This is a genomic window from Hamadaea sp. NPDC051192 (assembly GCF_040682475.1).
GTDB classification, from domain to species: domain Bacteria; phylum Actinomycetota; class Actinomycetes; order Mycobacteriales; family Micromonosporaceae; genus Hamadaea; species Hamadaea flava.
The window spans coordinates 1-56,779 of sequence record NZ_JBFBAZ010000038.1; the positions used below are offsets into that span (position 1 = coordinate 1).

Sequence of the window (56,779 nt, forward strand, 5' to 3'; positions counted from 1 at the left end):
GGACGTCGAGCTGCCGCCGGCCGGCTGGTTCGTCGCCGGTGGCCTGATCCTCGTCGGGCTGCTCGGCATCGGCTCGATCGTCCGCTAGGCGGGAGTTGGCGGCCCCGGCGACCCTTTCCCGCCTAGATCAACTCACGGCGCCGAGGGCAGGGCGTCGGGGCTAGGCGCCGAAGCGTTCCCGGGCCCGGTCCCGGGCGGCCTTGCGCAGGCGGGTGAGCTCGTCGGGGTCGTCGGCGAGCTGCCGGAGCGCCGCGGCGAGGGCGGCCGGGTCGCCGGCCGGGACGAGCACGGCGGCGTCGCCGAAGGCTGCCCGCTGCGGGGCGGTGTCGGAGGTGACGACCGCGCAGCCCGCGGCGGCGGCTTGGTAGACCTCGGTCGGCACGACCGACAGCGCTCGCCGGGACGTGCCGAAGATGCCCAGGCAGACGTCGTGCCCGGCGATCAGGCCGGGCAACTCGTGCGCGGCCACCCATTCGCGCCAGGTGACCCAGGCGTTCGGGGCGGCCGCCGTACGCGTGGCCGGCAGGTCGGGGCCGGACCCGACGACGGTGAAGACGAACCGCGGGTCGCCGGAGAGCGCCGCGATCGCCGTGCCGACGACCGGCGCGCCCTGGACCGGGGGTGAACTGGCCGAAGAAGGCGACGTGGACCAGCTCGGTGTCGCGGGCCGGCCGGGCCGAGAACCAGGGCGCGGTCGCCTGCCGCAGCGCCTGGTCGGGCGAGGTGATCAGTTTCATCACGTGCTCCAACGAGCCCGCCGGTGTGACGTGATCGTCACTTCCGCAGGGCGAGACCGGGCCACAGGAAATTGTGATGGTTCAACTACTTACAACGCGTTTTCTGGCCACTAGCCTGTCTGAAATGACCGAGCGGACCGAGAACACCCCATCCACCTCCCGCCGTACGCTGTTCGCCTCGGCGGGCGCCGTCGGCGCGGCGGCCCTGCTCACCGCCTGTTCGGCCGACGAGACGCCGACTGCCTCCCCGACCACCGCCGCGGGCGGCGGCTCGACGGGCGCGACCGCCGGAGCCACCGGCGGCAGCACCGGTGGCGGTGGCGGCGCGGCTATCGCGAAGACCAGTGACATCCCGGTCGGCGGTGGCAAGGTCATCACCGCCGCCGGCGTGGTCGTCACCCAGCCCACCGCCGGTACCTTCAAGGCCTTCGACAGCATGTGCACCCACCAGCAGTGCCCGCTGTCCGGGGTGTCGAACGGCACGATCAACTGCGACTGCCACTTCAGCAAGTTCTCCATCACGGACGGCTCAGTGGTGAGCCCGCCCGCGACCAAGGCACTGGCCGAGAAGACGATCGTCGTCGACGGCGCCGACATCAAGCTCTCGTGATCCCCGCCGGTGGCGGGGCAGCGAAGCGATCTTGTCAGCCGTCCTGAGTAGGCTTGCGGCGTGGCCGATCCTTCGACGTACCGCCCCGCCACCGGCACCATTCCGGAGTCGCCGGGGGTCTATCGGTTCCGCGATCCGAGCGGCCGGGTGATCTACGTCGGCAAGGCCAAGAGCCTGCGCCAACGACTCAACTCGTACTTCGCCGACCTGTGGTCGCTGCATCCGCGGACCCAGCAGATGGTCACCACGGCCTCCTCAGTGGACTGGGTGACGGTCGGCACCGAGGTCGAGGCGCTCCAGCTCGAATACGCCTGGATCAAGGAGTTCGACCCGCGGTTCAACGTCAAGTACCGCGACGACAAGTCGTACCCGTTCCTGGCGGTCACCCTCGACGAGGAATATCCGCGCCTGCAGGTGATGCGGGGCGCGAAGCGCAAAGGCGTGCGCTACTTCGGTCCTTACTCGCACGCCTGGGCCATCCGCGAGACGCTCGACCTGCTGCTCCGGGTCTTCCCGGCCCGGACGTGCAGCGCCGGGGTGTTCAAACGGGCGAACCAGATCGACCGGCCCTGCCTGCTCGGCTACATCGGCAAATGCTCGGCGCCCTGCGTCGGCCGGGTGTCCGCCGCGGAGCATCGGGCGATCGTCGACGAGTTCTGCGACTTCATGGCGGGCGGCACCGACAAGCTGCTCAAGCGGCTGGAACGGGAGATGTTCGGCGCTTCGTCCGAGATGGACTACGAGCGCGCCGCCCGGCTCCGCGACGACCTGGGCGCCGCCCGCAAGGCGCTGGAGAAGCAGGCGGTCGTGCTCGGCGACGGCACCGACGCCGACGTGGTGGCGTTCGCCGAGGACCAGCTCGAAGCCGCCGTTCAGGTCTTCCACGTGCGGGGCGGCCGGGTCCGGGGCCAGCGCGGCTGGGTCGTCGAGAAGACCGAGCAGCTCACCACGGGCGACCTGGTGCACCACTTCTGCTCGCAGATCTACGGCGACACCGCCGAGGGCGCCGACGTGCCCCGGGAGGTGCTCGTCCCCGAGCTGCCCGCCGACGCCGACGCGTTGGAGGCGTGGCTCGCCGACCGGCGCGGATCGCGGGTGTCGCTGCGCGTACCGCAACGGGGGGACAAGAAGACGCTGATGGAGACGGTCGCCCGCAACGCGGCCGAGGCGCTGACCCGGCACAAGCTGCGGCGGGCCACCGACCTGACGGCGCGCAGCGCCGCGCTGGAGGAGATCGCCGAGGCGCTCGCCCTGCCGACCGCGCCGCTGCGGGTGGAGTGCTTCGACATCTCCCAGATCCAGGGCACCGACGTGGTCGCCAGCATGGTCGTGTTCGAGGACGGACTCGCCCGAAAGAGTGAGTACCGGCGGTTCATCATCAAGGGCGCGACCGACGACGTCTCGGCGATCTCCGAGGTCATCCGGCGGCGCTTCGCGGCGTACCTGGCCGAACGGGACGCCGAGCCGTCGCTGGAGGACGACGGACGGGCCAAGAAGTTCGCGTACCCGCCGCAGCTGGTCGTCGTCGACGGCGGTCAGCCCCAGGTCAACGCGGCCGCGTCGGTGCTGGCCGAACTGGGCGTCGTCGACGTCGCCGTCTGCGGTCTGGCCAAGCGGCTGGAGGAGGTCTGGCTGCCCGACGACGATCTGCCGGTCATCCTGTCGCGCAGCTCGGAGGGGCTCTACCTGCTCCAACGCGTACGCGATGAGGCCCACCGCTTCGCCATCACGTTCCATCGGCAGCGGCGCTCGAAGCGGATGACCACCTCGGCGCTCGACGAGGTGCCCGGCCTCGGCGAGGTACGCCGTAAGGCCCTCCTGCGGCAGTTCGGCTCGGTGAAGAAGCTGGGTGCGGCGTCGTTGGCCGAGATCGCGGCGGTGCCCGGGATGGGCCCGCGGACGGCGGCGGCGGTGCTGGCGGCCCTGCACGGCGAGGCCGAAGCCGACAGCGACCCCAAAGGCACCGATCAGACCCCCGAACCACCTCGGTAGACTCTGCGGCGGGGCGCCGCGGCCTGCCTGGTCGTGCGCGGGGATGCTGGGCAGGGGAGTGGCGAGCGGTGACGGAAGCCGAGACCTCGGCCGTGGAGGCGGCCTCGCGGTCGAAGACCGACCTGGTGATCGTGACGGGGGTGTCCGGCGGGGGCCGGTCGACGGTCGCGCGGGCGTTGGAGAACGTCGGCTACTACGTCGTCGACAATCTTCCGCAGGCGTTGATGGTGCAGATGGCGGAGCTGGCCCATGAGGCCGGCGGCGCGGCGCGGCAGACTGCGATGGTGCTCGACGTCCGCAGCCGGGCCTTCTCGACGGATCTCGCCGGTGCGGTGAAGGCGTTGCGCGAGCGCGGGTTCGCCCCGCGCGTGGTCTTCGTCGACGCCGACGACGACGTGCTGATCCGTCGGTTCGAGAACGTCCGCCGGTCGCATCCGCTGCAGGGCAATGGGCGGCTCTCCGACGGGATCGCGGCCGAGCGGGAGCTGCTGGCCGAGGCCCGAGATCTGGCCGACGTAGTGATCGACACCAGTCACCTGAACGTGAATCAGCTGCGCAGCCGGGTCGAGGAGCTGTTCGCCGGCGAGGACGCGCTGAAGCTGCGGGTGACGGTGCTGTCGTTCGGGTTCAAGTACGGCTTGCCGCCGGACGCGGATTTCGTGCTGGACGCGCGGTTCCTGCCAAACCCGTTCTGGGTGCCGGAGCTGCGCGACCACACCGGGCGCGACAGCGACGTGAGCCGTTACGTGCTGGGCCAGCGGGGCGCGGCGACCTTCGTCGAGACGTACGCCCGCCTGATCAACGCGACCGCGCCGGGCTTCGAACGCGAGGGCAAGCGCTACCTCACCGTCGCCGTCGGCTGCACCGGCGGTAAGCACCGCAGTGTGGCGATCGCCGAGGAGCTGGCGCGTCGACTGCGGGAGCTGCGGGTGGTGGCGAGCGCGCAGCACCGGGACTTGGGGCGCGAGTGAGGATCGTCGCCTTCGGAGGCGGGACCGGCCTGTCGGCGTCGTTGCGGGCGTTGCGGGCGATCCCCGCGTCCCTCGACATCACCGCGATCGTCACGGTCGGCGACAACGGCGGCTCCAGCGGTCGGCTGCGTCTCGATCGTGGGGCGCTGCCGCCCGGCGATCTGCGCCAGGCGCTGGCGGCGCTGGCCGACGACGACCCGGTCAGCCGCCGGTCCGCTGACCTGTTTCAGCACCGGTTCGCCGGAACGGACGCGCTGGCGGGTCATCCGGTCGGCAACATCGTGCTGCTGGGCCTGATGGAGCAGTTCGGCGACCCGGTGGTGGCGCTGGAACACGCGGCGGCCATGGTCCGCGCGCAGGGCCGAGTGCTGCCGATGTGCCGGCTGCCGGTCACTCTCGAAGCCGACATCCGCGGCGGCGACCCCGCCCGGCCGGACGACATGGTCACCGTCCAGGGGCAGCACGAGATTGCGGTGTCGCCCGGTGACATCGAGGTGGTGCGGTTGCTCCCGCCCGCGCCGGAGGCCTGCCCGGAGGCGGTCGCGGCCGTACTGTCGGCCGATTGGCTGCTGTTCGGCCCGGGCAGCTGGTACACCAGTGTCATCCCGCATCTGCTGGTACCGGAATTGGCGGCGGCCGTCGTCAAAACCCGGGCAAAGCGGTTGATCACCCTGAATCTGGCGGCTGAGGGCGAAACCGGTGGTTTGTCGCTCGCCGACCATCTCGGGGCGTTGACCCGTTACTTGCCAGATTTCCGGGCAGATATTGTTCTTGCCGACGGGGACGCCGTCGAGGACCCGGCAACCGTCGGGGCCGCGGCGCGGTCGCTGGGCGCGCGGCTCGCCCTCGGCCGGCTCGCCGTCGGCCGGACGGTGCCGCGACACGACCCGCCCGCCCTGGCCACGGCGTTGGAGCCACTGCTCAAGGCGGGGAAGGCGTGACGAACGCCGAGTGTTGGCGGAGAAAGGCAGTGCGGAGCCGCCGCACCGCTCGTTAAGCACTGACGACCGGCGCGCAGGAGCGCGGCGCCGGACGAGGCCTGAGCGCCCGAGGCGACCCGAAGCACGAGGCATGAGGTGGAGTGACACGATGGCGATGACCGCGGCGGTCAAGGACGAGCTCAGCCGGGTGGACGTGCCGAAGCCGTGCTGCCGGCGGGCCGAGATGGCCGCGCTGCTGCGCTTCGCGGGCGGTTTGCACATCGTCTCCGGCCGGGTCGTCGTGGAGGCGGAACTGGACACCGGGGCGGTTGCCCGGCGGCTGCGAGCCACCGTCGCCGACCTGTACGGCTACCCGAGCGAGATCCACATCCTCGCCTCCGGCGGGCTGCGGAAGGGCAGTCATTACATCGTGCGCGTCGTCAAGGACGGCGAGGCGCTGGCCCGGCAGACCGGGCTGCTCGACGTGCGCGGCCGCCCGGTGCGCGGCCTGCCGCCGCACGTCGTCTCGGGCAACATGTGCTGCCAGGTCGCGGCGTGGCGGGGCGCGTTCCTCGCGCACGGCTCGCTGACCGAGCCGGGCCGCTCGTGCGCGCTGGAGATCACCTGTCCCGGGCCGGAGTCGGCGCTCGCGCTAGTCGGCTCGGCGCGGCGACTGGGCATCAGCACCGCGAAGGCCCGCGAGGTTCGCGGGGTGGACCGGGTCGTGGTCAAGGACGGCGACGCGATCGCCGCGCTGCTCGCCCGGGTCGGCGCGCACGCGAGTGTGCTCGCCTGGGAAGAGCGACGGGTACGCCGAGAGGTGCGGGCGACGGCCAACCGGTTGGCCAACTTCGACGACGCGAACCTGCGGCGCTCCGCGCGGGCGGCGGTCGCGGCAGCGGCCCGGGTGACCCGGGCGCTCGAGATCCTCGCCGACGACGCCCCCGGGCACCTGACGAGCGCCGGCCGTTTGCGGCTGGAGCACCGGCAGGCCTCGTTGGAGGAGCTGGGCGCGCTGGCCGACCCGCCGCTGACCAAGGACGCGATCGCCGGCCGGATCCGCCGTCTGCTGGCGCTGGCCGACAAGCGAGCCCGCGATCTCGGCATTCCGGACACCGAAGCCGCCGTAACCCCAGACATGCTCTCCGTCTAACCCACCCGTCGCCCCCCGCCCCCGTTCCGCGCGTCGGTCCGCGCGTCGTCGCGCGCGTTGATCATGGGATTTACCCCCTCGACACACCGTCGAGACCACAGTTAACTCCATGATCAACGCGGTCGGGGCGTGCCCGGCGGGAGCGACGGTCTGTCAGCCCCGCGGACCTGGGACACAGTCGTTGGGATAGGGTCGGAACGGAAGGCGACGCTGCCGGACAGAAATATCGGCCGCCGGCCGTCAGCGCCGGCGCTAGCGAGGAGATGGGACACGTGACCATCCGGGTTGGCATCAACGGGTTCGGCCGTATCGGCCGGAACTTCTACCGGGCGCTGCTGCAGTCGGGCGCGGACATCGAGCTGGTCGCCGCCAACGACCTGACCGACAACGCGACCCTGGCGCACCTGCTGAAGTACGACAGCATTCTGGGCCGGCTGCCGTACGAGGTGAAGGCGACCGACGAGGACATCACCGTCAACGGCAAGTCGTTCAAGGTGTTCTCCGAGCGGGACCCGGGCAAGCTGCCGTGGGGCGACCTGGGCGCGGACGTCGTCATCGAGTCGACCGGCCTGTTCACCGACGCCGCCAAGGCGAAGGTGCACGCCGACAACGGCGCGAAGAAGGTCATCATCTCGGCGCCGGCCAAGGGTGAGGACATCACCCTCGTCATGGGTGTGAACCAGGACAAGTACGACCCGGCCGCGCACACGATCATCTCGAATGCCTCGTGCACGACGAACTGCCTGGCCCCGATGGCCAAGGCGCTCAACGACGCGATCGGCATCGAGAAGGGTCTGATGACCACGATCCACGCGTACACCCAGGACCAGAACCTGCAGGACGGCCCGCACAAGGACCTGCGTCGCGCCCGCGCCGCCGCGGTGAACGTCGTCCCGACGTCGACCGGCGCCGCCAAGGCGATCGGCCTGGTGCTGCCGGAGCTGAAGGGCAAGCTCGACGGTTTCGCGATGCGCGTGCCGATCCCGACCGGCTCGGCGACCGACCTGACCTTCACCGCCGCCCGTGAGACCACGGTCGAAGAGGTCAACGCCGCCGTCAAGGCCGCGGCCGAGGGCGCGCTCAAGGGCTACCTGACCTACACCGAGGACGACATCGTCTCCTCGGACATCGTCACCGACCCGGCGTCCTGCATCTTCGACGCCGGCCTGACCAAGGTCACCGGCGGCAACCTGGTGAAGGTTGTCGGCTGGTACGACAACGAGTGGGGCTACTCGAACCGCCTGGTCGACCTCGTGAAGTTCGTGGGCGCCTCGCTGTGACGATCAAATCCCTCGATCAGCTCCTGAGCGAGGGTGTTTCAGGTCGGCGCGTGCTCGTGCGCGCCGACCTGAACGTGCCCTTCGTCAAGGGATCCGACCCGGCGCAGATCGCCGACGACGGCCGCATCCGGGCCGTCCTGCCGACCATCGTGGCCCTGCGGGAAGCGGGTGCGAGGGTCGTCGTCATGTCGCACCTCGGGCGTCCGAAGGGTGCTCCGGACCCCGCGTTCACCTTGCAGCCGGTCGCGGACCGGCTCGGGGAGCTGCTCGGCGCTGACCGCACTTCCGGCTCTTCACCCGAGGGCTCATCGGCGATCGCCTTCGCGACGGACACGGTCGGCGAGTCCGCTCAGGCGGCCGTCGCCGGACTGGCCGACGGGCAAGTCGCGCTGCTGGAGAACCTGCGCTTCAACGCCGGGGAGACCAGCAAGGACGCCGCCGAGCGGGGCGCGTTCGCCGACCAGCTCGCCGCGTTCGGCGACGCGTACGTGGACGACGCGTTCGGTGCGGTGCACCGCAAGCACGCCAGCGTCTACGACGTCCCGGCGCGCCTGCCGCACTATGCGGGTGGTCTGGTCCTCCGCGAGGTCGAGGTGCTGCGTACGCTCACCGGCGACCCGGCCCGGCCGTATGTCGTGGTGCTCGGCGGCTCGAAGGTCTCCGACAAGCTGGCCGTCATCGAGGCGCTGCTGCCGAAGGTGGACCGGCTGCTCATCGGCGGCGGCATGTGCTTCACCTTCCTCAAGGCCCAGGGCCACGAGGTCGGCGCCTCACTGCTGCAGGACGAGATGGTCGGCACCTGCCGCGAGCTGCTGGAGCGGGCGGACGGCAAGATCCTGCTGCCGTCCGACGTCGTCGTGGCGGACAAGTTCGCCGCCGACGCCGCCACGCGGACCGTGTCCGCGACCGAGATCCCGGCCGGTTGGCTCGGCCTCGACATCGGCCCGGCTTCGGTCGCCGAGTTCGCCGACGCCCTGTCCGGCGCGAAGACGGTCTTCTGGAACGGCCCGATGGGCGTGTTCGAGCTGGCCCCGTTCGCGGCCGGGACGCGGGGCGTGGCGGAGGCGATCACCAAGGTCGACGGGCTCACCGTCGTCGGCGGTGGCGACTCGGCGGCCGCGGTCCGTGCGCTCGGCATCGACGAGAGCGGCTTCGGCCACATCTCGACCGGCGGCGGCGCGTCCCTGGAGTTCCTGGAGGGCAAGGACCTCCCGGGCATCGAAGCACTGGAGCAGTGAATGGCTGAGGCGAAGCGCCGGCCCCTGATGGCCGGCAACTGGAAGATGAACCTCAACCACCTCGAGGCCATCGCGCTGGTGCAGAAGCTGGCTCACACGCTGACCGAGAAGGAGCTGACCGACGTCGAGGTCGTCGTGCTGCCGCCGTTCACGGACATCCGCAGCGTGCAGACCGCGATCGACGGTGACAAGTGGCTCATCGGCTACGGCGCGCAGGACGTCTCGGCGCACGTGTCCGGGGCGTACACCGGGGAGATCTCCGGCGCGATGCTGGCCAAGCTCGGCTGCCAGTACGTCGCCGTCGGCCACTCCGAGCGGCGTGAGTACCACAACGAGGACGACGCGCTGGTCAACGCCAAGGTCAAGGCGGCGCTGGCCAACGAGATCGCGCCGATCCTCTGCGTCGGCGAGGGCCTGGAGATCCGCGAGCGCGGCGAGCACGTGACGCACACCCTCACCCAGCTCGACGGGGGCCTGGACGGCCTCAAGGCCGAGCAGGTCGAGAAGGTCGTCGTCGCGTACGAGCCGGTCTGGGCGATCGGCACCGGCAAGACCTGCGGCGCGGAGGACGCGCAGGAGGTCATCGGCGCGATCCGGGGCCGGATCTCCGAGGTCTTCGGCGCCGACGTCGCGCAGAAGGTGCGCATCCTCTACGGCGGCTCGGTGAAGGCGGCGAACGCGGCCGGCATCATGGCGCAGCCCGATGTGGACGGCACCCTGGTCGGCGGGGCCAGCCTGGTCCTGGAGGAGTTCGCCGGGATCGTCCGGTACGCCAAGGCGGCCTGATCCGCCCGGCTTAGAACCGAGTTCGGCGCGATGTCCCAGCGGGGCGTCGCGCCGAACTGCTTCATGGAAAACTCTCGCTGTCGCGATCGGCGGATCGCGAGGTCACGGTCCACTTCGGACCGATTTCACGGGAGGAACCATGAAACGAGTCATCGCGGTGGCGACCGCGCTCGTCGCGTGTGCGACGGTCCTGCTGCCGGCGTCCCCGGCCGCGGCGGCGACGCCGGTCTGCACCAGCTCCGTCCTGCAGCCCACCACGGGCATCGACCCCTACACCGGCGCCCGGCTGTCCGCGAGCGTCCCCTCGGCCAGCGGCAGCACGAACTGCCACCTCCAGTCGGGGATCGCCAACGCGGCGGTGAAGGTGCTCCAGCGGGAGCTGAACGACTGCTACCAGACCGGCCTGACGGTCGACGGCGTCTACGGTCCGGCCACCAAGGCGAAGGTCGCCTCGATCCAGAACGCGTACGGCATCAGCGCCGACGGGATCTACGGCCCCACCACCCGCTCGGTGATCTACTGGGCGACCCGGAACGACTTCGCCCAGCTGCGCTGCTTCCGGCTCCAGTGATCCGGAGCCGGCCGGTGACGCGCTGAGTCATCGACTCCTGACCTTGCGTCAGGTCAAGGTCAGGAGTTGATTGCGAAAGGCCGCCCGGGTTCCCGCGCGTACGGCGCAAACCATAGAGTGTCTGGCGTCCCATCCCCACCCCCCATGAGGACGAGCATGCACCGCCATGTCACCGCCCCAGCCTGGCGTCGCCGGGCCGCGTACGGGGTCACCGCCGCGCTGGTCCTGAGCGGCGTCGCCGCCTGCGACTCGGCCGCCAGCACGGAGGCCGACGCCCCCGCGAAGGGCGGCACCCTCACCGTCTTCGTCGGGGCCCTGCCCGATCACCTCGATCCGCAGATCATCAACGCCGCGCTCGAGGTCAACATCAGTCGCCTGATCACCCGGACGCTGACGACGACCAAGGCGGAGCCGGGGGACGCGGCCAGCGAGATCGTGCCCGACCTGGCCACCGACACCGGGCGGCCGTCCGACGGGAACAAGACCTGGGAGTTCAAGCTCCGCGACGGGGTGAAGTGGCAGGACGGGACCCCGGTCACCTGCAAGGACCTCAAGTACGGCGCCGAGCGCAACTTCTCCGAGCTGATGCAGGACGGGCTGCCCTACGTCCGCAACTACCTGGACGCGCCGAAGGACTACAAGGGCCCGTTCCTCAACGGCAACAACGGCGGCCAGGGCATCAAGGCCGTCGAGTGCGTCGACGAGAAGACGGTCCAGTACCACCTGAAGCAGGCGGTCGGCGACTTCGGCTACGTCGCCGCGCTCACCGGGCTGGCCCCGGTCCGCCAGGAGATCGAGGGCAAGGACCGGCCGGCGTACGACGAGCAGCCGTTCTCCTCCGGCCCTTACAAGATCACCGATCGGACCGACGCCGCGCTTACCCTGGTCCGCAACGACAACTGGGACGCGGGCACCGACTCGGTGCGCAAGGCGTACCCGGACAAGATCATGATCCAGGCCGCCAACGACTCGGCCGAGGAGACCAACAAGCTCATCGCCGACCAGGGTCCGGAGCACTCCGGGATCATGATCGACCAGGATGTCGCCCCGAACTTCCTCCAGCAGGTCGTCAACGACCCCGAGCTGGCCGCCCGGACCGCCACCGGCACCACGGGCGCGGTGCGTTTCTTCGCGATCAACACCCGCAAGATCAAGGACGTGAAGTGCCGGCAGGCCCTGTCGTACGCCTTCGACAAGCGCAAGCTGCGTACGGCGTTGGGCGGCTCGATCTCCGGTGAGCTGGCGACCTCGTTCATCCCGCCGTCGCTGGCGGCGCACAAGGACTTCGACGTCTACGGCACCAACACCCGGCCGGACGGCGACATCGACCGGGCTGCCGAGCTGCTGAAGCAGGCCAAGGACTGCCCGAAGAAGCTGCGGGTGGCGTACCGGGACAGCCCGGCGATCAAGCGGCTGATGAAGCCGGTCGTCGAGATGTACCTGCGGATCGGCGTCCAGGTCGAGGCGGTGCCGGTGACCTACAAGACGTACTACCACGACGTCTCGGACTCCAGCCTGAACTTCGACCTGATCTTCGCCGGCTGGGTGCCGGACTACCCGAACGGCTCGGCTGTGCTGCCGGCCCTGTTCGACGGCCGCAACCTGCCCGCGCCGGGGGAGACGGGGACGAACAACTACTCGTTCTTCGACGACGACGAGATCAACCGGCTGATCGACGAGGCGGTCGCCGAGCCCGACCTGGAGCGTCAGTACAAGCTCTGGGGCGAGCTGGACCAGAAGATCATGGAGAAGGCGGCCGCCATCCCGGTGGTCTACAGCGTGGCCCAGCGGCTCTACGGGTCGAACGTGTCGAACGTCTTCATTTCCCCCATGTTCGCCCAGCCGGACATCAGCGCGATCGGCTTGAAGAACCCGAGCCAGTCCGGCGCCTCCTGACCGGCGGCCGGGCGGAGTCTTCGCGGGAGCAGGCCCACCGGGGTGTGCTCCCGCGCCTTCGTCCGGCTATTCTGATCCCCGACAACGCCCTCTGAGAGGACCTCCCGTGCCGATTTGGTTCGCCTACACGCTGATCGTGATCCTGCTCCTCACGAGCGGCCTGTTGACCCTGCTGGTCCTGCTCCACCGGGGCAAGGGCGGCGGCCTGTCGAGCATGTTCGGCGGCGGGGTCTCCTCCAACTTGGCCGGTTCGTCCGTCGCTGAGAAGAACCTGGACCGATACACCGTTCTGGTCGGTGTCATCTGGTTCGCGTGCATCGTCGGTCTCGGCCTCTGGCTCAAGCTGGAAGTCAAGTAATCATCCACTCGTTCGGCGTGTTCCGGCCCACCGTGCACCCATAGGTCGCGGGGATGCGCTAGGCTGATGGCATCTTTTTGCGTACGAGGTTCACTCGCGCTGCTTGACCAGCACTTTTGGGAAGGCTTCGCGTGCTCCGCAGCTAAAAGGTCACGATGCAGACGCACGTGGAAGTAACCCACCAAGGGAGTTAGGCGCAGCATGGCACAGGGAACCGTCAAGTGGTTCAACGCGGACAAGGGCTTCGGCTTCATCTCGGTCGACAACGGCGGCCCGGATGTGTTCGTTCACTTCTCGGCCATCCAGAGCAGCGGGTACCGCAGCCTGGAGGAGAACCAGCGGGTTGAGTTCGAGATCGCTCAGGGAGCCAAGGGCCCCCAGGCCGAGCAGGTCCGCCCGCTCTGATCAGACTCACGCAAAGGCCCCCGCACTTCGGTGCGGGGGCCTTTCGCGGTTATCGGGTCGGCTACTGCGGCGCTCAGGAGCGCAGGCTGACCGCCTTGGCCGGCAGCTGAGCGGCGGCGGCCCGGTCCAGCAGCCACAACGTACGCCCGACGCCCTCCACGCCACCGGCGGGCACCTGCACCGCGCCGGCGCCGGAGACGGCCATCCCGATGGCGGCGGCCTTGCCCGACCCCGTGGCGATCAGCCACACCTCGTCGGCGGTGTTGATCGCCGGGAGGGTGAGGGTGATCCGCACCGGCGGCGGCTTCGGCGCTCCGCGTACGGCGGCCACCGGACGCGTCTCGTAGGCGGCCGGCTGCTCCGGGAAGACCGACGCGACGTGGCCGTCCTCGCCCACCCCCAGCAACACCAGGTCGAAGTACGGCAGATCCGCCGAGCCCTCGGCGGCACGGGCCAGCTGGGCGGCGTACCGGGCGGCGGCGGCCTCCGGATCGTCCCCGTCCGGCCCGTCCGACGGCGCCATCGGGCGTACCCGTGCGGGATCGAGCGGAACCAGGTCGAGAAGCGCCTGGCGCGCCTGGGTCTCGTTGCGATCAGGGTGGCCGGCCGGCAGGAAGCGCTCGTCGCCCCACCAGACGTCCACCCGCGACCAGTCGACGGCCCCGAGGGCCGGGCTGGCGGCCACGGCCCGGTAGACCGCGGCGGCGACCCGCCCACCCGTGAGCACGATGCTCGCGCTGCCGCGGGCCGACTGGGCGTCGATCAGCTTGACCATCAACCGCGCCGCGACCGCCTCGGCCAGCAGGTCGGCGTCGGCGTGGACGATGACGGCGTGCTCCGCGCTCACGCGTTCACCAGGTCCTTCACCCCGACGCGCTGGCCGACGCGGTCGTTGAGCCCTTCGGTGCCGGTGGCGGCCTCCAGCGCGGCGGCGTAGATCTGGTCGGCGTCGAGCCGGCGCAGCTCCTCGGCCAGTTCCTCGCCGAGCCGGCGGTGCACCAACGGCAGCACCCGGTCGTGCGAGCCGCTCCGCGACAGCACCGCGGTGCCCTCGTTGCGGGTCAGCGACAGCTCGGAGCCGTCGCCGAGGGTCACCGCGACCTGGTCCAGCCGCGATCCGGGCTTGAACGTCGGAGTGACGCCGAGCCGGGCGCAGAGCCACCCCGACAGCAGCGCGGCGACCGGGTCGTCCGCCGGGGCGGTCACCGAGACCGCCGTCGCCGGTTCAGTCACGGTGTCGAACGCGCCCGCCAGAAGGGTCCGCCACGGCGTCGTACGCGTCCAGGCCAGGTCGGTGTCCCCCGGGGCGTAGTCGACCGCTCGCTGGCGCAGCGAGGCCATCGGATCGGCGGCCTGCGCGACGTCGGTGATGCGGCGCTCGGCGACGACGCCCAGCGGGTCTTCGGCGATGCGATCCGGGGGAGCGCCGTGCCACCAGGTCACCACCGGGACGTCCGGGGCGAGCAACGGGATCACGACGCTCTCGGCGTGCTGGGCGACGCCGCCGTGCATCCGCAGCACGACCGCCTCGGCCGGGCCGAGCCGCCCGCCGACGATGATCTCGGCGTCGAGCCGATCCTTGGCCGGGTCGACGCCGGGCCGGGTCGCCCCGGCGGTCGGCGAGATCCGGCTGACCACGATGAGGCGGCACGGGTGCGACGCGGCGGCGATCGTCGCCGCGTCCTCGACCGCGCGTACGCGTGCCTCTTCGACCACGACGACCAGCGTCAAGGCCAGACCGCTCGCGACGCCGCCGGCGGAGTGCCGTTCGGCGGCGAGCTTGCGGACGACCTCGGCCCCGGTCGTGTCCCAGAGAGCCAGCATTGTTCAGTCCTCCTAAGCCCGGCGCCAGGTGCGGCCCTCGCGGGCCAGCATCTCGTCCGCCTCGATCGGCCCCCAGGTACCGGCCCGGTAGGGGTCGGGTTTGGTGCCGGCCCACGCCTCTTCGAGCGGGTCGACCACCCGCCAGCTCTCCTCGACCTCGTCGGCGGTCGGGAACAGCGTCCGGTCGCCGATGAGGACGTCCAGGACGAGCCGCTCGTACGCCTCCGGGCTGGCCTCGGTGAAGGCCTCGCCGTAGGAGAAGTCCATCGCGATGTCGCGCAGCTCCATCGCGGTGCCGGGGACCTTCGAGCCGAACTTGAGCACGACGCCCTCGTCCGGCTGCACCCGGATGACCAGCTGGTTGTTGCCGAGCAGTTCCACGTCGTCGGGGTTGAACGGCAGGTGCGGCGCCTTCTTGAACAGGATCGCCACCTCGGTCACCCGGCGTGGCATGCGCTTGCCGCAGCGGATGTAGAACGGAACCTCGGCCCAGCGCCGGTTCTGGATGCCCAGTTCGACGGCCACATAGGTCTCGGTCGTCGAGGTCGCGGGGACGTCGGACTCCTCCAGGTACCCGGCCACCGGCTCGCCGGCCACCCAGCCCGCGGTGTACTGGCCGCGTACGGTGCCGGTGGCGATGTCGCTGGGCAGCTTGATGGCCCGCAGCACCTTCAGCTTCTCCGCCCGGATCTCGCTGGCGTCGAAGCTCGTCGGCTCCTCCATCGCCACCAGCGCGAGCAGCTGCAACAGGTGGTTCTGCAGCACGTCCCGCGCGGTGCCGACCGAGTCGTAGAACGCCGCCCGGGTGCCGATGCCGACGTCCTCGGCCATCGTGATCTGCACCGAGTCGACGTACTTGGTGTTCCAGACCGGCTCGAACAGCGCGTTGGCGAACCGCAGCGCCAGGATGTTCTGGACGGTCTCCTTGCCGAGGTAGTGGTCGATGCGGAAGACGTCCGGCGCGGTGAACACGTCGTCGACGAGATCGTTGAGCTTCTTCGCCGACTCCAGGTCGTTGCCGAACGGCTTCTCCACGACCACCCGGCGCCAGCCGCCGGACTTCTCGTTGCTCGCCATGCCGGTCCGCTCGAGCTGCTTGAGCACGGTCGGGAAGGCGGCGGGCGGGATGGAGAAGTAGAACGCGGCGTTGCCCTTGATGCCGTGCGTCTCCCGCAGGTCGTCCAGGGTGGCGGCGAGATGGTCGAACCCGGCGTCGTCGTCGAACGCGCCGGCCACGAACTTGATGTTGCCGACGAGCCGCTGCCACACCTCCTCCCGCCACGGCGTACGCGCGTGCTCCTGGGCGTGCTGACGGGCGAAGTCCTCGAAGTCGCCGTCACCCCAGTCCCGCCGGGCGTACCCCAGGACGACGAAGCCGGGCGGCAACATCCCCCGGTTCGCCAGGTCGTAGATCGCGGGAATGAGCTTCTTGCGGGACAGGTCGCCGGTCACGCCGAAGATGACCAGGGCGCAAGGTTCGGGAATGCGGGGCAGTCGCCGGTCCTGCGGATCGCGCAGGGGGTTGCGCGGCCCCGTCTCTTCCTTTCTCCGGGAGAGGGACACGTCAGGCTCCCAAGATGCGGGCGGCGTCGAGGAGGCGGGCCACCCCGGCGCGCCGGTCGTTCAAGTGCAGGTGCAGCAGGGGGCGGCCCCGCCCGGCCAGTGCCTGCCGGTCGCCGGCGGCCTGCGCCGCCTGCAGCTCGCCGAAGGTGTAGGGGCGCCCCGGAACCGGGAGGTCGTCGGTGACCGCGCCGGTGATCTGGAGGAAAGCGCCGACCTGCGGGCCGCCCTTGTGGAACTGGCCGGTCGAGTGCAGGAAGCGCGGCCCCCAGCCGAATGTGACCGGCCGGCCGGTCGCGGTGGCGAGCAGCGGGCGTACCTCGGCGGCCTGGGCGTCGGCGACCCGGTCCAGGTACGCCATGACGGCGACGTAGCCGTCCGGGCCGACCTGCTCGGTCAGCCACCGCAGGGCGGACTCCACATCGGACACCTCGGCCGAGCAGTAGCCGGCGACCGGGCCGTCGGTGAAGGTGGCCGCCACCATCGGCGTACCGGACTCCAGGATCTTCTTGGTGTTCTCCTTGGACTCCGTCACATTCGGCTGGTCGAACGGGTCGATCCCGATGACCCGGCCGGCGATGGCGGTGGCGTACTCCCAGGCGAGGAACTGCGCGCCGAGCGGGCCGTTGACCGCCACGGTGCCCGGCGTCGCCGGAGCGGTGACGTCCTGCGGCCCGCCGACCAGCACGGTCAGCACGTCGTCGCCGGTGGCGCCGGGCGCGGTCGGCGACTCCACCACGACAGGCAAGATGCCGAGACCCTGCTTGCCGGTGGACTCGGCGATCAGCTGCTCGGCCCAGTCGCCGAGGCCGACGATGCCGCTGCCGTCCTCGGCCAGGCTCACCTTGTCCCGGCCGGCCTGCGCGGCCGCGCCGAGCAGGGCGCCGAGCGCCAGCGCGGGATTGCCGTCCGCCTCGGCCAGGCTCGGCGTCAACGCCTGCGCCTGGTCGAGCAGGTCGGCCACGTCGACCCCGGCCAGCGCCGTGGGGACCAGGCCGAACGCGGTCAGCGCCGAGTAGCGGCCACCCACGTTCGGGTCGGCGAGCACGACGTACGCGCCCATCTCGCGCGCGGTCTGCTCCAGCGGGGAGCCCGGATCGGTCACGATGACGAACCGGCGGCCCGCCTCGGCCTCGCTGAGCCCGGCGTCCAGGAACGCCTGCCAGTACGCCCGCCGATGGCTGTCGGTCTCGACGGTCGACCCCGACTTGCTCGCCACGACGACGACGGTCCGGTCCAGCCGGTCGGCGATCGCCGCGCGTACCTGGTGGGGGTCGGTCGTGTCGAGGACGGTGAGCGGCCGGCCGAGCGTACGTGAGATGACCTCCGGGGCCAGCGACGAGCCGCCCATGCCGGCCAGCACGACGTGATCCAGGTCGGCCAGTTCCGTGGCCAGCTCGGCGAGCTGGGGGAGCAGGGCGCGGCTGATCTCGGCGGCGTTGAGCCAGCCGAGCCGGACGGACGCCTCGGCCTCGGCGGCCGGACCCCACAGCGAGGGGTCCTGAGCCGCCAGTTTCGCCGGTACGCCCGCCGCGACCAACTCGTCCCGGGCCTGGGTCGCGACCGGGGTGTCGACGCTGTCCGCCCGGACCGCCAGGCCCGCCGCGAATTCGACCTCACTCATGCCTGCTCCAGCTTCGCCGCGATCCCGTCGAGCAGCTCGGTCCAGCTGGTCTCGAACTTCTCCACGCCTTCGGTCTCGAGCACCTCGACGACGTCGTCCATGTCGACGCCGACCGCCCGCAGATCGTCGAGGACCTGCTGGGCCTCGACGAAGTGGGTCGTGATGGTGTCGGCCGTGACGGCCGAGTGGTCGTCGGCGGCCCGCATCGTCTTCTCGGGCATCGTGTTGACGGTCCCCGGCGCGATCAACTCGTCGACGTAGAGCACGTCGGAGTAGTCCGGGTTCTTCGTGCCCGTCGACGCCCACAACGGACGCTGGGGCCGCGCTCCGGCCGCCTTCAGCGCCGCCCAGCGCTCGCCGCCGGCCACCTCCAGGAACGCCTGGTACGCCAGCCGGGCGTTGGCCACGGCGGCCTTGCCGCGCAGCGCCAGGGCCTCGGGCGTACCGATCTTGTCCAGGCGCTTGTCGACCTCGGTGTCCACCCGGGACACGAAGAACGACGCGACCGATTCCAGCTTGGTCAGGTCGTGCCCGTTGGCCTTGGCCTGCTCCAGCCCGGTCAGCCAGGCGTCCATGACGGCCCGGTAGCGCTCCAGCGAGAAGATCAGCGTCACGTTCACGCTGATCCCGTGGGCGAGGGTCTGGGTGATCGCCGGCAGACCGGGTTCGGTCGCCGGGATCTTGATGAAGAGGTTCTCCCGGTCCACCAGCCACCACAGCTGCTTCGCCTCGGCGACGGTGGCATCGGTCGCCATGGCCAGCCGCGGGTCGACCTCGATCGAGACGCGGCCGTCGGTGCCCTCGGACGCGTCGTACGCCGGACGCATGACGTCACAGGCCCAGCGCACGTCGTACGTCGTGATCATCCGGGCGGCCTCGTCCACCGTCACCTTGCGTACGGCGAGGTCGTGCAACTGCTCGGCGTACAGCTCGGAGCCCGCCAGCGCGGCGGCGAAGATGGTCGGGTTGCTCGTGACGCCGACGACGTGCTGCTCGGTACGCAGCTTGTCGAGACCGCCGCCGTGCAGCCGTTCCCGGGAGATGTCGTCCAGCCACACCGCCACGCCTGCGGCGGAGAGCTTCGCAAGGTTGCCTGCCATCACCAGTCTCCTCAGTTCCCGGTCGTCTCACCCTTGATGGCGCCGATGCGCGACAGGCTCGCGCGCGCGGCCGCCACCACGTTGTCCGGCGTGAAGCCGAACTTCTCGAACAGCACCTGGTAGGGCGCGGACGCGCCGTAGTGCTCGATGCTCACCGACTCGCCGTCCGGGCCGACCAGGTCGCGCCACGACATCTCGACGGCCGCCTCGACGCTGACCCGGGCCTTCACGCTCGGCGGCAGGATCAGGTCGCGGTACTCCCGGTCCTGCGCCCGGAACCACTCCTGGCACGGCACCGAGACGACCCGGGTGGACAGCCCGTCGGCCTCCAGGCGCTCACGCGCGGTCAGCGCGATCGGCACCTCGGAGCCGGTGGCCATGATGATCACCTGCGGCTTGCCGTTGCCGGCCTCGGCCAGGACGTACGCGCCCTTCGTGAAGTCCTCGTAGGACACGCTGGCCGGGTCGAGCACCGGCAGCGCCTGCCGGGTCAGCACCAGGCCGGTCGGCCGGTCGACGTGCTCCAGCGCGGCCCGCCAGGCGTGCGCGGTCTCGTTGGCGTCGGCCGGGCGGACGACGTCCAGCCCCGGGATCGCCCGCAGCGCCGAGAGGTGCTCGATCGGCTGGTGCGTCGGGCCGTCCTCGCCGAGGCCGATGGAGTCGTGCGTCCACACGTAGGTCACCGGCAGGCCCATCAGCGACGCGAGGCGTACCGAGGGCCGCATGTAGTCGCTGAAGACCAGGAAGGTGCCGCCGTAGGGCCGCGTCTTGCCGTGCAGGGCGATGCCGTTGAGGATGCCGCCCATGGCGTGCTCGCGGATGCCGAAGTGCAGCGTCCGGCCGTACTCGTGACCGGGGAACTCCTTGGTCGCGAACTCGGCGGGGATGAACGACGGCTCGCCCTTCATCGTCGTGTTGTTGCTCTCCGCGAGGTCGGCCGAACCGCCCCACAGCTCCGGCAGGACCGGCGCCAGCTTGTTCAGCACCTCGCCCGAGGCGGCCCGGGTCGCGATCGCCTTGCTGCCCGCGGGCCACTCCGGCAACGCCGCGGTCCAGCCTTCCGGGAGCGTACGCGCGAGGAGGCGCTTGAGCAGCGCGGCGCGTTCCGGGTTGGCGGTGCTCCAGGCGTCGAACCGCTTCTGCCAGGCGGCGTGGAGTTCGCCGCCCCGGTCGCCGACCGCGCGGGCGTGCGCGAGCACTTCGCCCGCGACGTCGAAGCTGGCCTCGGGGTTGAAGCCGAGGATCTTCTTCGTCGCGGCGACCTCGTCGGCGCCCAGGGCGGAACCGTGGATCTTGCCGGTGTTCTGCTTGTTCGGCGCGGGCCAGCCGATGATCGTGCGCAGCGCGATGAAGCTCGGCCGGTCGGTCTCGGCCTTGGCGTCCTGCACGGCCTGCCAGAGCGCCTCGACGTCCTCCTCGTACTTGCCCGTACGCGTCCAGTCGACGCGGGCGGTGTGCCACCCGTACGCGGCGTACCGCGCGACGACGTCCTCCGACTTGGCGATGCGGGTGTCGTCCTCGATCGAGATCTCGTTGTCGTCGTAGATCATGATGAGGTTGCCCAGCTTCTGGTGGCCGGCGATGGCGCTGGCCTCGTGGCTGATGCCCTCCTCGATGTCGCCGTCGGAGGCGAAGACGAAGATGTTGTGGTCGAAGACGCTCTGGCCGACGGCGGGCTCCGGGTCGAGGATGCCACGCTCGCGGCGGGCCGCCATCGCCATGCCGACCGCGTTGGCGATGCCCTGACCGAGCGGGCCGGTGGTGGTCTCGACGCCCCGGGTGTGCTTGTACTCGGGGTGACCGGGAGTCAGCGAGCCCCACTGCCGCAACTGCTGCAGATCCGACAGCTGAAGGCCGTAGCCGCTCAGGTAGAGCTGAATGTAGAGGGTCAGGCTGCTGTGCCCGCAGGACAGCACGAACCGGTCCCGGCCCAGCCAGTGCGGATCGGCCGGATCATGCCGCATGACCTTCTGGAACAGGAGGTACGCCGCCGGCGCCAGGCTCATCGCCGTGCCGGGATGCCCGTTGCCGGACTTCTCGACCGCGTCCATGGCCAGCACCCGGATCGTGTCGACGGCGCGCTTATCAAGATCAGACCAACTCAACTCGGCCACGGTGCTTCCTGCTCCCTGCATATGTGATGGTCCGGCCAGCGCTCGCGGCTGTTCGCCAGATGTGCAGGAACAGCGTGAGCTTCCGGCCGGAGTGTGTCTCGGGCGGCCACGGTGTCGCCTTTCCCCTCAGACCCTACAGATCGTGTGCACGGTGCGTACGCGATCTCCCTCACTTCCCCCGGGCGCGCCGTGCTATGCGGATCGCGGCCCGGCAGGGTGCTGCCAGGGTGCCGCCAGGGTGTGATCGGTCGCACCTCGGCGGGGCTGAAAAGGTCTGCGCTGGTGCTTGGCTTACCCTCTAGCGGTGAGCACGCTCGCCGCTGAGCCGGCCTCTCCCGTAGACCTCCCCCCACGCGACTCCGCCACCGACGAACCCGCGGTCATCGAGGGTTCGCCGGCGCGACGTTCCGTGCGTGCCGTCGTCTCGGCGTATGTGGCGCTGACCAAGCCCCGCATCGTCGAGCTACTGCTCGTCACGACCGTCCCGGCGATGATGCTCGCGGCCGGCGGCGTGCCCTCGATCGGGCTGATGCTGGTCGTGCTCGTCGGCGGATCGCTGGCGGCCGGGGCGGCCAACGCGCTCAACTGCTACATCGACCGCGACATCGACCAGCTGATGCGGCGTACGTCGCGGCGGCCGCTGCCGCGGCACACCGTGTCGCCGCGGTCGGCACTCGTCTTCGGGCTGGTCCTGGCGGCGGTGTCCACCCTGCTGATGGCGGTCTTCACGAACTGGCTGGCGACCGCGCTGACCGTCGCGGCGGTCGTCTACTACGACGTGGTCTACACCCTGTGGCTGAAGCGCACCACCTGGCAGAACACGGTGTGGGGCGGCGCCTGTGGGGCGGCCCCGGTGCTGATCGGCTGGGCGGCGGTGACCGGCTCGCTGTCGTGGGCGGCCTGGCTGATGTTCGCCATCGTGTTCCTGTGGCAGCCGCCGCACTTCTACGCGTTGGCCATCAAGTTCAAAGACGACTACGCGCGGGCGGGCATCCCGATGCTGCCGGTCGTCCGCTCGCTCCAGCGCGTCGGCCTGGAGAGCGTCGTCTACACGGCGCTGACCCTGGTGGCGTCGGTGGCGTTGTGGCCGTTCGGGATGAGCTTCATCTACGGCGTTCCCGCGATCGTGCTCGGCGTGCTGTTCCTCAAGCAGGCCTGGGACCTCTACGGTCAGGCCCGCCGGGGCGAGAAGGTACGGCCGATGAAGATGTTCCACTGGTCCACGACGTACCTCACGTTGCTCTTTGTGGCAATCGCCATCGATGCCGTAATCTGACATCTCTGTCCGGACACGCCCTATTTGCTGGGGGCGAAAGAATCATGCCAGTTTGATGGTGTGCTATGTCCAGTATTGGCCGGGATGAAAGTGGACATTCCCCGTTAACCCCGCTGGCCCCGCGTCGTAACACGTGTCACAGAAGGCCCTCGAACGCGCCGCGGTCCGTGACGTTCTGCTTATCGTCATGGCATGGCAGATGGTTCCGATACGACCCTCACCCTCGAATCTCCGGCCCTGGAGAAGACTCTCGTCTCCGGGATCAAGGGATTCGCCGGTGAGCACGGCGGGGCGAAGGCGGTCATCGAATTTCTCGGGCGGCGCGGCGCGCGCGTCGTACTCGTCGGCAACGACGGCGGCTGGGGAGACCTGGTCGCGCCGAGCACCGATGTCGCACGAGCCGCGTGCGAGGAGGCCGGGGTGCCGGTGGAAAACGGCTGGGAGCGCGAGCTCGTCGAGCTGATGCGGCCGAGCAACGACCTGTGGCGTTCGATGGGCCGGCGGCAACTCGCCCGCTGATCGTTCGGCACAGCCCCTCTTGTAATCTTTGCAGCGTGAATAACCCCTTACTCGTAGGCGACGCGACCCGGGCCCAGGCCCGGGTCGCTTTCGTTACCTGCCAGGACCTTCCGGCGCTGGAGGACGACGACCGCCTGCTGCTCGCCCCGCTGGCCGAGCGCGGCGTGACCGCGGAACCGGTGAGCTGGGACGACGCCGAGGCCGACTGGGCGGCCTACGACCTGATCGTGCTCCGCTCGCCGTGGGACTACTTCTACCGGTACGCCGAGTTCCTGGACTGGATCGGGCGGCTGCCCGCCGGCCGGGTGCTGAACCCCGCCGGCGTCGTGCGGTGGAACACCGACAAGCGGTACCTGCGCGAGCTGGCCGAGGCCGGAGTGCCGGTCGTGCCGACGCAGTGGATCGACGCGGGGGACTCGTTCACCCCGCCCGCCGGGGAGTACGTCGTCAAGCCGGCCGTCAGCGCCGGCAGCAAGGACACCGGCCGGTACGGGCCGGACGACGCGGACCTGGCCCGGGCCCACGTCCAGCGGCTCCAGCAGGCCGGCCGGCTGGTCATGGTGCAGCCATACCTGCCCGCGGTCGACACGTACGGCGAGACCGCGCTGCTGCACTTCTCGTCGCCGGAGAGCGGAGAGCTGGAGTTCAGCCACGCCATCCGCAAGGGGCCGATGCTGGCCGGGCCGGACACCGGGACCGACGGCCTCTACGTGCCCGAGGCGATCACCGCCCGGGTCCCGTCCGAGGCGGAGTTCGCACTGGCCAAGCAGGTGCTCGCGGCCGCACCGGCTAACCTGCTCTACGCTCGCGTGGACGTCATCCCGGGCGTCGACGGGTCGCCCGTCCTGGTGGAACTGGAGCTGACCGAGCCCAGCGTCTTCCTCGCGTACGCGGATGGAGCCGCGGAGCGGTTCGCCGACGCGATCGTGGCGCGCCTGGGCTGATCAGGCAGGGGAATCGCCGAAGGCGCGTGCCTCGTCGAGGCCGTCGCGCAGCCGCCGCTGGAGATCCTCCAGGCAGCCGGCCGTGTCGTCGGCCTTCTCCTGGGCCACCGCGAGCAGCTCGGCCGCCCGCTCGAACAGCGGCGCGGCCTTGGCCGGTTCACCCTGCCGGACCAGGGCGGCGATCGCCTCGACGACCTGCCCGGTGGCTTCGGCGTACCTGATCGCGCCCCAATAGTCGAGGTCCGCCTCGGCGCTGAACGCCGTTTCGACCGCGCCAGCCAGCGCCGCGGGGTCGATCACGGCACGCCGGCGCAGAGAGGGGGACACGCCGCACATCATGCACCGCCCGGTGCCTGCGGTCACGACCTTTCTCGCGCACCGGCCGCGTTTGCAACCGTCAAGTTATCTTCCAGTGACCGACCGGCTGACTGACGGACCAGTGGCACGGGTCGGGCTGGGCGCACCGCCCACCACACGCGCAGCGCGGCGATCCAGACCAGACTCGCGCCGAACATGTGCACGCCGACGAGCACCGGCTGCAGATGCGTGAAGTACTGGACGAACCCGATGACGCCCTGTCCGGCCAGGACGCCCAGCAGGACCAGGGTCGCGGCCGCGGCGGCGGTCGCGCGGACCGCCCGCAGGGCCAGCCAGGCCGCGGCGGCCAGGCCGAACAACAGGAACACCAGATCCGCGTGGACCTGCGAGATCTGGGCCGGATCGAGGCCGTTGCGGGCCGCGCCCTGGTCGCCCGCGTGCGGTCCGCTGCCGGTCACCATCGTGCCGATCACGAGTACGCCCACCGCGGCGGCCTGGATCAGGCCGACCAGCCAGCGCAGTTCCCGGGCGACGGTCGCGCGGGGCGGCGCGAGGTGCGGGTCGGCGTCCAGTGTGCTGCGCCAGAACCCGAAGGCGGCGAAGATGATCCCGATGCTGACCATGAAGTGCAGCCCCACGATCCAGGGGTTCAGATTGGTCAGCACGGTCAGGCCGCCCCAAGCGGCCTGGGCCGGGATGCTCAGCGCGGTCCAGAACGACCAGCGCACCATCGACCGGGCCTGACCGAGGTCGCCACCGATCGTGCGGATGCGCTTGGCCGCCTGCCGGGCCAGCAGGAAGCCGAGGACGGCGAGGATGGCGACGACGAAGGTCAGCAGCCGGTTGCCGAACTCGATGGCGCCGTTGATGCCCATCTCGCGGGTGGCGACCAGGGATTCGCCGGTGCACTTGGGCCAGGTCGGGCAGCCGAGCCCGGATCCGGTCAGGCGGACGGCTCCGCCGGTGACGACGATGCCGACGTTCGCCGCGAGGCTGGCCAGGGCGGTGCCCCGCAGCAGCTTCGGCGCCGCCCATACCTCACGCAGCTCACCCACGCCGCCGAGCATAGCCAGCGCACGGGTGTGGGCTGCCTCACCGTGCCGTGTCCGGCTGCCGGAACGGTCACACCCTGTTCACCGGCGATCTTCGGCGTGGTCTCTATGCTGCGTTCCATGTTCCGCCGACTTGCTCCGGCCACCCTGGCCGCCACCCTTCTTTCCGCCGCCGCGCTGGCCGCGTGCGCGCCCGCCGACGAGACCCCGTCGTCGTCGGCCTCCGCCTCCGGAGCCGCCTGCGCCAAGGACTCCCTCAAGACGCTCGCCGCCGGGAAGCTGACCATCGGCACCGACGAGCCGGTCTACGAGCCGTGGTTCGTGGACAACAAGCCCGACAACCAGAAGGGCTTCGAGGGCGCGGTCGCGTACGCCGTGGCCACCAAGCTCGGCTATGCCCCCGGCGACGTCGTCTGGACCCGCGTGACGTTCAACAACGCCATCGCGCCCGGGGCGAAGCCGTACGACTTCGACGTCAACGAGTTCTCGATCACCGAGGACCGCAAGAAGGCGGTGGACTTCTCCTCGCCGTACTACGACGTCCGGCAGACCGTCATCGCGCTGAAGTCGTCGAAGATCGCCGGGGCGAAGTCGATCGCCGACCTCCAGGCGGCCAAGCTGGGCGCCCAGGTCGGCACGAGCAGCTACTCCGCGATCTCCGAGGTGATCAAGCCGAGTGGGCAGCCGGCGGTGTTCAACAACAACGACGACGCGAAGAAGGCCCTGCAGAACGGTCAGATCGACGGCCTGGTCGTCGACCTGCCGACGGCGTTCTACATGACCGGCGCGGAGATCGAGAACTCGCTCATCGTCGGCCAGCTGCCGGCGACGACCGGCCAGGCCGAGCAGTTCGGCCTGGTGCTGGACAAGGGTTCGGCGCTGACGTCCTGCGTCAGCCAGGCGGTCGACGCCCTGCGCGCCGACGGCACGCTGACCAAGCTGCAGCAGACGTGGCTCGCGCAGTCCGCGGGCGCGCCCGAACTGTCGTGACCGATCCGGTCCTGCTCTCGGCTGCCACGGCCCCCGCGCCGTGGCAGCCCAGCGCGGTCGAACGCGGGCGGATGGCGTACCGGCGCCGGCGGGCGATCCTGTCCGTCTTGATCGCGGCGGTCTCGACGGCCGTCGTCGGGGTGCTGCTGGCCGTCGCGGTCACCGGCGCCCCCGGCTGGGACCGGGTCAAGTCGTCCTTTCTGGACTGGGACGTCGCCAAGGACTCCCTGCCGGAGATCCTGCACGGCCTGCTGCTGAACCTTGAGCTGCTGGTCTTCTGCGCCGTCGGGGCGCTGCTGCTCGGGCTGGTCGTCGCCATCCTGCGTACGCTGCGGGGCCCGGTCGCCTTCCCGGTCCGCGCGCTGGCCACCGGCTACACGTACACCTTCCGGGGTGTGCCGCTGATCATCGTGCTGTACGTCATGACCCTCGGCGTACCGGGACTGCGGTTGCAGGGCATGCCCTCGACGCTGGTTCTGGGCGGGGTCGCGCTCGTCATCACGTACGGGGCGTATCTGGCCGAGGTGTTCCGGGCCGGGATCGAGTCCATCCATCCGAGCCAGATCGCCGCCGCCCGGTCGCTGGGCCTGACGTATCGGCAGGCGATGCGGCACGTGGTGCTGCCGCAGGCCGTCCGCCGGGTCGCGCCGCCGCTGCTCAACGACACCGTCGCCCTGCAGAAGGACGTCGGCCTGGTGTCGCTGGCCGGTCCGATCGACGCCGTACGCGCGGCGCAGATCCAGGTCGCCGAGACCTACAACTTCACCCCTTACATCGTCGCCGGAGTGCTGTTCGTGTTGCTCGCCCTGCCGCTGATCGGCGTGACCGACTGGGTGACCCTGCGGGCCGCCCGCCGCCAGGGAGCCCGGGGATGACGCCCGTCCTGCGCTGCGAGAACCTGCGCAAGTCGTTCCGGGGCAATCTCGTGCTCGACGACCTGAGCCTGGACGTCGCCGAGCACGAGGTCGTGGCGCTCATCGGGGCGTCCGGCTCGGGCAAGTCGACCCTGCTGCGCTGCGTCAACCTGCTGGAGCAGATCGACGACGGGCTGATCCACCTCGACGGCGAGCACATCACCGATCCCCGGGTGGACCCCGACCGCGTACGCCGCAAGATCGGGATCGTCTTCCAGGCGTACAACTTGTTTCCGCATATGACGGTGCTGGACAACATCACCCTGGCGCCGACCCGCGTGCATCGCCGGGTCCGGGCCGAGGCGCGGGAGCAGGCGATGTCCTGGCTGGCCCGGGTGGGTCTGGCGGACAAGGCGGGGGAATACCCCGATCGGCTGTCCGGCGGGCAGCAGCAGCGCGTCGCGATCGTGCGGGCGCTGGTGAACTCGCCGCGCCTGCTGCTGCTGGACGAGGTGACCTCGGCGCTGGATCCGGAGCTGGTGGGGGAGGTGCTGACCATGATCCGCGAGCTGAAGGGCGAGGGGATGACCATGGTCCTGGCCACCCATGAGATGGGTTTCGCCCGGCAGGTCGCCGACCGGATCGTGTTCCTCGACGGCGGCCGGGTGCTGGAGCAGGGGCCGCCCGAGGAGGTCTTCGGCGCCCCCCGGCAACCCCGTACGCAGCAGTTCCTGCGCCGCATCGTGGAGGCGGGCCGGCTGTGAACGGACATTCGGGACCGCCGGGGAGGCTCTCGGCCGAGCCGCCAGGAGTGCAGTCAGGCTAGGCTAACTTTCGGTGCTGTGGATCACCGGAGACGTGGTTTGCGCACCTGAACGTAAATAAGTCACACTGGTGTAGTGGAAATCGCGGCGGCCCGATCCTCCGGGCTCCAGTACGCCCCAGCGGAGGGCGCCGATCGGCGTACCCGCGACCGGGTGCTGGAGTTGCTGGGGCTTGGCGGCGCGACCGCGGCCCAGCTGGGCGACGCGCTCGGGCTGAAGCCCGCAGCCATCCGCCGGCACCTGGACGCGCTGCTCTGCGACGGTCTGGTGACCGGCCGGGACCAGCCGGCGAAGGGTCGGGGCCGGCCCGCGAAGATCTTCTCGCTGACCCGCGAGGGACGTGAGGGGCTCGGCGGGCACACCTACGACGACCTGGCTGCCGCCGCGCTGCGGTGGATCGCGGCCCAGAACGGCGCCTTCGGCGTCACCGAGTTCGCCCGCGCTCAGGTCGCGCAGCTGGAGACCCGCTGCCGCGAGGCCATGACGTCGGCGGGCGAGGACCCGTTGGCCCGGGCGGAGGCGCTGGCTCAAGCGCTGACCGCCGAGGGATACGCTGCCAGCGCCTCCGTGATCGCCAGCGGTGGCCAGCTGTGCCAGCACCATTGCCCGGTGGCGCACGTCGCCGCCGAGTTCCCGCAGCTCTGCGAGGCCGAGACCCAGGTGATCGCCCGCCTGGTCGGTTCGCACGTGCAGCGGCTGGCGACGATCGCCCACGGGGACGGGGTGTGCACCACCCACATCCCCGGACAACTACACCAAGTCACGGTGAGGGATAACTGATGACCGAGATCACGCAGGAAGAGCATCTTGCTGCCCTGGGGAAGTACGAGTACGGCTGGGCCGACTCCGACATCGCGGGCGCGTCGGCGCAGCGCGGCCTGAACGAGGCCGTCGTGCGCGACATCTCGGCGAAGAAGAACGAACCCGAGTGGATGCTCGACCTCCGGCTGAAGGGCCTGCGCCTGTTCGGCCGCAAGCCGATGCCGGCCTGGGGCGCGGATCTGTCCACCATCGACTTCGACAACATCAAGTACTTCGTCCGCTCGACCGAGAAGCAGGCGGCGAGCTGGGACGAGCTGCCCGAGGACATCAAGAACACCTACGACAAGCTGGGCATCCCCGAGGCGGAGAAGCAGCGCCTCGTCGCCGGTGTCGCGGCGCAGTACGAGTCCGAGGTGGTCTACCACAAGATCCGTGAGGACCTCGAGGAGCAGGGCGTCATCTTCCTCGACACCGACACCGGCCTCAAGGAGCACCCGGAGCTGTTCCAGGAGTACTTCGGCACGGTGATCCCGGTCGGGGACAACAAGTTCGCCGCGCTCAACACCTCGGTGTGGTCCGGCGGCTCGTTCATCTACGTGCCGAAGGGCGTGCACGTGGAGATCCCGCTCCAGGCGTACTTCCGGATCAACACCGAGAACATGGGCCAGTTCGAGCGGACCCTGATCATCGTGGACGAGGACGCGTACGTCCACTATGTCGAGGGCTGCACCGCGCCGATCTACTCGTCCGACTCGCTGCACAGCGCGGTCGTCGAGATCATCGTGAAGAAGGGCGGCCGCTGCCGCTACACCACGATCCAGAACTGGTCGAACAACGTCTACAACCTGGTGACCAAGCGCGCCGTGGCGCACGAGGGCGCGACCATGGAGTGGATCGACGGCAACATCGGTTCCAAGGTCACCATGAAGTACCCGGCCGTCTACATGGTCGGCGAGCACGCCAAGGGCGAGGTGCTCAGCGTCGCGATGGCCGGCGAGGGCCAGCACCAGGACGCCGGCGCGAAGATGGTGCACGCCGCGCCGCACACCAGCTCGACCATCGTCTCCAAGTCGATCGCCCGGGGCGGCGGCCGCACCTCCTACCGCGGTCTGGTCCAGGTGCTCGAGGGCTCCAGCCACAGCAAGTCCACGGTCAAGTGCGACGCGCTGCTGGTCGACACGATCTCCCGGTCGGACACCTACCCCTACGTCGACATCCGCGAGGACGACGTGGCGATGGGGCACGAGGCCACCGTCTCCAAGGTCAGCGAGGACCAGCTCTTCTACCTGATGAGCCGCGGGCTGTCCGAGGACGAGGCCATGGCGATGATCGTGCGCGGCTTCATCGAGCCGATCGCCAAGGAGCTCCCGATGGAGTACGCCCTGGAACTGAACCGCCTGATCGAACTGCAGATGGAAGGTGCCGTCGGCTGATGACGACCCTCGCGAACAGCGCGCCGCCGAAGACGAAGTCCCAGGCTCTGCGCTCCTACGACGTCGCGGACTTCCCGGCCCTCACGGGGCTGGAGGAGGAGTGGCGGTTCACCCCGCTGAAGCGGCTGCGCGACCTGGCCACCACCGGGTCCGGCGCGGTCGCCACGGGGGCGGCGCCGAAGTACGAGATCCCCTCGCTCCCGGCCGGGGTCACCGTGACCACCGTCGGCCGGGAGGACGCCCGGCTCGGCAGCGTGCTCACGCCGTTCGACCGCATCAGCGCCCTCGCGTACGGCGCCTTCGAAAGCGCCACGCTGATCAGCGTCGCGAACGAGGCCACCCCGGCCGAGCCGATCCAGGTACGCCTGGTCGGCGGCGGCGCGGAGGCGATCGCGTACGGGCACACCTTCATCGAGGTCGGCGCGCTCGCCGAGGCGACGCTGATCCTGGAGCACACCGGCAGCGCCACGCTGGCCGACAACGTGGAGATCTCGGTCGGCCCCGGCGCGCACCTGACCCTGGTCACCGTGACCGACTGGGCGCGGGACGCCGTGCAGGCCCAGCACCTGAAGTTCCGGCTGGGCCGCGACGCCAAGGTCCTGCACGTGCAGGTCTCCCTCGGCGGCGACCTGGTCCGCCAGTACACCTCGGTCGAGTACGCCGACCGCGGTGGCGACATGAGCGCCTACGGGCTGTATTTCGCCACCGAAGGCCAGCACCTCGAACACCGCCTGCTCGTTGACCACGCCGTGCCGGACTGCCGTTCGTACGTGGGTTACCGGGGCGCGCTGCAGGGTGAGCAGGCGCACACGGTGTGGGTCGGCGACGTGCTGATCCGGGCCGAGGCGACCGGCACCGACACCTACGAGATCAACCGGAACCTGCTGCTGTCCGACGGCGCGCGGGCCGACTCGGTGCCGAACCTGGAGATCGAGACCGGCGAGGTGGCCGGGGCGGGCCACGCCAGCGCCACCGGCCGGTTCGACGACGAGCACCTGTTCTACCTGATGGCCCGGGGCATCCCCGAGGACGAGGCACGCAAGCTGGTCGTCCGCGGTTTCTTCGCCGAGCTGCTCGCCAAGATCCCCGTACCGGAGCTGCACGACCGGCTCGGGGACGTGATCGAGGCGCGCCTGCACGCCGGGGAAGGCTTGCCTGAGCCGCCAGAAGTGCAGTCAGGGGCCTCGGCATGAGCTTCCGCCAGGCCTGTTCCACCGACGACGTAGCCAAGGGCTCGGCCCTGCACGTCGAGATGGAGGGCGTCGAGATCGCCATCGTGCACGCGGAGGACGACCAGTTCTACGCGATCCACGATGAGTGCTCGCACGCCTCGATCCCGCTGTCCGACGGCGAGGTCGACGGCTGCACCCTGGAATGCTGGCTGCACGGCTCGCGTTTCGACCTTCGGACCGGAGAGCCGACCGGGCTGCCCGCGACCGAACCCGTTCCCGTCTATCCCGTCGAAGTCCGCGACGGTTCTGTCTTCGTCAGCCTGGCGTCGAGTAATGGAGTTACCCCATGAGCGTTCTGGAGATCCGTGACCTGCAGGTGTCGGTCAAGCTGCCCGAGGGTGCGCTGAAGCCGATCCTCGCGGGCGTCACCCTGACCGTGCGGTCGGGCGAGACCCACGCGATCATGGGCCCCAACGGCTCGGGCAAGTCGACGCTGGCGTACTCGATCGCCGGGCACCCGAAGTACGAGATCACCGGCGGCACGGTCACCCTCGACGGTCAGGACGTCCTGGCCATGGCGGTGGACGAGCGCGCCCGTGCCGGGCTCTTCCTCGCCATGCAGTACCCCGTCGAGGTCCCCGGCGTGTCGGTGGCCAACTTCCTGCGTACCGCCAAGACCGCCATCGACGGTGAGGCCCCCAAGCTGCGCACGTGGGGCGCGGACCTGAAGGGCGCGATGGAGCGCCTGGGCATGGACCCGGCGTTCGCGCAGCGCAACGTGAACGAGGGCTTCTCCGGCGGCGAGAAGAAGCGGCACGAGATCGTGCAGCTGGAGCTGCTCCGGCCGAAGATCGCGATCCTCGACGAGACCGACTCCGGCCTCGACGTGGACGCGCTGCGGGTGGTCAGCGAAGGCGTCAACCGGGTCAAGGAGACCACCGGCATCGGCACGCTGCTGATCACGCACTACACCCGGATCCTGCGCTACATCAAGCCCGACTTCGTGCACGTCTTCGTCGCCGGGAAGATCGTCGAAGAGGGCGGCCCGGAGCTGGCGGAGAAGCTGGAAGCCGAAGGCTACGAGCGCTACGTCACGGGTGCGGCGGCCTGAGGAGGCGTCATGTCGGTGATCACCATCCCTGAGGGGATGCCCCAGTACGCGGAGAAGCCGCGCCTGGACGTCGAGGCGATCCGGGCGGACTTCCCGATCCTGTCCCGCACCGTCAACGGCCACCCGCTGGTCTACCTGGACTCGGCCGCGACCTCGCAGAAGCCGCGTCAGGTGGTCGAGGCGATCGCCGACCACTACCTGCACCACAACGCCAACGTCTCCCGGTCCGTCCACACGCTGGGCACCGAGGCGACCGAGGCGTTCGAGGGAGCACGGGCCACGGTCGCCGGATTCATCGGGGCGCCGCGGGCCGAGGAGATCGTCTTCACGAAGAACTCGACGGAGTCGATCAACCTGGTGGCGCACGCCTTCTCCGGGATGGCGGCTGACCCGCGGTTCCGACTCGGGCCGGGCGACGAGATCGTCATCACCGAGATGGAGCACCACTCCAACCTCGTGCCGTGGCAGCTGCTCTGTGAGCGCACCGGGGCGACGCTGAAGTGGCTCGGCGTGACCGACCAGGGCCGACTCGACGAGTCCAACCTGGACGAGCTGATCACGGAGCGGACCAAGCTCGTCTCGATGGTGCACTACTCGAACATCCTCGGCACGATCAACCCCACCTCCCGCATCACCAAGCGGGCCAAGGAGGTCGGCGCGCTGGTGCTGCTGGACTGCTCGCAGTCCATCCCGCACCTGCCGTTCGACGTCGTCGACTACGGCGTGGACTTCGTCGCCTTCACCGGCCACAAGATGCTCGGCCCGACCGGGATCGGCGCCCTGTGGAGCCGCTACGAGCTGCTGGAGGCGATGCCTCCGTTCCTCGGCGGCGGTTCCATGGTGGAGACGGTGACCATGCCGCGTACCACGTTCGCGCCGCCGCCGGCCCGGTTCGAGGCGGGCACCCCGCCGATCGCCGAGGCCGTCGGGCTGGCCGCCGCCGTCCGCTACCTCCAGGAGGTGGGGATGGAGGCGATCCAGTGGCACGAGAAGGAGCTGACGGCGTACGCGCTCGACGCGCTGGCAACCGTGCCGGGACTGCACGTCTTCGGTCCCACGGTGCCGGTCGGCCGGGGCGGGACGATCTCGTTCTCGCTGGCCGCCCCGGACGGCATGCCGATCCACCCGCACGACGTCGGCCAGGTTCTCGACAGCCTCGGCGTGCAGGTCCGGGTCGGACACCACTGCGCCCGGCCGACCTGCGTACGCTTCGGCGTCGCGGCGATGACCCGCGCCTCCTTCTACCTCTACACGACGACCGACGAGGTCGACGCCCTGGTGCGCGGCCTGGCTCAGGTCCGGAAGGTGTTCGCGTAGCCATGCAGCTCGATCAGCTCTACCAAGAGATCATCCTCGATCACTACAAGCGCCCGCTCGGCCGGGGGCTCCGTGAGCCCTACGGTGCGGAGGCGCACCACGTGAACCCGACCTGCGGGGACGAGATCACCCTGCGGGTAAACGCCGGCGACGGCAAGATCGTCGACGTGTCGTGGGAGGGGCAAGGCTGCTCGATCAGCCAAGCCTCGGCGAGCATCCTGCACGAACTGCTCACCGGTACGGCCGTGAGCGAGGCGCTGAAGGTGCACGAGACGTTCGTGGAGCTGATGCAGAGCAAGGGCCAGATCGAGCCCGACGAGGAGGTCCTCGGCGACGCGGTCGCGTTCGCCGGGGTGGCGAAGTATCCGGCGCGGGTGAAATGCGCGCTGCTTTCCTGGATGGCGTTCAAGGACGCGCTGGCGCGGGCCGGCGCGATGGAGGTTCCCTCATGAGCGAAGTGGTTTCTTCGGACACGTCGGCTGTCACGGAGGCCGAGGTCTCGGCTGTCGCGCCAGCGACGGAGGCCCAGGTCTCGACTGTCTCGCGGGCGACCGAGGCCGAGGTCGAGGAGGCGATGAGGGACGTCGTCGACCCCGAGCTGGGGATCAACGTCGTGGACCTCGGCCTGATCTACGGCGTCCACGTCGACGACGACAACGTCGTCACCCTGGACATGACGCTGACCTCGGCGGCCTGCCCGCTGACCGACGTCATCGAGGACCAGGCGCGGTCGGCCGTCTGCGGCGGCCCCGGTGGCGGTCTCGCCTCCGACATCCGCATCAACTGGGTGTGGCTGCCGCCGTGGGGCCCGGACAAGATCACCGACGAGGGCCGGGATCAGCTCCGGGCGCTCGGCTTCAACGTCTGACCGAATTTGCGCGGGTCAGCTGCGCTGATTGATCTAGGCGAGAAATGGTTGCGCAGGCCGCCATTTCTCGCCTAGATCATTTTCTGGCCCGTGATCTTGAAGAGAAAACGCTGCCGGGGCGACGTTTTCTATTCAAGATCACCAAGGGCGGCCCGAATCTCGGCACCGAGAGCGGCGATCTCCGCAGGCAACTGCGTGAGTACGCCGTTCTCGTGCATCAACGCCCGGTATTGCTGCTGCTTTCGCCGGCGAGGAAAGCGCAGACGAAGCAGCCGGCTCGCACCCGTTCCTCGTATGCGGCAGCGTCGAAGGCGGTCATTCGAGCAGAGTCAGGTAGTGGTCGGGGGCCGTGTGGAACGGCTCGTCGAAGTTCGCAACAGCCGACAGAAGCCACGAAGCAGACGACCGAGCCGCAGCGACGACGGCCTCCGGGTAGGCGTACTTCGCCGTGTGAAGAAGGAACTCGTCCTCGTCGAGCAGCGACACTTCGCCGGTCGTCCGGAGCCGGATGACGTCGAGGTCCAGGTCGACGATGGTCAGCTCGTCGGCGGCGGTCCATTCCGGGATCGCGGTGACGTCGCAGTAGACGGCTGTCCGGGAGTCCGACTCGCTGTTGAATCGGGCGGTCCACCAGCGATCCCGGGGCGCCACCATGAGCCGGGGTCCGTGCACGGTGACCCAGGGTCCGCCGTCGCGCCGCCAGGTGCCGCCGGGTGGGGAGCCCAGCCAGACGCCGTGTTCGTCCTCGCCGAGCCGGCGCAGCGTCGTCTGCCAGTGCAGTCGTCCGTCGAATTTCCGATACAGCACCCGTACGTCGCTCACGTAGGCCACCGTAGAGGGCAGCGCACCGCAAACGGGTAAGGGACCGACATGTACCTGGACGATGAGACGCTGGACACCGTCGACGCCTGGTGGCGGGCGGCGAACTACCTGACCGTCGGGCAGATCTACCTGATGGACAATCCGCTGTTGCGGGAGCCGCTGACGGCCGAGCAGATCAAACCGCGGCTGCTGGGGCACTGGGGCACCAGTCCCGGGTTGAACCTGGTCTGGGCCCATATGAACCGGGCGATCATCGCCCGCGATCTCGACGCGTTGTTCATCGCCGGCCCCGGGCACGGCGGCCCCGCGATGGTGGCCAACACCTGGCTGGAGGGTGCGTACAGCGAGCGGTATCCGGCGATCGGGCGGGACGAGGCCGGGATGGCTCGGCTGTTCCGGCAGTTCTCCTTCCCGGGCGGCATTCCGAGCCACGCGGCGCCCGAGGTGCCCGGGTCGATCCACGAGGGCGGCGAGCTGGGCTATTCGCTGATGCACGCGTACGGGGCGGTGTTCGACAATCCGGATCTGGTGGTCGCCTGCGTCATCGGCGACGGCGAGGCCGAGACCGGCCCGCTGTCGGCGTCGTGGCTGGGCAACATGTTCTGCGATCCGGTGACCGACGGCGCGGTGCTGCCGATCCTGCACCTCAACGGCTACAAGATCGCCAACCCGACGCTGTTCGCCCGGATCCCGGAGGACGATCTCCGCGAGGTCATGCACGGGTACGGCTATGAGCCGTTCGTGGTGGCGGGGGACGATCCGGTCAAGGTCCACCACGAGCTGGCTCGGACGCTGGACGAGGCGCTGGACGAGATCAAGCGGATTCAGCAGGCGGCGCGGTCGTCCAAGGACGGCAGTCGTCCCCGCTGGCCGATGATCATTCTGCGTACGCCGAAGGGCTGGACCGGTCCGGCGGAGGTGGACGGGGTTCAGGTCGAGGGCACCTTCCGGGCGCATCAGGTGCCGCTGCCCGGCGTACGCGAGAACGCCGAGCACCGGGCCCAGCTGGAGCAGTGGCTGCGCTCGTATCGGCCGGAGGAGTTGTTCGACGCGACCGGCGTACCCGTGGCGGCCCTGGCGGGCAACGCGCCCACCGGAGCGCGGCGCATGTCGGCGAACCCGCACACCAACGGCGGAGCGTTGCTCCGGGATCTGGTCCTGCCCGAGATCGACGAGTACGCCGCCGACGTCCCGACGCCGGGTGCCACGACGGCGGAGGCGACCCGGTTCACCGGGGCTTGGCTGGCCGAGGTGATCCGGGCCAACCCGGACCGGTTCCGCCTGTTCGGCCCGGACGAGGTCGCCTCGAACCGGCTGACCGCCGTGTTCGACGTGACCGACCGGGCGTTCACCGGCCGGATCATCCCGGGTGACGATCATCTGGCGCCGAGCGGGCGGGTGATCGAGGTGCTGTCGGAGCATCTGTGCCAGGGCTTCCTGGAGGGCTACCTGCTCACCGGCCGGCACGGGCTGCTGACCTCGTACGAGGCGTTCATCCACATCGTCGACTCGATGGTCAACCAGCACGCGAAATGGCTCAAGACCACGCGTGAGATCGGCTGGCGGCAGCCCCTGGCGTCGTTGACCTACCTGCTGTCCAGCCACGTGTGGCGGCAGGACCACAACGGGTTCTCCCACCAGGACCCCGGGTTCATCGACCACGTCGTGAACAAGAAGGCCACCGTCGTCCGCGTCTACCTGCCGCCGGACACCAACACCCTGCTGTCCACCATGGATCATTGCCTGCGCAGCCGGCACTACGTCAACGTGATCGTCGCCGGCAAACAACCCGCGCCGAACTGGCTGAGCATGGACGAGGCCAAGCTGCACTGCCGCCGCGGCCTCGGCATCTGGGACTGGGCCTCGACCGCCGGCGACGACGAACCCGACGTCGTCCTGGCCTGCGCCGGCGACGTGCCCACCCTGGAGACCCTGGCCGCCGCCGACCTGCTGCGCCAGCACCTGCCCGACCTGAAGGTCCGCGTCGTCAACGTCGTGGACCTCATGCGCCTGCAACCGGACACCGAACACCCGCACGGGCTGCCCGACGGACAGTTCGACGCGATCTTCACGCACGACAAGCCGGTCGTTTTCGCCTACCACGGCTACCCGACCCTGATCCACCGGCTGACCTATCGCCGCAACAACCACGACAACATCCACGTGCGCGGCTACCAGGAGGAAGGCACGACCACCACGCCGTTCGACATGGTCATGCTCAACGACCTCGACCGGTTCCACCTGGTCATCGACGTCATCGACCGGGTGCCCGGCCTGGCGGTCGGCGCCGCGGCCCTACGCCAGCAGATGACCGACGCCCGCCAGATCTGCCGCGACTACACGCGCCGCGTCGGCGAGGACCATCCCTGGGTCCGCGACTGGAAATGGCCGGCCGAGCCCGACCGACCGGCCTGATCAGGCCTTCGCGGCGAGTTCGGTCCGCAGCTCCCGCAGCACCACCACGGTGTACGCGGTCAGCAGCGCCGGGAACACGAAACCGGCGATCATCGCGCCCGTCTCGGTGCCGGAGACCGCGATGGTGGCTCCGAGGGAGGCGAGCACTCGCACGACCGCCACCCCGATGACGCCGCCGGTCATCCACGTCGGAGGCTGGGCCGTGATGGAGACCACGTAGATCCCGCTCGCGGTGAGGATGGCCAGGACCGCGCTCGGCATGAAGACCGTCCCGGCCGTGTTGACCAGCCCGAAGACGCCCGAGATGAACATGATCGCCGCGAGCAGCTTCATCCGCGTGCGTACGCTGGACTTCTCCAAGATCGTTCTTCCGTTCCGGTCGCTGGTTTGGGGTGAAGCGTACCCGGTTATCCTCGATCCGTGTCAGGTCACTGGTGGCGGCATGCCGCGATCTATCAGATCTATCCCCGTAGCTTCGCCGACGGCACCGCGGACGGGATCGGCGACGTCGCGGGCATCCGCGCTCGGCTCGGCTACCTGAAGGAGCTGGGGATCGACGCCCTGTGGCTGAGTCCCTGGTACACCTCGCCGATGGCCGACGCCGGCTACGACGTGGCCGACTACCGGGACATCGACCCCCTGTTCGGCACGCTGGCCGACGCGGAGGCGTTCCTGGCCGAAGCGCACCAGCTGGGCATCCGCGTGATCGTGGACATCGTCCCGAACCACTGCTCGGACCAGCACCCCTGGTTCCAGGCCGCCTTGGCGGCCGCGCCGGGCTCGCCCGAGCGCGACCTGTTCTGGTTCCGGCCCGGCCGTGGTGAGCACGGAGAACTGCCGCCCAACGACTGGCAGTCGAACTTCGGCGGCCCGGCGTGGACCCAGGTGCCGGACGGGGAGTGGTACCTGCACCTGTTCGCCCCGGAACAACCGGACTGGAACTGGGATCATCCCGACGTCCGGGAGGACTTCGCGCGTACGCTGCGGTTCTGGCTCGACCGGGGCGTCGACGGCTTCCGCATCGACGTCGCCGAGGCGCTGGTGAAGGACCCGGCGCTGCCCGACTTCGCGGACATGCCGCTCGGCGTGCCGGCGCCCTGGGTCGACCAGGACGGCGTGCACGAGATCTACCGCGAATGGCGCAAGATCGCCGACTCCTACCCGCAGGAGGCGATCTTCGTCGGCGAGCTGTGGATCACCGACCCCGAGCGTTTCGCCCGCTACCTGCGGCCGGACGAGCTGCACACCGGGTTCAACTTCCCGTTCCTGTCGGCCGCCTGGGACGCGGGCGACCTGCGTACCGTCATCGACCAGACCTTGGCCACCCACGAGCCGATCGGCGCCCCCGCGACCTGGGTGTTGTCGAACCATGACGTCACCCGCGTGGTGACGCGGTACGGCCGGGCCGACACCCGCCACACCTGGGACCTGACGCGGGAGGCGCATCCGGCCGACCTGGAGTTGGGGACCCGCCGGGCGCGGGCGGCCGCGTTGCTGTCGCTGAGCCTGCCCGGGTCGGTCTACGTGTACCAGGGTGAGGAGCTGGGCCTGCCGGAGGTGCAGGACCTGCCCGAGGAGGTGCTGGCCGATCCGCGCTGGGTGCGGTCCGGGCACACCGACCGCGGCCGGGACGGCTGCCGCGTGCCGCTGCCGTGGAGTGGCGACGCGGCGCCGTTCGGGTTCAGCCCCACCGGCGTACGCACGTGGCTGCCGCAGCCGCCGGAGTGGAAGGCCTTGACGGCGGAGGCGGAGAGCGGCGACCCGGGTTCGATGCTGTCGCTGTACCGCACGGCGTTGCGGCTGCGCCACGAGACGGCCGAACTGCTCGACGAGGGACTGCGCTGGTTGCCGGCCGAGCCCGGCGTCCTCGCGTACGCCCGCGGCGAGACGTTCGTCTGTGTGGTCAACACCGGCGCCGAGCCGGCGGAGCTGCCCGCGTACGCCGAGATTCTGCTGGCCAGTGGGGATCTCGTGGCCGGGAAACTGCCCGCCGACACGGCGGTCTGGCTGCGCGTCGCCTGACCTGAGCGCCGGTACGCTCCCGGCATGTCGGATCCGGTGCAGGCGGTGGCTTTGCCGCACGCCGTGGACATCGCGTCGGTCGTGCTGGGGGCGGCTCAGGGCGCGTTGTTCGCGTCGCAGGTGGCCAAGGAACGCAAGATCGACCTCGTCGGCATCGCGATGGTCGCGATCGCGACCGGGCTCGGCGGCGGCATCGCCCGGGATCTGTTGCTGAACCAGGTTCCCGCCGCGTTGCAGAGCAACGAGTACGTCAGCTCGGCGCTGGTCGCCGCAATCGTGGCGGTCGGGCTGAGCGGCGCGCTCAGCCGCCTCGACCCGCTGGTGGTGGCGTTCGACGCGCTGTCGCTCGGGCTCTACCTCGTGGTCGGTCTGTCGAAGGCGAGCAGCCTGGGACTGGGGTCGGTGCCGTCGATCTTCATCGGCATCCTGTCCTGCACCGCCGGCGGCGTCGTCCGCGACCTGCTGCTGCGGACCGAGGTCGCGATGGTCACCGTCGGATCGTTCTACGCCTTCGCGGCGTTCGGCGGCGCACTCGTCTACATGGGACTTCTACAGGTCGCCAATCAGGGCGTCGCGACCTGGATGGCCGTGCTCGTGACGTTCAGCGTACGCATGCTGTCGATCTGGTTCGGCTGGAGCACGCCGCACGCGAGCGCGCTGCGAATGGAGCGGCTGGACGCGAGCGTCGAGTCGATGGAACGGATGGCGCGATCCGGAGTGGACGTCATCCTGCGCGGCGGCAAAGGTTTCATGCGGAGCGACCGGACGGAGTCCGACGGCCGGACCTCCGAGGAATAGGCGACGCCCCGGCCTGGACAGGCCGGGGCGTACCGAATTCAGCGGGGGTCGTCAGCCGACGCTTCGCCGGCCCATGGCTCCGGAGACGAGCACCACCCCGATCGCCGCGAGGACGACTTGGATGATGATCTCCAGCCAGTCGACGCCGTCCGTGGTGGCCCAGCCCGCCGCGCGGGCGATGGCCGTGCCGATCAGGGCGGCGACGATGCCGACGACGATGGTCAGCCAGATGGGAATCGACTGCGGGCCCGGCACCACCAGCCGGCCCAGCGCACCGATGATCAGTCCGACGATGATCGCCGAGATGATGCCGGTTACGGTCATGGTCCCCTCCTTAGGATTGATGCCTAAGAGCTTCCCCGCTGGGCCATCGACCAAACACCACGTCTGGCCAGGGACGGTGAAAGCTTGGCAGTATGGGGGGCGTGATCGTGAATGACGTCCCGGAACTCGCTCGCTTCGAAGGCCGCCTGGAAGGCCGCCCCGAGGATCCCGCCGGTGCCGGTGACCTCGCCGGATACCTTGAGTACCACCGCTTCGACGGCGTCTGGGCGTTGAATCACGCTTTCACGTTCCCGGCGTACCGGGGTCGTGGGGTAGCGGCGGAGATCACACGCGCGGCGTTGGACGCGGCCCGGGAGGCGGGCGCGCAGGTTCGTCCGATCTGTCCGTTCGTTGCGGATTACCTCGACACCCATCCGGAGTACGCCGACCTGGCCGTCCCGGAAAAGGCGGAGCAGTGACGAATCCGCAACGTGGCCACCTGCCCTGATGGCGGGTGGCAATGGCAGGATGAGCGCATGCTCCCCCCGCGTGCGCTTCTCCTGGACTTCGGCGGCGTCGTGGCCGAGGCCGTCGACGACACCGCTGACGCAGGCTTCCCGACGCGGGTGCACGAACTGATCGGCCGTTCCCTGCCGCTGGACCGGATCGAAGCCGACCTGGCCGCCGCCGACGCCGCCCGCGACCAATGGCGGTCGAACCCGGAGAATCCGGAGCTGAGCCACGTCCAGCTCTGGGCGGACTTCGTGGCCAAGGACTGGCCGGAGCAGGCACGCGAGACCGCGGTCGGCTGGGCCGACGAGCTGACGAGCGGCTGGGCGCGGCGGAAGTGGGCGGTCGTCGAGGGGATGACCGAAGTCCTGGAGTTCACCGTCGGCCGGGGTCTGCCGGTGTCGATCGTCAGCAACACCCGCAGCGGTGAGGCGTACCGGGGGTTCCTGGAGAGCGCCGGGCTGACCGGCGCGTTCGCCGCCCAGATCTACAGTGACGAGGCGGGCGTCTTCAAGCCCAACCCCGGCATGATCCGGGCCGCGACGCAGGCCTTGGACGTTCCCGCCGACCAGTGCTGGTTCGTCGGCGACTCGCTCAGCCGCGACATCGAGTGCGGCCGCCGGGCGGGCGTCGGCGCGGCCATCCTGCGGCCCAGCCGGTCCTGGACCAACGACCGCTGGCAGGCCGAGCCGGACGCGGTCGTCGCCGACGGGCACGAGCTGCTCAAGCTGCTGAAGCGCGCCCTCGACGTCTGACCGGCCCGCATCTGTAGTTCCGCGTTGGATCACGGATCCCGGTCGAATCTTGACCCATGATTCGACGCGGAACCCTGATCCAGCGCGAAAAAGCTAAGCGGCTGCGCGGGCGGCGCGTGCGCGTACGGTCAGTTCGCCGGCCAGCTCGTAGGCCTCGGCGAGGTCGCGTTCCGGCGCCGAGGCCGGGGGAGCGCCGGCGACGTCGACGTGCACGGTGGCCAGCCCGAGGCGGCGCTGCACCGGCCCCTGCTGGACGCGGACCGACTGGATCCGCGCGTACGGCACCAGCCGCAGCCGGCGGGTGAGCAGACCGTCGACGGTCGCGAAGACGTGCGGCGTGAGCCCGGCCGCGAGCACCGTGCGGGCCAGCGGCGCGAGCCACACCGCCCGCTCCGGCACTCCGCTCAGCGGCAGCGCCGCGATGTCCACCGGGGCCAGCTCGCCGTCGACACGCGGCAGCAGCCACGGCACGACCGCGCGCGCCTCGTCCAGCGTCGCGACCGGCAGCAGGGTGGTCGCCTCGTGGTCGTCCGGGTCGGCGCCCTGCGAGCCCTGCGCGGCGATGTCCACAGTGGCCTTCAGCCAGCGTTTCGGCCGCCAGATCAGCGGCCAGGTGACGGTCACCCCCTGCACCCGCTGCACCGGCACGGTCTGGCTGTGCGTCTCGGTCAGGCCTCGCCGGATGTGCAGCCGCGTTTCGCGCTCGGTCAGCGTGCAGCGCCAGTTGCGGGTCACGCGGCGTACCGGGCGGACCAGGACGCCGATCAACGCCGTGATCATGCTCGCGATCGCGATGAACCCGAAGCTCCCGGCCAGGGCGAACTGCACGACGACGAACGCGGCGGCGATCGGCAGGAAGATCACCTCGGGGGTCATCGCCTGACTCAGCAGCAGGTCCTCGTCACGCGCCGCGTACAGGACCGGCTCCGGTCCACGCGGCTCGTTCTCCGCGGGCGCCGCCGAGCCGCCGCGGGCCAGCTCCAGCAGATGGGTACGCAGAGAGCCGGCCTCGGCGACGGTCAAGTAGGCCAGCGGGGCTTCCGCCTTCCCACCGCCGACCACTTCGAGGCGGAGTTCGGCGAGCCCGGTCAGCTGCGCGAGGAACGGCCGGACGACCTCGACCGACTGCAGGCGCTCCAGCGGGATCGTGCGTACGCGGCGGGAGAAGGTGCCCTCGTAGATCCGCAGTTCCCGGCCGGTCACCTCGTAGCCGGTGAACCGCCAGGTGATCACGGAGTAGATGACCGCGCCGATCAGGATGAGCACGACGACGCCGAGGAAGTGGGCCACCCCGAGGTTGGCGAAGCCCTGCCAGGAGATGACGGCGACGAGCGCGATGAGTTGACGGATGCTGTGCAGGAACGGTGAGAGCGGGTGCAGCCTGCGCCGCGGCAGGTCCGTCACAGCCCTTCCTTCCGGATCTCGCCGAGCGCCGTCAGCCGGTCCCGCAGCCGGGCGGCCTCGGCCGGCACCAGGCCCGGCACTCGGGCGTCGCTGGCCGCGGCGGCGGTGTGCAGCTGAACCGTGGCCAGTCCGAACAGCCGTTCCAGCGGACCGGCGCTGACGTCGACGAACTGCATCCGGGCGTACGGGACGATGCTCAGGTGCCGCACGATCCGGCCGTGCCGGACGAGTAGGTCGTCGTCGCGTTCGGCGTAGCCCCACGAGCGCACGCTCCGCCCGATCAGCGCGATGCGGACGAGCGTCGCCGCGACGAGGACCGCGCCGATGACGAGGGCCCAGATCCACTGCCAGATCAGGTAGACGGCGATCGTCGCGGCGAGCGGCACGATCAGGCCGAGCAGCAGCTCGACGCGCTTGAGCGTGGCCAGGCGGGGGGAGACGGGATGCCAGTCGACCGTGTCGGGCCACGGCTGGAGGGCGTCGGCCACGGGATGCGTCACGGTTGAGAATCTACGCGAGCGGATCGACGGCGCGTAGGAAGCCGCGGGCGTCGAGGAACGCGGCCAGCGAATCTCGGTGGGCGGGGCAGGCCAACCAGACTTTTCGCCGCTCGGGCTCGTGTAGCTTGGGATTGTTCCAGCTCAACGCGTAGGCCGCGACCTGTCGGCAGCCCTTGGCGGAGCAGATGCGATCCGGCTGATCGCTCGAATGAGTAGTCATAGCAGTAGAGATAAAGCGCCGGACGACCACGGGGGAAGTCGTCCGGCGACGCGCAAATACTAACCACATTTGCGGGGTGCGTGTCCAGTCCCGCCATGTGCCTGATCGGCCGGACCCAGCCGTCGGCCCGGGGCGCCCGCGCGGCGGTCCTGGTGGCAATTGTTCCCTTATGACACCCTTATGCGGATAGTTGCGTCACTCTCTGGAGGCGATCAGTGACGGAGAAGAGTCTCGGTTCCGATCTCGATCTCGTCGAGGGCGTGCTCGTCACCGAAAACGGCACATCTGATGCGGGCCCCGCCGGCCCGGAAGCGCTCAACGGGCATCCGATACCGCCGGCTCAGGACGCGTCGCTGCTCGAACGGGCGCTCTTCGAGGTCAAGAAGGTCATCGTCGGCCAGGATCTGCTGCTCGAGCGGATGTTCGTGGCGCTGCTCGCTCGGGGGCACTGCCTGCTGGAGGGCGTACCGGGGGTGGCGAAGACGCTCGCGGTGGAGACGCTCGCCGAGACCGTCGGCGGCACCTTCGCGCGTATCCAGTTCACGCCGGACCTCGTCCCGGCCGACATCGTCGGCACCCGGATCTACCGGCAGTCGACCGAGTCCTTCGACGTGGAACTCGGTCCGGTCTTCGTGAACTTCCTGCTCGCCGACGAGATCAACCGGGCTCCGGCCAAGGTGCAGTCGGCACTGCTGGAGGTGATGGCCGAGCGGCACGTCTCGCTCGGCGGCGCCCGGCACGACGTGCCGAACCCGTTCCTGGTGATGGCCACTCAGAACCCGATCGAGCAGGAGGGGGTCTACCCGCTGCCCGAGGCGCAGCGCGACCGATTCCTGCTGAAGGTGCTCGTCGGCTACCCGTCGGACCTGGAGGAGCGCGAGATCGTCTACCGGATGGGGGTGGCCCCGCCGTCGGCGGCGCAGGTGCTCAACCCGGTCGACCTGATCGGGCTGCAGACCCGGGCCGATCATGTGTTCGTCCACAATGCTCTGGTCGACTACGCGGTACGCCTGGTGACCGCCACCCGGGCCCCGGCTGAGCACGGCATGGAAGACGTCGCGCAGCTGATCCAATACGGAGCCAGCCCCCGAGCCTCGTTGGGCCTGGTGCGGGCGGCCCGGGCGCTGGCATTGCTGCGCGGGCGCGACTACGTCCTGCCGCAGGACATCCAGGAGCTGACTCCGGACGTTCTGCGACACCGGCTGGTCCTCAGCTACGACGCGCTCGCCGACGACGTCCCGCCGGACCGCATCGTCGAGCGCATCCTCGAGACCGTCCCGCTGCCCTCGGTGGCGCCCCGGCAGCAGGCCGACCGACGGTGATCTCCCCGGCCCAGACCGCAGTGCTGGCGCGCCTGCACCTGCAGGTGACCCGCCGGCTCGACGGCCTGCTCCAAGGCGACTACCTCGGTCTGTTGCCCGGACCGGGCAGCGAGGCGGGGGAGTCCCGCGAATACCGCGCCGGCGACGACGTACGCCGGATGGACTGGCCCGTCACCGCGCGTACCACGGTGCCCCATGTGCGTTTGACCGAGGCGGACCGGGAACTGGAGACGTGGCTGGCGATCGACGCGTCGGCGAGCCTGGACTTCGGCACCGCCCGGATGCGCAAGTGGGACGTGGCGCTGGCCGCGGCGGCGGCCATGACCCACCTGACCGTGCGTGGCGGCAACCGTGCGGGCGCTCTGGTCTGCACGGGCGACGGCGTACGCCGCATCCCGGCCCGGGGCGGCCAGCGGGGCGCGCAGTCGCTCATGCACGCGATCGCCGGGCTGGAGATGCGTCCGGGGCGGGCCGATCTCGGCGAGCTGTTCGACGGGCTGATGCGGCCGCCGCGCCGACGCGGGCTGGTCGTGATCATCTCCGACTTCCTGGGTGACGCCCGGTCGTGGCAGCGTCCGCTCTCCCGATTGGCGGTACGCCACGACATCCTGGCCGTCGAGATCGTCGATCCGCGTGAGCTGGAACTGCCCGCCGTCGGCGTGATCGAGGTGGCCGACCCGGAGAGCGGTCAAGTGCACGAGGTCGACGTGACCGAGCGCCTGGCCGGGGCGTACGCCGCCGCCGCGGCCGAGCAGCGGGCCGAGGTGTCCGGGACGCTCCGGTCGGCGGGCGCGGCGCATCTGCGGTTGAGCACCGACCGCGATTGGCTGCTGGACATCGTGAACTTCGTCGCGGCGCGCCGGCATCGGCACAACCGGCGAGCCGAGGTTCGCTGAGGAGCGGGGTTGGCTACATGGTGAGTTTCCTGCAGCCGTGGGCGCTGCTGTTCCTCCTGCCGGTGGTGGCCGTCGCCGGAGGTTACGTCTATCGGCAGTACCGAAAGCGCGTCAACGCCGTCCGCTTCTCCAACGTGGACCTGCTGAAGACGTTGGCGCCCAAGGGGATCGGCTACAAGCGCCACGTCACGGCGGCGGCGCTGCTGCTATGCCTGCTGACGCTGGCGCTGACGACCGCCCGCCCGGCTCTGGCCATGCAGGTGCCGCTGGAACGGGCGACCATCGTGCTGGCCATCGACGTGTCGCTGTCGATGGAGTCCAAGGACGTCGAGCCCTCGCGGATCCAGGCCGCCCAGGAGGCCGCGATCAGCTTCGCGCGCGAGGTGCCGGCCGCGTACAACCTGGGTCTGGTGTCCTTCGCGAAGTCCGCGAACGTGCTGGTCTCCCCAGGCAAGGACCGCGATCAGGTGGTGAACGCGATCCAGAGCCTGCAGCTCGACGAGGCGACCGCGACCGGCGAGGCGGTCTTCACCGCACTCGACGCGATCCGCACGGTGCCCCCGGACGGAGCGCAGGGCGCGCCGCCGGCGCGAATCCTGCTGCTCTCCGACGGCTACCGGACCGCCGGCCGGCCGACCGAGGACGCGGCCGCGGCGGCGACCGAGGCGGACGTGCCGGTCTCCACGATCGCGTTCGGCACCGACGACGGCATGGTCGACATCGGCGGCATGCCGCAACGCGTCCCGGTGGACCGGGAGGCGCTGGCGCAGCTCGCCGAGTCGACCGGCGGCTACTTCGCCGAGGCCGCGAGCGCGCGCGAACTCAAGCAGGTGTACGAAGACCTCGGCTCGTCCGTAGGCCATCGCAAGCAGACGCGCGAGGTCACGGCCTGGGCCGCCGGGGCAGCCCTGCTCTTCGGCCTCTGCGCGGCCGGCCTGTCCCTGCTCTGGGGCTCCCGCCTCCCCTGACGCCGAGCCGGTTGCTGCAGATCACCGTTATGCAGGCTTCCCAGCCTCGAGAAGCGTGCATAGCCGTGATCTGCGCCGAGGGCCGCGCTACACCGCGGCGGCTGACCCGTGCTCTATGAATGATTCTCGATCAGGGACGAGAACGGCTGATATTTGGTTCCTGGCAAGGCGCACGACACCGCCGTTGCCTGGGGGCAGCAAGGTGGCGAGCAACGCCGCCAGGGGCCAAATAGCGGCCGTTATCGAGACGCAAGGACGAAGAGGGTGAAGACCCAGAGGCAGGCGAGGGTGAATCCGAGTGGTGCGAGGAATCGGCTCATGGTGAACTCCAGCGGGTTCCGGTTCGGGCACAGAACGGGTTACCTGCGCGAAGCAGGCCGCTGAACGTCATGGCTGGACGAGGCCCGGCCAGCACACACGTAGCCCCGCCGAACGGCGGAGCGGATGCTGGGCGGGTGGGCGCGAGGCGCGGAGTTATCCGCGGAAAGCAGCCCAGCCACGACTGGAAGGATCGCTATTTCGCACAGCGATCACCTCCTGTAGGCCGGGCGCCGAAGGGCGCGTCCTTGTCGGAAACGGACGAAAGTCCCGACGCAGATGATAGCTCCTGTCTCAGGGCCGGTTCCACTTGGGTCACCCGACTCGCCGCAAAGATCACCCGACCGGACGGGCGGGGTTGGGCCCCTCAGCCACGTTGTGGGAAACCTACAAGATCTGTAGGTGGTTTTCTGCGTCGCCCTCGCCACGGCGTCCCGTTCGGCGACCTCTAGGCTCATCGCGGAAGCTCATCGGACTCGCACTAGGGAGCAGGCGTGGCTCGCACCGTACTGGTCACCGGCGGCAATCGCGGCATCGGCTTGGCCATCGCCCAGGCGTTCGCCAAGCAGGGCGACCGGGTGGCGATCACCCACCGTGGCTCGTGGGACGCGGCGACGGCGCCGGACCTGTTCCCGGTGACCTGCGACATCACCGACCCGGCCGCGGTCGACGCCGCGTTCGCCACGGTCGAGCAGGAGCTCGGCCCGGTCGAGGTGCTGGTCGCCAACGCCGGGATCACCGACGACACGCTGCTGATGCGGATGTCGGAGGAGCAGTTCGGCCGGGTGCTGGAGACCAACCTCACCGGGGCCTGGCGCTGCGCCAAGCGCGCGTCGACCAAGATGGTCCGCGGCCGCTGGGGCCGGATGATCTTCATCTCGTCGGTGGTGGGCCTCTACGGCGGCGTCGGCCAGGTGAACTACGCGGCGAGCAAGGCCGGCCTGGTCGGCATGGCCCGGTCGATCACTCGGGAGCTGGGCAGCCGCAACATCACGGCGAACGTGGTCGCGCCCGGGTTCATCGAGACCGACATGACCGCGAAGCTCCCCGAGGAGCGGCAGGCGGAGTACAAGAAGGCCATTCCGCTGGGCCGGATGGCCACGCCCGACGAGGTCGCCGGGGCGTGCACCTGGCTGGCCGGGGACAGCGCCGGTTACGTCACCGGGGCGGTCATCCCGGTCGACGGCGGCCTCGGCATGGGCCACTGACTTTCACCACCCCGTACGGAGTTAGGGAGACAGCGTGCTGCTCGAAGGCAAGAAGATCCTGGTCACCGGCGTCATCACCGATCAGTCCATCGCGTTCAGCGTGGCGAGGGTGGCTCAGGAGCAGGGCGCCGAGATCGTGCTGACGGCGTACCCGCGGCCGACCCTCGTGGAGCGGATCGCCAAGCGGCTGCCCAAACAGGCGCCGGTCATCCCGCTCGACGTGACCAACGCCGAGGAGCTCGCCGGCATCGCCGACAAGGTACGCGAACACCTGCCGACCCTCGACGGCGTCGTGCACTCGATCGGCTTCGCGCCGCAGACCGCGTTGGGCGGCAACTTCCTGGAGACGAAGTGGGAGGACGTGGCCGCCGCGGTGCACGCCTCGACGTACTCCTACAAGTCGCTCGCCACGGCGCTGCTGCCGTTGATGCACCAGGGTTCCTCGATCGTCGGGCTCACCTTCGACGCGACCGTGGCGTACCCGGTCTACGACTGGATGGGCGTGGCCAAGGCCGGGCTGGAGTCGGCGAGCCGCTACCTCGCGCAGTACCTCGGCCCGCAGGGCATCCGCAGCAATCTCGTCTCGGCCGGTCCGCTGCGCAGCATGGCGGCCAAGTCCATCCCGGGCTTCGAGAAGTTCGAGGAGTCCTGGGCCAACCGCGCCCCGCTCGGCTGGGAGTTGACCAACGCCGAGCCGGCCGCCAAGGCCGTCGTGGCGCTGCTGTCGGACTGGTTCCCGGCCACCACGGGTGAGATCGTCCACGTCGACGGTGGCTATCACGCCATGGCTGGCTAGTCTGGCTTCGTGCCAGTAGACGCCTTTTTGCTGCTGTCGTTCGGGGGGCCGGAAGGTCCCGACGACGTGATGCCGTTCCTGCGCAACGTGACCGCCGGGCGCGGTGTCCCGGAGGAGCGGCTGCTCGAAGTCGCCGAGCACTACCAGCACTTCGGCGGCGTCTCGCCGATCAACGAGCAGAACCGGGCGCTCCTGCGGGCGATCGAGGCCGACTTCCGGGACCAGGGCGTCGGCCTGCCCCTCTACTGGGGCAACCGCAACTGGCAGCCGATGCTCGCCGACACCCTGGCGCAGATGCGCGATGACGGCGTCGAGTTCGCGGTCGGGCTCGCGACGAGCGCGTACGCCGGATATTCGTCGTGCCGGCAGTATCTGGAGGACATCGCGGCGGCCCGGGCCAAGGTCGGTCCGGGCGCGCCCGAGGTCGTCAAGCTGCCGCACTTCTACGACCGTCCCGGGTTCGTCGAGCCGCACGTGGACGCCGTCCGGGCCGCGTTGGCGAAGGTCGGGCCGGGCCCGGCTCGGATCGTCTTCACGGCGCACTCGATCCCGCTGTCCATGGCGCGTACGGCCGGACCTGCCGGGGAAGGCTTGGCTGAGCCGCCGGGAGTGCAGTCAGCCGGTCTGTACGAGGCGCAGCTGAGGGAGGTCGCCCGGCTGGTCGCCGAGCGCGCCGCGCCGGACCTCGCCTGGGACCTCGTCTGGCAGTCCCGGTCCGGCCCGCCGCAGGTGCCGTGGCTGGAGCCGGACGTCAACGACCACCTCCGGACGGTTGCGGAGAAAGCGGTCGTGGTGAGCCCGATCGGGTTCGTCTCCGACCACCTCGAAGTCATCTGGGACCTGGACAACGAGGCCGCCGCGACGGCGGCCGAGCTGGGTCTGGCGTACGCCCGCGCGGCGACCCCGGGCACCGATCCCCGCTTCGTGCGGATGATCACCGATCTCGTCCGCGAGGCGACGGCCGCACCGCAGGCAACAGCGCCGTCCGATACACGGCCGACACCCGGGCTCGGTAGGCTTTCGGCGATACAGACGTGCGGGGCCGGGTGTTGTCCGGCGCCCGCGAGGCGCGGATAGGTGTGGGCGGATGACCGAACGGAAGCCGATCGAGAGCTGGCTGACCGACATGGACGGCGTGCTCGTGCACGAGGGCGTGCCGGTGCCGGGAGCGACCGAGTTCATCGGGCGGCTGCGCGCCTCTGGTAAGCCGTTCCTCGTCCTGACGAACAACTCGATCTACACGCCCCGGGATCTGCACGCCCGGCTGACCCGGCTCGGGTTCGACCTGCCGGAGGACGCCATCTGGACGTCGGCGCTGGCGACGGCGCAGTTCCTGGCCGACCAGCGGCCCGGCGGGACGGCGTACGTGATCGGCGAGGCGGGCCTGACGACCGCGATGCACAACGCCGGTTACATCCTCACCGACTACAAGCCGGACTACGTGGTGCTGGGCGAGACCCGCAACTACAGCTTCGAGGCGATCACGATGATGATCCGCCTGATCAACAACGGGTCGCGGTTCATCTGCACCAACCCCGACGCGACCGGTCCTTCGAACGAGGGTGCGCTGCCGGCCGCCGGCTCGGTCGCGGCACTGGTCACGAAGGCGACCGGCATCGAGCCGTACTTCGTGGGCAAGCCCAACCCGATGATGATGCGCTCGGCGCTCAACAAGATCGGCGCGCACTCGGAGTCGGCGGCGATGATCGGCGACCGGATGGACACCGACATCCTGTGTGGACTGGAGGCGGGCCTCCAGACGTTCCTCGTGCTGACCGGGATCAGCACCAAGGAGGACATGGAGCGCTACCCGTTCCGGCCCTCGCGCGTGGTCGGCTCGGTCGCCGACCTCATCGCCGAGGTCTGATCGGGTTTTCTGATCGCGTTCTACAGGACCAGATCGGAGTTGATCGCGGCCGCGACGCCCCGCCGGCAGGCGGTGGCCAGCGGCCGCAACGCCTCATCCCGTTGCTGCGCCTCGAAACTGTTCAGCGCGCCACCGGGCGCTTCCTGCCCGGCCAGGATCAGTACGCGCTCCAGCAGCAGCGTCCGCGCGTACAGCCGCCGGGCGGGGACGTCGTAGCCCGGGGGCAGATCGGCCTCGGTCGGTCGCCGGAGGGCGCTGATCGCCCCGGCCAACTCCGGCCGCCACCGCGCTACGTCGAGTTTGGCGAGTTTCGCGGTGGTGTCCTGGACGGCCAGCGACAGCTCGCCCTCGGCCTGCCGGACCGTCGGCTTCGGACCGGTGACGGGCATCGGTGGCAGCTGGTACGCCGTCCACCGGATCGTCAGGAAGACGTCGCCGGAGCCGGAGACGTGTTCCTGCGCCTGTGGCGCCAAGCCGAGCATCCCCGCCAGTACGCCTTCCCCGGCGACCAGCGCCGCGCCGGTGAAGTCGCCGGGACCGAGCCCGTCGGGGTCGCCCGGCGCGGGCAGGGTCAGCCTGATCTCGTCCGGATGCAACTGCCGCAAATGCGGGAGTGCCTCCCGTAGCGGCAGGTCGGACCAGGTGCCGGGCAGGTCTGCCGCGACGTGTTCCTCGCTCGTGCCGTCGGGCGGCGACTCGATCGCGTCGATCGCGTCGTCGAAGGACGTGAGGCCCGCGCGCCAGGCTCGGCACCACGCGACGAAGCGGGCCGAGCGGCGTTCGGCGAGGGCGACCGAGTGCGCCGCAGCAGACATGCTGCTCAGAATACGCTCCCCACCGCCCCGGACAGATATCACCTACGATGTGCTCCCGTGGTAGACACCCCGACGCCAGTGCGGCGTACGCCCTTGCTCGGCCTCCTCCTCACGATTCCCGCGCTCCTGCTGCTGTGTTCGGGCTATGTGGTACCGACTGTGCGGCTGTTCTGGACGAGCCTGCACAACGCCCGGTTCCTCAAGGAGAACTCGGAATTCATCGGGCTGGAAAACTATGGCCACCTTGATCGGTTCTACGGCAGCGGCACGCTGGTCGCCGTAGGGCTGGGACTCGCCGCCGCCGCGGTCGCCATCGTCGTCGGCGGCGGAATCGCGTTCCTCGCGCATCGGTCCGGGCGTGTCGGCCGTCGTCTGGTGTGGATCGGCTTCGCGCTGCCGTTGTCGGCGTTGGCGTCGAGCGCCGTCGCGGTCGCCTGGTTCCTCACGCTGACCGGCGACTCGGCGCGCACCTACTTCGAACACCCGGTGGCCGGGAACTTCGTCGTCGCGCTGCTCGCCGCTTTCGGGCTGCTGAGCGGGATCGGCGCGGTGGCGTACCTGCTGGTGCTGCGGGCGGGCCGCCGGGTCGCGGTCACCGGCGGCCTGGTCGCGCTGATCCTCGGCGCGTCGTCGATCGCGCTGGTCCTGCAGTCCGCGGCGTTCCCGCTGCTGTTGCGCAGCCCGCGCGACGACGCGCCGCCGGTCCTCCAGATCTACACCGAGGCCTTCCAGACCGCCCGGTTCGGGCTCGCCGCGGCGGGCAGCGTCGTCCTGCTCGTGGTGCTGGCGATCCTCGGAGTTCTGGTCACGGCTGCGGTGGTTGCGATGCAAGCCCGACTGGTACGCGTGGAGAACGCCGAATCGGGGTCGAAACCGGGCTGGACGGTCGCGACCGCCGTCGTGGGCGGCGGGGTGCTCCTGTTCGGTCTGCTCGGCCTCGGCCCGTGGCTGCTGCGGCTGGCCGACTTCGGCGAGCTGCCCGACGGCGTGGCCGGGCCGATCTTCTTCACCTGGGCGCCGCCGCTGGTCTCCACGGTGGTGGGCGTGGGCGCGGCCGTGCTGGCCGGGTTCGGCATCGGCGGGCTGCGTCCCCTCGGTACGCGGAGTCACCTGCTGCTCCTGCCGTTCGCGCCGTGGTTGTTCGTCGGATTGGCCCCGCTGATGGTCGACGCGTACGCCCACCTGTGGCGGCCGGACGGCAGCGACAACGTGGCATTGGCCTTCCTGAGGGCGATCCCGCCGTCGTCGCTGAGCATCCCGGCGCTGGTACTGTCCGCCGTCCTGTTCCGTGGACTGTCGACTCAGGACCGTCCGTGGCGCGCGTGGCGTACGGCGGCTCCGACGATCGGCCTGGTCGCCCTGGTGACCTGGGTGGTCCAGGCGCAGGATCTGCTCTGGACGCTGCTGGTGACCGTCGACGCCGACTACGGCAGCCTGCCGTATTGGGCGGTGCGCCAGACCTCCCAGTACGCCTTCAGCCGCGACATGGACTCGATGGTCGGCTGGATGTACCCGATCCCGGGCTGGCTGCTCGTCGCGGCCGCGGTCGCGGTGGTGGGCGTGTTCGTCCTCGACCGGCTGGCGCTGCACACCGGGCCGGAGGAACAGCCGCCAGTAGCATGACCCCTCGTGGGACGCTATGACGATGTGCTCGCCGGGGGCCGACGCCCCCGGCGGGTGATCCCGGTGCACGAGGCCGAAGCCGAGATGGTCGTGGAGGATGCCGACTCCGGATTCTGCGGAGCCGTGGTGGGCTTCGAGGGCCAGGCCGTCATCCTGGAGGACCGGCATGGCAACCGCCGGCTGTTCCCGCTGGAACCGGCGGCGTTCCTGCTCGACGGGGTCACCGTCACGCTGACCCGCCCGGCTCGGTCCACTGCGGACGGCGGCTTGAAGCTGACCGCGTCGGGCTCCGTCGCGGTGGGACCACAGCGCGCCCGGGTCGCCCGTGCGGGCCGGATCTGGGTCGAGGGACTGCACGACGCCGCTCTGGTCGAACGGGTCTGGGGTGACGACCTGCGGGTCGAGGGCGTCGTCGTGGAACCCCTCGACGGCGTGGACGACCTGCGGCGCCGGGTCGCCGAGTTCTCGCCGGGGCCGGACGCCCGGCTCGGCGTACTCGTGGATCATCTGGTGACCGGGAGCAAGGAGAGCCGGATCGTGGCCGCGGTGACCGACCCCCACGTGCTGGTGACCGGGCATCCCTACGTGGACGTCTGGCAGGCCGTGAAGCCGGCGTCGGTGGGCATCGCGGCGTGGCCGCAGGTGCCGCGTGGCACCCCCTGGAAGGAGGGGGTGTGCGCGGCGCTGGGCGTGGCCGAGCCCGCGGACCTGTGGCGGCTGATCCTGAGCCGGGTGAACAGCTACCGCGACCTGGAGACGCCGCTGATCGGGGCGGTCGAACGCCTCATCGACTTCGTGACCGCCCCACCCCGTTGATCATGGAGTTAACTGTGGTCTCGACGGTGTGTCGGGGTGGCAAACTCCATGATCAACGCTGGCGGGGGGAGTCGGCGAGCAGCGGCGCGCGGCGGTAGCTGGCGGGGGCGCTAGTCGCCGAGCAGCGGCGCGCGGCGGAACACGAAGGTCGCGATGTCCAGCGCCGTCGGTACGCCGTCCCCGTCGCGCAGGACGGCCAGGATCTCGCCGTCGTGCTCGCCGGAGATCCCGCGCCAGCGATCCTTGCCCTCGGGGCGGAAGCGGACCTCGGGGCGGGGCCGGGTCACCGAGCCGAGCACGAGCTGACCGGTCGCCAGGTCGTGGCGGACCTCGTACTCGCGGCCCATCCACCACCAGCGGCCCAGCAGGTCGGCCACGTCGGACGGCGGCTGCGCGGCGGGCCGCCACGGGGCGATCGCCTCGGGTTCGCCGTCCAGGACGGTCGCCATCATGTCGAAGGCGAGCCGGCCCAGGGACTTGCCGTGCAGCGTGTACGCGTTGGCGTAGGCGACCACGCCGGTGCGGCTGGGCCGGTGGACGACGAGCGCGGCCAGGTAGCCCGGCATCGATCCGCCATGGCCGAGGTAAACGCGCTCGCCCTCGCGGTACAGCTCGATGCCGAGGCCATGGCCGCCGCTCCAGGTGTCCAGGTCGTTCATCACCACGGGAGCGGACATCTCGCGGAGCGTGGCCGGTTCCAGGATGGCCGGGTCCGGATCGGCCAGGAACGCCGCCCACTTCGTCAGGTCGACCGGCGTGGACCACAGCTGCCCGGCGGGGGCCATCGCGCCGGTGTCCGAGCGGGGCTCCTCCCGCAGCGTGTCCAGCCAGGGGTGCACGACGTAGCCGGGCGCGAACGGGTCGGCCGGGTGATAGCTGGTCCGGGTCATCCCGAGCGGCGTGAGCAGGCGCTGCTGGAGCAGTTCGGCCCAGGTGAGCCCGGTGACCCGGTGCAGGACCGCCCCGAGCAGCCCGTACGCCAGGTTCGAGTAGTGGTAGCCGTGGTGCGGTGCCAGGGCCAGCTTCTCCGGGGTCAGCGCGGCCAGCAGGTCCTCGATGTCACCGCCGTCGGTGCGCTCCCACCAGGCCCCGTCCGGCTCCCGCTGCAGCCCGGCCGAGTGCGCCAGCAGCTGCCGGAGCGTCACGTTGCTGCCGACCGGCGTACCGGGCAGGTGCCGGTAGAGCAGGTCGTCCAGGGACAGCAGACCTTGATCGCGCAGCTGGAGGAGCAGGACGGCGGTCATCGTCTTGGAAATCGAGCCGATCCGGAACTGGACGTTCGCCACCGAGGCGCCGTCGGCCGGCCGGTCCAGCACCGTCCCGGCCCCGGCCACGTGGGCCAGTTCTCCGGCCCGCACGACGGCGGCGGCCACGCACGGGGCGCGTCCGGCCGCCTGAGCGCGGGCCACGAGCTGGTCGAGGGCGAGCGAGGTCTGCGGCAGCAACGGGCACCTCCGGGTTCGACGGGTTGTGCAGGGTTCGTCCGATCAACGCCGCGCCGACGCTAGCCGTTATCGCGATCGCCGAAACGGCCGGGTGGGGTAAGCCCGAACGGCCCACCCCGGGCAGCAGATGCGGCCCGGGCTTACAGGACTTGCCCCGACGTGCCACGATCATGCTGTGGAGAGTTGGGGATGGTGGCTGATCGCCGCCGGAGCGCTCGTCGTCGGCGAGCTCTTCATGGGAGACTTTGTGCTGCTCATGCTGGCCGCTGGCGCGGCCGCCGCGGCCCTGGCCGGTGTGCTGGGGCTCGGCATCGTGGGCGAACTGCTGGTTTTCGCGGTCGTTTCGGGGCTCGCGCTGTTCTTCGTGCGGCCGTGGATCAAGAACCGGTTCTATCGCAACTCACACCAGGTCAAGA

At 70.2% G+C, this 56,779-nt stretch carries 58 protein-coding genes and 1 pseudogene (1 of these 59 cut by a window edge); 42 read left to right on the plus strand and 17 right to left on the minus strand.

All coding sequences use genetic code 11. The annotated features are described in order from the left end of the window. Positions 1-160: 160 nt before the first annotated feature. Positions 161-604, minus strand: a pseudogene (locus AB0M47_RS18120) (glycosyltransferase); the annotation flags it as partial. Between the two features lie 17 nt (positions 605-621). On the opposite strand from AB0M47_RS18120, the gene AB0M47_RS18125 reads away from it, so the two are divergent. From AB0M47_RS18125 to AB0M47_RS18185, 13 genes are all read left to right on the plus strand, one after another. Further along, the gene (locus tag AB0M47_RS18125; RefSeq protein WP_363414625.1) at positions 622-771 is read left to right on the plus strand and encodes a hypothetical protein; all 150 of its coding nucleotides are present in this window, start codon (positions 622-624) and stop codon (positions 769-771) included. Positions 772-861: 90 nt separating this feature from the next. Continuing rightward, a complete protein-coding gene (locus AB0M47_RS18130; RefSeq protein ID WP_363414628.1) occupies positions 862-1,347 on the plus strand; it encodes a Rieske (2Fe-2S) protein in 486 nt (161 codons plus the stop codon). Positions 1,348-1,407: 60 nt separating this feature from the next. Then, the gene (uvrC, locus tag AB0M47_RS18135; RefSeq protein ID WP_363414631.1) at positions 1,408-3,339 is read left to right on the plus strand and encodes an excinuclease ABC subunit UvrC; all 1,932 of its coding nucleotides are present in this window, start codon (positions 1,408-1,410) and stop codon (positions 3,337-3,339) included. Between the two features lie 68 nt (positions 3,340-3,407). Next, complete coding sequence (rapZ, locus tag AB0M47_RS18140; protein WP_253761734.1) at positions 3,408-4,310, plus strand: RNase adapter RapZ; 903 nt, start codon at positions 3,408-3,410, stop codon at positions 4,308-4,310. Next, on the plus strand, positions 4,307-5,251 hold the full coding sequence (gene yvcK / locus AB0M47_RS18145) for a uridine diphosphate-N-acetylglucosamine-binding protein YvcK (protein WP_363414634.1): 945 nt from the start codon (positions 4,307-4,309) through the stop codon (positions 5,249-5,251). Before rapZ ends, yvcK begins: the two co-directional genes overlap by 4 nt. 148 nt (positions 5,252-5,399) lie before the next feature. Beyond that, positions 5,400-6,383 (plus strand): DNA-binding protein WhiA, encoded by a 984-nt coding sequence (gene whiA, locus AB0M47_RS18150; protein ID WP_253761736.1) that lies wholly within the window; start codon positions 5,400-5,402, stop codon positions 6,381-6,383. Between the two features lie 272 nt (positions 6,384-6,655). Next, positions 6,656-7,663, plus strand: coding sequence for a type I glyceraldehyde-3-phosphate dehydrogenase (gene gap / locus AB0M47_RS18155; RefSeq protein WP_253761737.1), 1,008 nt, complete (start codon positions 6,656-6,658; stop codon positions 7,661-7,663). After that, complete coding sequence (locus tag AB0M47_RS18160) at positions 7,660-8,901, plus strand: phosphoglycerate kinase (RefSeq protein ID WP_363414638.1); 1,242 nt, start codon at positions 7,660-7,662, stop codon at positions 8,899-8,901. The genes gap and AB0M47_RS18160 overlap by 4 nt, the downstream gene beginning before the upstream one ends. Next, entirely contained in the window at positions 8,902-9,687 is a 786-nt protein-coding gene (gene tpiA / locus AB0M47_RS18165; protein ID WP_363414641.1) for a triose-phosphate isomerase, read from the plus strand. Positions 9,688-9,826: 139 nt separating this feature from the next. Continuing rightward, positions 9,827-10,258 carry a peptidoglycan-binding domain-containing protein gene (locus AB0M47_RS18170; RefSeq protein ID WP_363414644.1) on the plus strand — a complete coding sequence of 144 codons (432 nt, stop codon included), beginning with the start codon at positions 9,827-9,829 and terminating at the stop codon, positions 10,256-10,258. 156 nt (positions 10,259-10,414) lie between these two features. Beyond that, positions 10,415-12,154, plus strand: a complete 1,740-nt coding sequence (locus AB0M47_RS18175) for an ABC transporter substrate-binding protein (protein WP_363414647.1) — start codon at positions 10,415-10,417, stop codon at positions 12,152-12,154. Between the two features lie 106 nt (positions 12,155-12,260). Next, positions 12,261-12,512, plus strand: a complete 252-nt coding sequence (gene secG, locus AB0M47_RS18180; protein ID WP_253761742.1) for a preprotein translocase subunit SecG — start codon at positions 12,261-12,263, stop codon at positions 12,510-12,512. A gap of 201 nt (positions 12,513-12,713) precedes the next feature. Next, on the plus strand, positions 12,714-12,917 hold the full coding sequence (locus AB0M47_RS18185) for a cold-shock protein (protein WP_027347011.1): 204 nt from the start codon (positions 12,714-12,716) through the stop codon (positions 12,915-12,917). A 73-nt stretch (positions 12,918-12,990) separates the two neighbouring features. Here AB0M47_RS18185 and pgl read toward each other — a convergent pair whose 3' ends face one another. From pgl to tkt, 6 genes are read right to left on the minus strand one after another with little or no spacing between them, the layout of a single operon-like run. Continuing rightward, positions 12,991-13,764 (minus strand): 6-phosphogluconolactonase, encoded by a 774-nt coding sequence (gene pgl, locus AB0M47_RS18190; RefSeq protein WP_363414651.1) that lies wholly within the window; start codon positions 13,762-13,764, stop codon positions 12,991-12,993. Next, complete coding sequence (locus tag AB0M47_RS18195; protein WP_363414654.1) at positions 13,761-14,741, minus strand: glucose-6-phosphate dehydrogenase assembly protein OpcA; 981 nt, start codon at positions 14,739-14,741, stop codon at positions 13,761-13,763. The genes pgl and AB0M47_RS18195 overlap by 4 nt, the downstream gene beginning before the upstream one ends. Positions 14,742-14,753: 12 nt before the next feature. Next, positions 14,754-16,304: a glucose-6-phosphate dehydrogenase gene (gene zwf / locus AB0M47_RS18200; RefSeq protein ID WP_363414657.1), complete on the minus strand. Its 1,551-nt coding sequence runs from the start codon at positions 16,302-16,304 to the stop codon at positions 14,754-14,756. 1 nt (position 16,305) lies between these two features. Continuing rightward, positions 16,306-17,925 carry a glucose-6-phosphate isomerase gene (locus AB0M47_RS18205; RefSeq protein ID WP_363414660.1) on the minus strand — a complete coding sequence of 540 codons (1,620 nt, stop codon included), beginning with the start codon at positions 17,923-17,925 and terminating at the stop codon, positions 16,306-16,308. Next, positions 17,922-19,025 carry a transaldolase gene (tal, locus tag AB0M47_RS18210; protein ID WP_363414663.1) on the minus strand — a complete coding sequence of 368 codons (1,104 nt, stop codon included), beginning with the start codon at positions 19,023-19,025 and terminating at the stop codon, positions 17,922-17,924. Before tal ends, AB0M47_RS18205 begins: the two co-directional genes overlap by 4 nt. Positions 19,026-19,036: 11 nt before the next feature. Beyond that, complete coding sequence (gene tkt / locus AB0M47_RS18215) at positions 19,037-21,139, minus strand: transketolase (protein ID WP_363414666.1); 2,103 nt, start codon at positions 21,137-21,139, stop codon at positions 19,037-19,039. Between the two features lie 382 nt (positions 21,140-21,521). Between tkt and AB0M47_RS18220 the strand changes: the two genes are divergently transcribed. The 3 genes from AB0M47_RS18220 (at position 21,522) to AB0M47_RS18230 (ending at position 23,878) form a co-directional block, all read left to right on the plus strand. Then, a complete protein-coding gene (locus tag AB0M47_RS18220; RefSeq protein ID WP_363414776.1) occupies positions 21,522-22,415 on the plus strand; it encodes a heme o synthase in 894 nt (297 codons plus the stop codon). Positions 22,416-22,607: 192 nt separating this feature from the next. Further along, positions 22,608-22,934: a hypothetical protein gene (locus tag AB0M47_RS18225; RefSeq protein WP_253761748.1), complete on the plus strand. Its 327-nt coding sequence runs from the start codon at positions 22,608-22,610 to the stop codon at positions 22,932-22,934. Between the two features lie 35 nt (positions 22,935-22,969). Continuing rightward, positions 22,970-23,878: a hypothetical protein gene (locus AB0M47_RS18230; RefSeq protein ID WP_363414669.1), complete on the plus strand. Its 909-nt coding sequence runs from the start codon at positions 22,970-22,972 to the stop codon at positions 23,876-23,878. On the opposite strand, the gene AB0M47_RS18235 is transcribed toward AB0M47_RS18230, so the two are convergent. Next, on the minus strand, positions 23,879-24,205 hold the full coding sequence (locus AB0M47_RS18235; RefSeq protein ID WP_363414672.1) for a hypothetical protein: 327 nt from the start codon (positions 24,203-24,205) through the stop codon (positions 23,879-23,881). A 32-nt stretch (positions 24,206-24,237) separates the two neighbouring features. Next, positions 24,238-25,251, minus strand: a complete 1,014-nt coding sequence (locus tag AB0M47_RS18240) for a COX15/CtaA family protein (RefSeq protein WP_363414675.1) — start codon at positions 25,249-25,251, stop codon at positions 24,238-24,240. A gap of 117 nt (positions 25,252-25,368) precedes the next feature. Between AB0M47_RS18240 and AB0M47_RS18245 the strand changes: the two genes are divergently transcribed. The 11 genes from AB0M47_RS18245 to AB0M47_RS18295 all read left to right on the plus strand — a co-directional run bounded on the left by AB0M47_RS18245 (position 25,369) and on the right by AB0M47_RS18295 (position 34,579). Further along, complete coding sequence (locus tag AB0M47_RS18245) at positions 25,369-26,238, plus strand: transporter substrate-binding domain-containing protein (RefSeq protein ID WP_363414678.1); 870 nt, start codon at positions 25,369-25,371, stop codon at positions 26,236-26,238. Positions 26,239-26,309: 71 nt separating this feature from the next. Continuing rightward, positions 26,310-27,113, plus strand: a complete 804-nt coding sequence (locus AB0M47_RS18250; RefSeq protein ID WP_363414779.1) for an amino acid ABC transporter permease — start codon at positions 26,310-26,312, stop codon at positions 27,111-27,113. Beyond that, positions 27,110-27,856 (plus strand): amino acid ABC transporter ATP-binding protein, encoded by a 747-nt coding sequence (locus tag AB0M47_RS18255; protein WP_275978359.1) that lies wholly within the window; start codon positions 27,110-27,112, stop codon positions 27,854-27,856. Before AB0M47_RS18250 ends, AB0M47_RS18255 begins: the two co-directional genes overlap by 4 nt. Positions 27,857-27,997: 141 nt before the next feature. Further along, positions 27,998-28,696 carry a transcriptional regulator gene (locus AB0M47_RS18260; protein WP_363414782.1) on the plus strand — a complete coding sequence of 233 codons (699 nt, stop codon included), beginning with the start codon at positions 27,998-28,000 and terminating at the stop codon, positions 28,694-28,696. Further along, positions 28,696-30,111 carry a Fe-S cluster assembly protein SufB gene (gene sufB, locus AB0M47_RS18265; RefSeq protein ID WP_360004385.1) on the plus strand — a complete coding sequence of 472 codons (1,416 nt, stop codon included), beginning with the start codon at positions 28,696-28,698 and terminating at the stop codon, positions 30,109-30,111. Before AB0M47_RS18260 ends, sufB begins: the two co-directional genes overlap by 1 nt. Then, positions 30,111-31,304 carry a Fe-S cluster assembly protein SufD gene (gene sufD / locus AB0M47_RS18270; RefSeq protein ID WP_363414682.1) on the plus strand — a complete coding sequence of 398 codons (1,194 nt, stop codon included), beginning with the start codon at positions 30,111-30,113 and terminating at the stop codon, positions 31,302-31,304. The genes sufB and sufD overlap by 1 nt, the downstream gene beginning before the upstream one ends. Then, positions 31,301-31,633, plus strand: a complete 333-nt coding sequence (locus AB0M47_RS18275; protein ID WP_363414685.1) for a non-heme iron oxygenase ferredoxin subunit — start codon at positions 31,301-31,303, stop codon at positions 31,631-31,633. Before sufD ends, AB0M47_RS18275 begins: the two co-directional genes overlap by 4 nt. Next, entirely contained in the window at positions 31,630-32,394 is a 765-nt protein-coding gene (gene sufC, locus AB0M47_RS18280; RefSeq protein ID WP_363414688.1) for a Fe-S cluster assembly ATPase SufC, read from the plus strand. Before AB0M47_RS18275 ends, sufC begins: the two co-directional genes overlap by 4 nt. A gap of 9 nt (positions 32,395-32,403) precedes the next feature. Next, on the plus strand, positions 32,404-33,711 hold the full coding sequence (locus AB0M47_RS18285; RefSeq protein WP_363414691.1) for a cysteine desulfurase: 1,308 nt from the start codon (positions 32,404-32,406) through the stop codon (positions 33,709-33,711). 2 nt (positions 33,712-33,713) lie between these two features. Further along, positions 33,714-34,163, plus strand: a complete 450-nt coding sequence (sufU, locus tag AB0M47_RS18290) for a Fe-S cluster assembly sulfur transfer protein SufU (RefSeq protein ID WP_363414694.1) — start codon at positions 33,714-33,716, stop codon at positions 34,161-34,163. Continuing rightward, positions 34,160-34,579 carry a metal-sulfur cluster assembly factor gene (locus AB0M47_RS18295; RefSeq protein WP_363414697.1) on the plus strand — a complete coding sequence of 140 codons (420 nt, stop codon included), beginning with the start codon at positions 34,160-34,162 and terminating at the stop codon, positions 34,577-34,579. Before sufU ends, AB0M47_RS18295 begins: the two co-directional genes overlap by 4 nt. A 315-nt stretch (positions 34,580-34,894) precedes the next feature. Here the strand turns inward: AB0M47_RS18295 and AB0M47_RS18300 are convergent, their stop codons facing one another. Beyond that, positions 34,895-35,401, minus strand: coding sequence for a DUF402 domain-containing protein (locus AB0M47_RS18300; protein WP_363414700.1), 507 nt, complete (start codon positions 35,399-35,401; stop codon positions 34,895-34,897). Positions 35,402-35,449: 48 nt separating this feature from the next. On the opposite strand from AB0M47_RS18300, the gene AB0M47_RS18305 reads away from it, so the two are divergent. Further along, positions 35,450-37,816: a phosphoketolase family protein gene (locus tag AB0M47_RS18305; RefSeq protein ID WP_363414703.1), complete on the plus strand. Its 2,367-nt coding sequence runs from the start codon at positions 35,450-35,452 to the stop codon at positions 37,814-37,816. Here AB0M47_RS18305 and AB0M47_RS18310 read toward each other — a convergent pair whose 3' ends face one another. Continuing rightward, positions 37,817-38,176 carry a hypothetical protein gene (locus AB0M47_RS18310; RefSeq protein ID WP_363414706.1) on the minus strand — a complete coding sequence of 120 codons (360 nt, stop codon included), beginning with the start codon at positions 38,174-38,176 and terminating at the stop codon, positions 37,817-37,819. It lies immediately after the preceding gene. Positions 38,177-38,236: 60 nt separating this feature from the next. Here AB0M47_RS18310 and AB0M47_RS18315 point away from each other — a divergent pair, with 60 nt between their 5' ends. Beyond that, entirely contained in the window at positions 38,237-39,838 is a 1,602-nt protein-coding gene (locus tag AB0M47_RS18315) for a glycoside hydrolase family 13 protein (RefSeq protein WP_363414709.1), read from the plus strand. Between the two features lie 24 nt (positions 39,839-39,862). Beyond that, entirely contained in the window at positions 39,863-40,636 is a 774-nt protein-coding gene (locus tag AB0M47_RS18320) for a TRIC cation channel family protein (RefSeq protein WP_363414712.1), read from the plus strand. 51 nt (positions 40,637-40,687) lie between these two features. Here AB0M47_RS18320 and AB0M47_RS18325 read toward each other — a convergent pair whose 3' ends face one another. Continuing rightward, positions 40,688-40,960, minus strand: a complete 273-nt coding sequence (locus AB0M47_RS18325; protein ID WP_363414715.1) for a GlsB/YeaQ/YmgE family stress response membrane protein — start codon at positions 40,958-40,960, stop codon at positions 40,688-40,690. Positions 40,961-41,061: 101 nt separating this feature from the next. Here AB0M47_RS18325 and AB0M47_RS18330 point away from each other — a divergent pair, with 101 nt between their 5' ends. Together AB0M47_RS18330 and AB0M47_RS18335 are read left to right on the plus strand one after the other, a co-directional pair. Then, entirely contained in the window at positions 41,062-41,379 is a 318-nt protein-coding gene (locus AB0M47_RS18330) for a GNAT family N-acetyltransferase (protein ID WP_363414718.1), read from the plus strand. Between the two features lie 57 nt (positions 41,380-41,436). After that, positions 41,437-42,165, plus strand: coding sequence for an HAD-IA family hydrolase (locus tag AB0M47_RS18335; RefSeq protein ID WP_363414721.1), 729 nt, complete (start codon positions 41,437-41,439; stop codon positions 42,163-42,165). A 93-nt stretch (positions 42,166-42,258) separates the two neighbouring features. On the opposite strand, the gene AB0M47_RS18340 is transcribed toward AB0M47_RS18335, so the two are convergent. From AB0M47_RS18340 to AB0M47_RS18350, 3 genes are read right to left on the minus strand one after another with little or no spacing between them, the layout of a single operon-like run. After that, positions 42,259-43,569, minus strand: coding sequence for a PH domain-containing protein (locus AB0M47_RS18340; protein ID WP_363414724.1), 1,311 nt, complete (start codon positions 43,567-43,569; stop codon positions 42,259-42,261). After that, positions 43,566-44,069, minus strand: a complete 504-nt coding sequence (locus tag AB0M47_RS18345; RefSeq protein ID WP_363414727.1) for a PH domain-containing protein — start codon at positions 44,067-44,069, stop codon at positions 43,566-43,568. Before AB0M47_RS18345 ends, AB0M47_RS18340 begins: the two co-directional genes overlap by 4 nt. Positions 44,070-44,079: 10 nt before the next feature. Further along, on the minus strand, positions 44,080-44,289 hold the full coding sequence (locus AB0M47_RS18350) for a hypothetical protein (RefSeq protein WP_363414730.1): 210 nt from the start codon (positions 44,287-44,289) through the stop codon (positions 44,080-44,082). 329 nt (positions 44,290-44,618) lie between these two features. On the opposite strand from AB0M47_RS18350, the gene AB0M47_RS18355 reads away from it, so the two are divergent. The 7 genes from AB0M47_RS18355 to AB0M47_RS18385 all read left to right on the plus strand — a co-directional run bounded on the left by AB0M47_RS18355 (position 44,619) and on the right by AB0M47_RS18385 (position 51,664). Beyond that, positions 44,619-45,611 carry an AAA family ATPase gene (locus AB0M47_RS18355; protein ID WP_363414785.1) on the plus strand — a complete coding sequence of 331 codons (993 nt, stop codon included), beginning with the start codon at positions 44,619-44,621 and terminating at the stop codon, positions 45,609-45,611. Then, positions 45,608-46,507, plus strand: coding sequence for a DUF58 domain-containing protein (locus AB0M47_RS18360; protein ID WP_363414733.1), 900 nt, complete (start codon positions 45,608-45,610; stop codon positions 46,505-46,507). Before AB0M47_RS18355 ends, AB0M47_RS18360 begins: the two co-directional genes overlap by 4 nt. 17 nt (positions 46,508-46,524) lie before the next feature. Continuing rightward, the gene (locus AB0M47_RS18365; protein WP_253761772.1) at positions 46,525-47,475 is read left to right on the plus strand and encodes a VWA domain-containing protein; all 951 of its coding nucleotides are present in this window, start codon (positions 46,525-46,527) and stop codon (positions 47,473-47,475) included. A gap of 812 nt (positions 47,476-48,287) precedes the next feature. Then, positions 48,288-49,001: a beta-ketoacyl-ACP reductase gene (locus tag AB0M47_RS18370; RefSeq protein WP_363414736.1), complete on the plus strand. Its 714-nt coding sequence runs from the start codon at positions 48,288-48,290 to the stop codon at positions 48,999-49,001. Positions 49,002-49,035: 34 nt separating this feature from the next. Beyond that, positions 49,036-49,797, plus strand: a complete 762-nt coding sequence (gene fabI, locus AB0M47_RS18375) for an enoyl-ACP reductase FabI (protein ID WP_363414739.1) — start codon at positions 49,036-49,038, stop codon at positions 49,795-49,797. A 9-nt stretch (positions 49,798-49,806) separates the two neighbouring features. Beyond that, positions 49,807-50,874: a ferrochelatase gene (locus AB0M47_RS18380; protein ID WP_363414742.1), complete on the plus strand. Its 1,068-nt coding sequence runs from the start codon at positions 49,807-49,809 to the stop codon at positions 50,872-50,874. Between the two features lie 10 nt (positions 50,875-50,884). Next, positions 50,885-51,664, plus strand: a complete 780-nt coding sequence (locus AB0M47_RS18385; RefSeq protein ID WP_253761776.1) for an HAD-IIA family hydrolase — start codon at positions 50,885-50,887, stop codon at positions 51,662-51,664. Between the two features lie 20 nt (positions 51,665-51,684). On the opposite strand, the gene AB0M47_RS18390 is transcribed toward AB0M47_RS18385, so the two are convergent. Beyond that, positions 51,685-52,479, minus strand: coding sequence for a hypothetical protein (locus AB0M47_RS18390; RefSeq protein WP_363414745.1), 795 nt, complete (start codon positions 52,477-52,479; stop codon positions 51,685-51,687). 57 nt (positions 52,480-52,536) lie between these two features. Here AB0M47_RS18390 and AB0M47_RS18395 point away from each other — a divergent pair, with 57 nt between their 5' ends. Together AB0M47_RS18395 and AB0M47_RS18400 are read left to right on the plus strand one after the other, a co-directional pair. After that, a complete protein-coding gene (locus AB0M47_RS18395; RefSeq protein WP_363414748.1) occupies positions 52,537-54,102 on the plus strand; it encodes a hypothetical protein in 1,566 nt (521 codons plus the stop codon). A 6-nt stretch (positions 54,103-54,108) separates the two neighbouring features. Next, on the plus strand, positions 54,109-54,918 hold the full coding sequence (locus AB0M47_RS18400) for a DUF3097 domain-containing protein (RefSeq protein WP_363414751.1): 810 nt from the start codon (positions 54,109-54,111) through the stop codon (positions 54,916-54,918). Positions 54,919-55,028: 110 nt separating this feature from the next. On the opposite strand, the gene AB0M47_RS18405 is transcribed toward AB0M47_RS18400, so the two are convergent. After that, complete coding sequence (locus tag AB0M47_RS18405) at positions 55,029-56,363, minus strand: serine hydrolase domain-containing protein (protein ID WP_363414754.1); 1,335 nt, start codon at positions 56,361-56,363, stop codon at positions 55,029-55,031. 175 nt (positions 56,364-56,538) lie between these two features. Between AB0M47_RS18405 and AB0M47_RS18410 the strand changes: the two genes are divergently transcribed. Then, on the plus strand, positions 56,539-56,779 hold the 5' portion of the coding sequence (locus AB0M47_RS18410) for an NfeD family protein (protein ID WP_253761781.1). 191 nt of this gene lie beyond the right edge of the window; the window shows 241 of its 432 coding nt (coding positions 1-241); its start codon is at positions 56,539-56,541; the stop codon falls past the right edge of the window.

Coding starts and splice junctions, on each gene's coding strand:
- AB0M47_RS18175 (WP_363414647.1), top strand. CDS start 10,415: ATGCACCGCCATGTCACCGCCCCAGCCTGGCGTCGCCGGGCCGCGTAC.
- AB0M47_RS18390 (WP_363414745.1), bottom strand. CDS start 52,479: ATGTCTGCTGCGGCGCACTCGGTCGCCCTCGCCGAACGCCGCTCGGCC.
- AB0M47_RS18185 (WP_027347011.1), top strand. CDS start 12,714: ATGGCACAGGGAACCGTCAAGTGGTTCAACGCGGACAAGGGCTTCGGC.
- tpiA (WP_363414641.1), top strand. CDS start 8,902: ATGGCTGAGGCGAAGCGCCGGCCCCTGATGGCCGGCAACTGGAAGATG.
- AB0M47_RS18275 (WP_363414685.1), top strand. CDS start 31,301: ATGAGCTTCCGCCAGGCCTGTTCCACCGACGACGTAGCCAAGGGCTCG.
- sufB (WP_360004385.1), top strand. CDS start 28,696: ATGACCGAGATCACGCAGGAAGAGCATCTTGCTGCCCTGGGGAAGTAC.
- AB0M47_RS18350 (WP_363414730.1), bottom strand. CDS start 44,289: ATGACTACTCATTCGAGCGATCAGCCGGATCGCATCTGCTCCGCCAAG.
- AB0M47_RS18205 (WP_363414660.1), bottom strand. CDS start 17,925: ATGAGTGAGGTCGAATTCGCGGCGGGCCTGGCGGTCCGGGCGGACAGC.
- AB0M47_RS18170 (WP_363414644.1), top strand. CDS start 9,827: ATGAAACGAGTCATCGCGGTGGCGACCGCGCTCGTCGCGTGTGCGACG.
- tal (WP_363414663.1), bottom strand. CDS start 19,025: ATGGCAGGCAACCTTGCGAAGCTCTCCGCCGCAGGCGTGGCGGTGTGG.
- AB0M47_RS18385 (WP_253761776.1), top strand. CDS start 50,885: ATGACCGAACGGAAGCCGATCGAGAGCTGGCTGACCGACATGGACGGC.
- AB0M47_RS18365 (WP_253761772.1), top strand. CDS start 46,525: ATGGTGAGTTTCCTGCAGCCGTGGGCGCTGCTGTTCCTCCTGCCGGTG.
- AB0M47_RS18320 (WP_363414712.1), top strand. CDS start 39,863: ATGTCGGATCCGGTGCAGGCGGTGGCTTTGCCGCACGCCGTGGACATC.
- AB0M47_RS18245 (WP_363414678.1), top strand. CDS start 25,369: ATGTTCCGCCGACTTGCTCCGGCCACCCTGGCCGCCACCCTTCTTTCC.
- AB0M47_RS18305 (WP_363414703.1), top strand. CDS start 35,450: ATGTACCTGGACGATGAGACGCTGGACACCGTCGACGCCTGGTGGCGG.
- AB0M47_RS18325 (WP_363414715.1), bottom strand. CDS start 40,960: ATGACCGTAACCGGCATCATCTCGGCGATCATCGTCGGACTGATCATC.
- AB0M47_RS18255 (WP_275978359.1), top strand. CDS start 27,110: ATGACGCCCGTCCTGCGCTGCGAGAACCTGCGCAAGTCGTTCCGGGGC.
- AB0M47_RS18335 (WP_363414721.1), top strand. CDS start 41,437: ATGCTCCCCCCGCGTGCGCTTCTCCTGGACTTCGGCGGCGTCGTGGCC.
- AB0M47_RS18295 (WP_363414697.1), top strand. CDS start 34,160: ATGAGCGAAGTGGTTTCTTCGGACACGTCGGCTGTCACGGAGGCCGAG.
- whiA (WP_253761736.1), top strand. CDS start 5,400: ATGGCGATGACCGCGGCGGTCAAGGACGAGCTCAGCCGGGTGGACGTG.
- AB0M47_RS18195 (WP_363414654.1), bottom strand. CDS start 14,741: ATGCTGGCTCTCTGGGACACGACCGGGGCCGAGGTCGTCCGCAAGCTC.
- AB0M47_RS18285 (WP_363414691.1), top strand. CDS start 32,404: ATGTCGGTGATCACCATCCCTGAGGGGATGCCCCAGTACGCGGAGAAG.
- sufC (WP_363414688.1), top strand. CDS start 31,630: ATGAGCGTTCTGGAGATCCGTGACCTGCAGGTGTCGGTCAAGCTGCCC.
- sufD (WP_363414682.1), top strand. CDS start 30,111: ATGACGACCCTCGCGAACAGCGCGCCGCCGAAGACGAAGTCCCAGGCT.
- AB0M47_RS18130 (WP_363414628.1), top strand. CDS start 862: ATGACCGAGCGGACCGAGAACACCCCATCCACCTCCCGCCGTACGCTG.
- sufU (WP_363414694.1), top strand. CDS start 33,714: ATGCAGCTCGATCAGCTCTACCAAGAGATCATCCTCGATCACTACAAG.
- AB0M47_RS18250 (WP_363414779.1), top strand. CDS start 26,310: ATGGCGTACCGGCGCCGGCGGGCGATCCTGTCCGTCTTGATCGCGGCG.
- AB0M47_RS18225 (WP_253761748.1), top strand. CDS start 22,608: ATGGCAGATGGTTCCGATACGACCCTCACCCTCGAATCTCCGGCCCTG.